This is a genomic window from Pseudomonas floridensis, assembly GCF_002087235.1.
Taxonomy (GTDB): Bacteria; Pseudomonadota; Gammaproteobacteria; order Pseudomonadales; family Pseudomonadaceae; genus Aquipseudomonas; species Aquipseudomonas floridensis.
Window position 1 is genome coordinate 1 of the sequence record NZ_MUIO01000025.1, and the last position, 57,671, is coordinate 57,671.

Annotated in this window: 52 protein-coding genes (1 of these 52 running past the window's edge); 20 read left to right on the top strand and 32 right to left on the bottom strand. The window is 59.5% G+C overall.

Annotated features, from left to right (window positions below; all coding sequences use genetic code 11):
• Positions 1 to 198: 198 nt before the first annotated feature.
• The 11 genes from BZK31_RS09320 to BZK31_RS09375 all read right to left on the bottom strand — a co-directional run bounded on the left by BZK31_RS09320 (position 199) and on the right by BZK31_RS09375 (position 12,671).
• A complete protein-coding gene (locus BZK31_RS09320) occupies positions 199 to 1,218 on the bottom strand; it encodes a branched-chain amino acid aminotransferase (protein WP_083182414.1) in 1,020 nt (339 codons plus the stop codon).
• Between the two features lie 156 nt (positions 1,219 to 1,374).
• A complete protein-coding gene (locus BZK31_RS09325) occupies positions 1,375 to 2,004 on the bottom strand; it encodes a CatB-related O-acetyltransferase (protein ID WP_167377895.1) in 630 nt (209 codons plus the stop codon).
• 39 nt (positions 2,005 to 2,043) lie between these two features.
• Positions 2,044 to 2,925 carry a glycosyltransferase family 2 protein gene (locus tag BZK31_RS09330; RefSeq protein WP_083182415.1) on the bottom strand — a complete coding sequence of 294 codons (882 nt, stop codon included), beginning with the start codon at positions 2,923 to 2,925 and terminating at the stop codon, positions 2,044 to 2,046.
• A 157-nt stretch (positions 2,926 to 3,082) separates the two neighbouring features.
• Positions 3,083 to 5,176: a hybrid sensor histidine kinase/response regulator gene (locus tag BZK31_RS09335; RefSeq protein WP_244182655.1), complete on the bottom strand. Its 2,094-nt coding sequence runs from the start codon at positions 5,174 to 5,176 to the stop codon at positions 3,083 to 3,085.
• Entirely contained in the window at positions 5,166 to 6,665 is a 1,500-nt protein-coding gene (locus BZK31_RS09340; protein WP_083182417.1) for an ATPase domain-containing protein, read from the bottom strand. The genes BZK31_RS09335 and BZK31_RS09340 overlap by 11 nt, the downstream gene beginning before the upstream one ends.
• A 217-nt stretch (positions 6,666 to 6,882) precedes the next feature.
• Positions 6,883 to 7,770: a heme o synthase gene (cyoE, locus tag BZK31_RS09345; protein ID WP_083182418.1), complete on the bottom strand. Its 888-nt coding sequence runs from the start codon at positions 7,768 to 7,770 to the stop codon at positions 6,883 to 6,885.
• 10 nt (positions 7,771 to 7,780) lie between these two features.
• The gene (gene cyoD / locus BZK31_RS09350; protein ID WP_083182419.1) at positions 7,781 to 8,113 is read right to left on the bottom strand and encodes a cytochrome o ubiquinol oxidase subunit IV; all 333 of its coding nucleotides are present in this window, start codon (positions 8,111 to 8,113) and stop codon (positions 7,781 to 7,783) included.
• On the bottom strand, positions 8,113 to 8,739 hold the full coding sequence (locus BZK31_RS09355; RefSeq protein ID WP_083182420.1) for a cytochrome o ubiquinol oxidase subunit III: 627 nt from the start codon (positions 8,737 to 8,739) through the stop codon (positions 8,113 to 8,115). The genes cyoD and BZK31_RS09355 overlap by 1 nt, the downstream gene beginning before the upstream one ends.
• Before the next feature lie 2 nt (positions 8,740 to 8,741).
• Entirely contained in the window at positions 8,742 to 10,754 is a 2,013-nt protein-coding gene (cyoB, locus tag BZK31_RS09360) for a cytochrome o ubiquinol oxidase subunit I (RefSeq protein WP_083182421.1), read from the bottom strand.
• 3 nt (positions 10,755 to 10,757) lie between these two features.
• On the bottom strand, positions 10,758 to 11,699 hold the full coding sequence (gene cyoA / locus BZK31_RS09365) for a ubiquinol oxidase subunit II (RefSeq protein ID WP_083182422.1): 942 nt from the start codon (positions 11,697 to 11,699) through the stop codon (positions 10,758 to 10,760).
• A gap of 462 nt (positions 11,700 to 12,161) precedes the next feature.
• The gene (locus tag BZK31_RS09375) at positions 12,162 to 12,671 is read right to left on the bottom strand and encodes a disulfide bond formation protein B (RefSeq protein ID WP_083182423.1); all 510 of its coding nucleotides are present in this window, start codon (positions 12,669 to 12,671) and stop codon (positions 12,162 to 12,164) included.
• Between the two features lie 433 nt (positions 12,672 to 13,104).
• On the opposite strand from BZK31_RS09375, the gene BZK31_RS09380 reads away from it, so the two are divergent.
• From BZK31_RS09380 to BZK31_RS09395, 4 genes are all read left to right on the top strand, one after another.
• Positions 13,105 to 14,001, top strand: a complete 897-nt coding sequence (locus BZK31_RS09380; RefSeq protein WP_083182424.1) for a chemotaxis protein — start codon at positions 13,105 to 13,107, stop codon at positions 13,999 to 14,001.
• 62 nt (positions 14,002 to 14,063) lie between these two features.
• The gene (locus BZK31_RS09385) at positions 14,064 to 14,525 is read left to right on the top strand and encodes a GNAT family N-acetyltransferase (protein WP_083182425.1); all 462 of its coding nucleotides are present in this window, start codon (positions 14,064 to 14,066) and stop codon (positions 14,523 to 14,525) included.
• 42 nt (positions 14,526 to 14,567) lie between these two features.
• Positions 14,568 to 14,894 carry a hypothetical protein gene (locus tag BZK31_RS09390; protein ID WP_083182426.1) on the top strand — a complete coding sequence of 109 codons (327 nt, stop codon included), beginning with the start codon at positions 14,568 to 14,570 and terminating at the stop codon, positions 14,892 to 14,894.
• 97 nt (positions 14,895 to 14,991) lie between these two features.
• Positions 14,992 to 15,744 carry a YkgJ family cysteine cluster protein gene (locus tag BZK31_RS09395; protein ID WP_083182427.1) on the top strand — a complete coding sequence of 251 codons (753 nt, stop codon included), beginning with the start codon at positions 14,992 to 14,994 and terminating at the stop codon, positions 15,742 to 15,744.
• Positions 15,745 to 15,756: 12 nt separating this feature from the next.
• Here the strand turns inward: BZK31_RS09395 and BZK31_RS09400 are convergent, their stop codons facing one another.
• From BZK31_RS09400 to BZK31_RS09430, 7 genes are all read right to left on the bottom strand, one after another.
• Positions 15,757 to 15,987 carry a hypothetical protein gene (locus BZK31_RS09400; protein ID WP_083182468.1) on the bottom strand — a complete coding sequence of 77 codons (231 nt, stop codon included), beginning with the start codon at positions 15,985 to 15,987 and terminating at the stop codon, positions 15,757 to 15,759.
• A 94-nt stretch (positions 15,988 to 16,081) separates the two neighbouring features.
• Positions 16,082 to 17,083, bottom strand: coding sequence for a fimbrial protein (locus BZK31_RS09405; protein WP_083182428.1), 1,002 nt, complete (start codon positions 17,081 to 17,083; stop codon positions 16,082 to 16,084).
• A 1-nt stretch (position 17,084) separates the two neighbouring features.
• Positions 17,085 to 17,825 (bottom strand): fimbrial biogenesis chaperone, encoded by a 741-nt coding sequence (locus BZK31_RS09410; RefSeq protein WP_083182469.1) that lies wholly within the window; start codon positions 17,823 to 17,825, stop codon positions 17,085 to 17,087.
• A gap of 41 nt (positions 17,826 to 17,866) precedes the next feature.
• Complete coding sequence (locus BZK31_RS09415) at positions 17,867 to 20,434, bottom strand: fimbria/pilus outer membrane usher protein (RefSeq protein WP_083182429.1); 2,568 nt, start codon at positions 20,432 to 20,434, stop codon at positions 17,867 to 17,869.
• A 144-nt stretch (positions 20,435 to 20,578) separates the two neighbouring features.
• On the bottom strand, positions 20,579 to 21,334 hold the full coding sequence (locus BZK31_RS09420; protein ID WP_083182430.1) for a fimbrial biogenesis chaperone: 756 nt from the start codon (positions 21,332 to 21,334) through the stop codon (positions 20,579 to 20,581).
• A 61-nt stretch (positions 21,335 to 21,395) separates the two neighbouring features.
• Positions 21,396 to 21,980 carry a fimbrial protein gene (locus BZK31_RS09425; protein ID WP_083182431.1) on the bottom strand — a complete coding sequence of 195 codons (585 nt, stop codon included), beginning with the start codon at positions 21,978 to 21,980 and terminating at the stop codon, positions 21,396 to 21,398.
• A 336-nt stretch (positions 21,981 to 22,316) separates the two neighbouring features.
• Positions 22,317 to 22,703: a hypothetical protein gene (locus BZK31_RS09430; protein ID WP_157900718.1), complete on the bottom strand. Its 387-nt coding sequence runs from the start codon at positions 22,701 to 22,703 to the stop codon at positions 22,317 to 22,319.
• A gap of 278 nt (positions 22,704 to 22,981) precedes the next feature.
• Between BZK31_RS09430 and BZK31_RS09435 the strand changes: the two genes are divergently transcribed.
• The 5 genes from BZK31_RS09435 to BZK31_RS09455 all read left to right on the top strand — a co-directional run bounded on the left by BZK31_RS09435 (position 22,982) and on the right by BZK31_RS09455 (position 31,017).
• Entirely contained in the window at positions 22,982 to 24,148 is a 1,167-nt protein-coding gene (locus tag BZK31_RS09435; RefSeq protein ID WP_083182433.1) for an efflux RND transporter periplasmic adaptor subunit, read from the top strand.
• A complete protein-coding gene (locus tag BZK31_RS09440) occupies positions 24,145 to 27,246 on the top strand; it encodes a multidrug efflux RND transporter permease subunit (RefSeq protein ID WP_083182434.1) in 3,102 nt (1,033 codons plus the stop codon). The genes BZK31_RS09435 and BZK31_RS09440 overlap by 4 nt, the downstream gene beginning before the upstream one ends.
• Before the next feature lie 10 nt (positions 27,247 to 27,256).
• Positions 27,257 to 27,934, top strand: coding sequence for a heavy metal response regulator transcription factor (locus BZK31_RS09445; protein WP_083182435.1), 678 nt, complete (start codon positions 27,257 to 27,259; stop codon positions 27,932 to 27,934).
• Positions 27,924 to 29,288 (top strand): heavy metal sensor histidine kinase, encoded by a 1,365-nt coding sequence (locus BZK31_RS09450; protein WP_083182436.1) that lies wholly within the window; start codon positions 27,924 to 27,926, stop codon positions 29,286 to 29,288. The genes BZK31_RS09445 and BZK31_RS09450 overlap by 11 nt, the downstream gene beginning before the upstream one ends.
• Before the next feature lie 202 nt (positions 29,289 to 29,490).
• Positions 29,491 to 31,017 (top strand): sensor domain-containing diguanylate cyclase, encoded by a 1,527-nt coding sequence (locus BZK31_RS09455; RefSeq protein WP_083182437.1) that lies wholly within the window; start codon positions 29,491 to 29,493, stop codon positions 31,015 to 31,017.
• 90 nt (positions 31,018 to 31,107) lie between these two features.
• Here the strand turns inward: BZK31_RS09455 and BZK31_RS09460 are convergent, their stop codons facing one another.
• Positions 31,108 to 31,581: a PA2169 family four-helix-bundle protein gene (locus tag BZK31_RS09460; protein ID WP_083182438.1), complete on the bottom strand. Its 474-nt coding sequence runs from the start codon at positions 31,579 to 31,581 to the stop codon at positions 31,108 to 31,110.
• A 219-nt stretch (positions 31,582 to 31,800) separates the two neighbouring features.
• On the opposite strand from BZK31_RS09460, the gene BZK31_RS09465 reads away from it, so the two are divergent.
• On the top strand, positions 31,801 to 32,043 hold the full coding sequence (locus tag BZK31_RS09465; protein ID WP_083182439.1) for a DUF3820 family protein: 243 nt from the start codon (positions 31,801 to 31,803) through the stop codon (positions 32,041 to 32,043).
• A 151-nt stretch (positions 32,044 to 32,194) separates the two neighbouring features.
• Here the strand turns inward: BZK31_RS09465 and BZK31_RS09470 are convergent, their stop codons facing one another.
• Genes BZK31_RS09470 through zwf form a run of 3 tightly spaced genes read right to left on the bottom strand, consistent with a single transcriptional unit; the run spans position 32,195 to position 35,056 of the window.
• Positions 32,195 to 32,869 (bottom strand): bifunctional 4-hydroxy-2-oxoglutarate aldolase/2-dehydro-3-deoxy-phosphogluconate aldolase, encoded by a 675-nt coding sequence (locus BZK31_RS09470; protein ID WP_029241971.1) that lies wholly within the window; start codon positions 32,867 to 32,869, stop codon positions 32,195 to 32,197.
• A 17-nt stretch (positions 32,870 to 32,886) separates the two neighbouring features.
• Complete coding sequence (pgl, locus tag BZK31_RS09475; protein ID WP_083182440.1) at positions 32,887 to 33,600, bottom strand: 6-phosphogluconolactonase; 714 nt, start codon at positions 33,598 to 33,600, stop codon at positions 32,887 to 32,889.
• Positions 33,587 to 35,056, bottom strand: coding sequence for a glucose-6-phosphate dehydrogenase (gene zwf, locus BZK31_RS09480; protein WP_083182441.1), 1,470 nt, complete (start codon positions 35,054 to 35,056; stop codon positions 33,587 to 33,589). Before zwf ends, pgl begins: the two co-directional genes overlap by 14 nt.
• Positions 35,057 to 35,274: 218 nt before the next feature.
• On the opposite strand from zwf, the gene BZK31_RS09485 reads away from it, so the two are divergent.
• Complete coding sequence (locus tag BZK31_RS09485) at positions 35,275 to 36,141, top strand: MurR/RpiR family transcriptional regulator (RefSeq protein ID WP_083182442.1); 867 nt, start codon at positions 35,275 to 35,277, stop codon at positions 36,139 to 36,141.
• Positions 36,142 to 36,249: 108 nt separating this feature from the next.
• On the opposite strand, the gene BZK31_RS09490 is transcribed toward BZK31_RS09485, so the two are convergent.
• The 10 genes from BZK31_RS09490 to edd all read right to left on the bottom strand — a co-directional run bounded on the left by BZK31_RS09490 (position 36,250) and on the right by edd (position 48,213).
• Positions 36,250 to 37,125 (bottom strand): D-hexose-6-phosphate mutarotase, encoded by an 876-nt coding sequence (locus BZK31_RS09490; protein WP_083182470.1) that lies wholly within the window; start codon positions 37,123 to 37,125, stop codon positions 36,250 to 36,252.
• Positions 37,126 to 37,251: 126 nt separating this feature from the next.
• A complete protein-coding gene (locus tag BZK31_RS09495; RefSeq protein WP_083182443.1) occupies positions 37,252 to 38,613 on the bottom strand; it encodes a carbohydrate porin in 1,362 nt (453 codons plus the stop codon).
• Positions 38,614 to 38,740: 127 nt separating this feature from the next.
• Positions 38,741 to 39,901: an ABC transporter ATP-binding protein gene (locus tag BZK31_RS09500; protein WP_083182444.1), complete on the bottom strand. Its 1,161-nt coding sequence runs from the start codon at positions 39,899 to 39,901 to the stop codon at positions 38,741 to 38,743.
• 2 nt (positions 39,902 to 39,903) lie between these two features.
• The gene (locus BZK31_RS09505) at positions 39,904 to 40,749 is read right to left on the bottom strand and encodes a carbohydrate ABC transporter permease (protein WP_083182445.1); all 846 of its coding nucleotides are present in this window, start codon (positions 40,747 to 40,749) and stop codon (positions 39,904 to 39,906) included.
• Positions 40,742 to 41,650 carry a carbohydrate ABC transporter permease gene (locus BZK31_RS09510; RefSeq protein ID WP_083182446.1) on the bottom strand — a complete coding sequence of 303 codons (909 nt, stop codon included), beginning with the start codon at positions 41,648 to 41,650 and terminating at the stop codon, positions 40,742 to 40,744. The genes BZK31_RS09505 and BZK31_RS09510 overlap by 8 nt, the downstream gene beginning before the upstream one ends.
• 104 nt (positions 41,651 to 41,754) lie before the next feature.
• Complete coding sequence (locus BZK31_RS09515; RefSeq protein ID WP_083182447.1) at positions 41,755 to 43,041, bottom strand: ABC transporter substrate-binding protein; 1,287 nt, start codon at positions 43,039 to 43,041, stop codon at positions 41,755 to 41,757.
• Positions 43,042 to 43,170: 129 nt separating this feature from the next.
• Positions 43,171 to 44,577, bottom strand: coding sequence for an ATP-binding protein (locus BZK31_RS09520; RefSeq protein ID WP_083182471.1), 1,407 nt, complete (start codon positions 44,575 to 44,577; stop codon positions 43,171 to 43,173).
• Between the two features lie 61 nt (positions 44,578 to 44,638).
• Positions 44,639 to 45,376, bottom strand: a complete 738-nt coding sequence (locus BZK31_RS09525; protein ID WP_083182448.1) for a response regulator — start codon at positions 45,374 to 45,376, stop codon at positions 44,639 to 44,641.
• Positions 45,377 to 45,424: 48 nt separating this feature from the next.
• A complete protein-coding gene (locus tag BZK31_RS09530) occupies positions 45,425 to 46,390 on the bottom strand; it encodes a glucokinase (RefSeq protein ID WP_083182449.1) in 966 nt (321 codons plus the stop codon).
• Positions 46,387 to 48,213 carry a phosphogluconate dehydratase gene (gene edd / locus BZK31_RS09535; protein ID WP_083182450.1) on the bottom strand — a complete coding sequence of 609 codons (1,827 nt, stop codon included), beginning with the start codon at positions 48,211 to 48,213 and terminating at the stop codon, positions 46,387 to 46,389. Before edd ends, BZK31_RS09530 begins: the two co-directional genes overlap by 4 nt.
• Before the next feature lie 219 nt (positions 48,214 to 48,432).
• On the opposite strand from edd, the gene gap reads away from it, so the two are divergent.
• The 9 genes from gap to BZK31_RS09580 all read left to right on the top strand — a co-directional run.
• On the top strand, positions 48,433 to 49,434 hold the full coding sequence (gene gap / locus BZK31_RS09540) for a type I glyceraldehyde-3-phosphate dehydrogenase (protein WP_083182451.1): 1,002 nt from the start codon (positions 48,433 to 48,435) through the stop codon (positions 49,432 to 49,434).
• A 318-nt stretch (positions 49,435 to 49,752) separates the two neighbouring features.
• Positions 49,753 to 50,271 carry an RNA polymerase sigma factor gene (locus BZK31_RS09545; protein ID WP_083182452.1) on the top strand — a complete coding sequence of 173 codons (519 nt, stop codon included), beginning with the start codon at positions 49,753 to 49,755 and terminating at the stop codon, positions 50,269 to 50,271.
• Positions 50,272 to 50,333: 62 nt separating this feature from the next.
• A complete protein-coding gene (locus tag BZK31_RS09550; RefSeq protein ID WP_208617192.1) occupies positions 50,334 to 51,299 on the top strand; it encodes a FecR family protein in 966 nt (321 codons plus the stop codon).
• A gap of 119 nt (positions 51,300 to 51,418) precedes the next feature.
• Positions 51,419 to 53,992, top strand: coding sequence for a TonB-dependent hemoglobin/transferrin/lactoferrin family receptor (locus tag BZK31_RS09555; RefSeq protein WP_083182454.1), 2,574 nt, complete (start codon positions 51,419 to 51,421; stop codon positions 53,990 to 53,992).
• Between the two features lie 105 nt (positions 53,993 to 54,097).
• Positions 54,098 to 54,712, top strand: a complete 615-nt coding sequence (locus BZK31_RS09560) for a biliverdin-producing heme oxygenase (protein ID WP_083182455.1) — start codon at positions 54,098 to 54,100, stop codon at positions 54,710 to 54,712.
• Positions 54,709 to 55,167, top strand: coding sequence for a YbaN family protein (locus tag BZK31_RS09565; RefSeq protein ID WP_083182456.1), 459 nt, complete (start codon positions 54,709 to 54,711; stop codon positions 55,165 to 55,167). Before BZK31_RS09560 ends, BZK31_RS09565 begins: the two co-directional genes overlap by 4 nt.
• A 57-nt stretch (positions 55,168 to 55,224) precedes the next feature.
• The gene (locus tag BZK31_RS09570; RefSeq protein ID WP_083182457.1) at positions 55,225 to 55,581 is read left to right on the top strand and encodes a DUF5064 family protein; all 357 of its coding nucleotides are present in this window, start codon (positions 55,225 to 55,227) and stop codon (positions 55,579 to 55,581) included.
• 130 nt (positions 55,582 to 55,711) lie between these two features.
• Positions 55,712 to 57,220 (top strand): sigma-54-dependent transcriptional regulator, encoded by a 1,509-nt coding sequence (locus BZK31_RS09575; protein WP_083182458.1) that lies wholly within the window; start codon positions 55,712 to 55,714, stop codon positions 57,218 to 57,220.
• 183 nt (positions 57,221 to 57,403) lie between these two features.
• Positions 57,404 to 57,671: the 5' portion of a PAS domain-containing sensor histidine kinase gene (locus tag BZK31_RS09580; RefSeq protein WP_415639523.1), read on the top strand. It continues 1,451 nt past the right edge of the window; only the first 268 of its 1,719 coding nucleotides appear in the window; its start codon is at positions 57,404 to 57,406; its stop codon lies beyond the right edge, outside the window.

Here is a 57,671-nt window from a genome sequence, read left to right on the forward strand (position 1 = left end):
GAGCGAGCTTGCTCGCGAAAACGGTGTACGCCGCGCCGCTACCTGATCGGATGCACTGGCCCCTTCGCGAGCAAGCTCACTCCCACCGGTCATCCATAGCCTTTTGATTTGGTTGCGTGAAAACCCGCATAAGCCTTAGGTGACGCACAGCTTCAAAAGCGGCATGCCCGTGCGGATCGATGGGCATGCACACAGGATTCAGACCTTGACGATCCAGCCTGCTGGCGGCTCGATGTCACCGGACTGCACACCGGTCAGCTCTTTGTACAGGCGCTGGGTGACCGGACCGACTCCGGATTCGCTGTAGAACACATGCAGCTTGTCCTTGTAGGAAATCCCGCCAATCGGCGTGATCACTGCGGCAGTGCCGCACGCGCCTGCTTCCTTGAACTCATGGATGCGGTCAATGAACACGTCCCCTTCCTCGACCGTCAGGCCCAGGCGAGACTTTGCCAGTTCGATCAGCGATAAGCGGGTAATGCCCGGCAGCACGGAGGGCGACTTCGGAGTCAGGAACACATCATCATGGGTGATCGCGAAGAAGTTGGCCGACCCCACTTCCTCGATTTTGGAATGAGTCTGCGGGTCCAGATAGATGCAATCGGCGAAGCTGTGCTTCTTGGCCTCTGAGCCCGGCATCAGGCTGGCAGCGTAGTTGCCACCGACCTTGGCGGCACCGGTGCCATTCGGCGCGGCGCGGTCGTAGCCCGAGATCACGAAGTTGTTCGGCTTCAGGCCGCCTTTGAAATAGGCACCAACCGGGATGCAGAAGATCGAGAAGATGAATTCCGGGGCCGTGCGCACGCCGATGTTGTCACCCACGCCGATCACGAACGGACGCAAGTAAAGCGCGCCACCGGAACCGTACGGCGGAATGAAACGCTCGTTGGCCTTGACGACCTGCTTGCAGGCTTCGATGAATACATCGGTCGGAACGTGAGGCATCAGCAGACGAGAACAGCTGCGCTGCATGCGCTGGGCGTTCTGATCGGGACGAAACAGGTTGATCGAGCCATCTTTGCAGCGATAGGCCTTCAGGCCTTCGAAACACTGCTGACCGTAATGAAGCGCCGTAGAACCCTCGCTGATATGCAGGGTGTTGTCTTCGGTCAGCGAGCCCGCATCCCATGCGCCATCGCGCCAGTGAGAGAGGTAGCGTTTGTCGGTCTTGATGTAGTCGAAACCCAGCGTGTCCCAGTTGATGCTTTCTTGACTCATAACGCCCTCTATCATTTTAGCGACTGCCTGGACGAGTCAGGCCAATGCCGTATTCTGCCAGATCATTCGAAACCTGAGGCTTGAAATAAATACAAACCGATCAGGCGTTTTTGCATCCGTGCAAGCGATAGAGCCTGCTCCAGCGACTGCATGCCGTCAATCTGCCCGAACCTGACGCTGGCGAACATAAGTCAGAAAAGCGCTCATGTCGGTGCTGCATAACGTGCGTGCGACGGATTTCACTTCTTCCATGGGCCAGTCCCACCACGCGGACTGAAGCAAGAGCTCGCGCACGTCTTCTTCAAAGCGCCAGCGGATGAACTTGCAGGGGTTGCCACCGACTACCGAAAATGGCGCCACGTCGCGTACGACCATTGCACCCGCTCCGACAATGGCGCCGTGGCCAATCGTCACCCCGGAAAGAATGACAGCGTCGGCGCAGATCCAGCAGTCGCTGCCGATGGTGACATCGCCTTTGCTCGGCGCGTAGTCCTTGATATCACTGACCTGATCGACCATTGCCGGAAACGGGTATGTGGTAATCCAGTCGGTTCGGTGCTCACCGCCCAAAAGAATCCTGACGCCTTCGGCGATGGAGGTGTAGGAGCCCACTCGCAGGATCGTGTCGTCACCGAACTCGATGACATCCGGGATGCCATACGTTCCCACGCCCACTTCGTAACGCGGATAGCGCAGCCTGATTTTCTCCGGCGCTCGCTCCAGCTTGTCCATTCGGCGCAACTGCTTGCGTATCTTTCTTTCTTTGAGTTTGTCGAAAAATTTCATGAGACCCTGAATCCAGTGGAGCGCTGAAAAGCTGTCGCTTTATCTGTAGCTCAGCAACAAACGCTTGCATCGACGCCAGGTCGTGCGGTTCATGTGCTTCAGTGGAATGGAAAACAGCAGCTTCCAGCCATGTCGCTTGTCGGACACCGATGCATACTTGAGCGCTTTGTTGATCACCTCGGTGCGGCCCCGCTGATAATCACGGTGCTGGTGATAAGGCTCGATGGTCTTAAGGTCTGCCTCGAGCAACACCTTGTATTTACGCGACAGGTTGTTGGGGTGGCGTCGATAACGCGTCACCACCACCGGAAGCACGTGGATCTCGTAACCCTTGGAGGCGATCTTCAGGGTCATCTGGAAATCCTGGACCCTGATCTCCGGGTCATAGCCGCCCGCGTCCCTGATTGCCTGCATCCGGTACAGCGCTACCGGCGCGCCGACGACCACCGCGTTACGCAACACGTCATCAAACTTGAGTTTTTCAATGTAATTGCGCGACTGGCATTTGATGTAGTGGCCGTCACAATCCATGTAACTGATCAGCGCGCCCACGCACCCTACCTTGGGATGCGTATCAAGGTACTCGGCACGCACACTCACGGATGACGGCAGCATGATGTCATCCAGGTCCGGCGTGGACACGTAGACACCCCTGGCGTATTTGAGTCCGTGGTTCAGCGCGGCGCTGACGCCCTGGTTGGGCTGACGATAGAGCTGGAACGGATACTGGCTCTGCAGTGCTTCGAGCATCGCAATGCTATTATCACTGGAGCCGTCATCGACAATGATGACTTCGAAGTTCTCGTAATCCTGAGCGAAGATGCTCTGAATCGCGGCTTCCAGAAATCGTTCGGCGTTGTAGCAAGGGGCAATGATCGAAACAAGGGGTTTCGACGTAACATCCTGATCGGTCGAGGACATCGCAGAAGTGACAACCATAATTATTGTTGGCTCGTGGCCCGGTAATCCGGGCATTGCAAAGCCGTATCATGCGACAAGTCACTCTGTATTTCCATGATGACTCATGTTCGTTCAGAAACAGATACAAACACCCTTCTGCCTTTGGCCACACAGAACGTCAATCCACAAATGTTTCGTCTTTGTGAAGCATGCCCGCGACATGACTGGCCAACACCTCCAGCGCAAAAGGCTTGGTCAGCAGCTGCATATACGGACCAAGGAAATCGGCCCTGGCCATTGCACCCTCTGCGTAGCCCGTCAGGAAAAGCACTGGCATGCGCGGCTCAAGTTGTTGAATGACTTCGGCCAGCTGGCGGCCGTTCATCCCCGGCAGGCCGACATCCGTAAGCAGCAGATCCACACGCTCCAGGCTGTTGAATATCTGCAGTGCCTCCTCGCCATCACGGGCAACATGAACGTGATAACCCAGCTCTTCGAGCACTTCCCGATTGATCAGCCGCACCGAGTCATCGTCTTCGACCAACAGGATGGACTGACCCTGACCTGGAACGGTATTGACCGGAGCGGCCGTTTGCTCCAATTCGACCCGGCTGTGCTCAGGCAGGCAGATCGAAACGGTGGTTCCGGTGCCGGGCTCGCTGTCGATCGACAGGCTGCCATGACTCTGGTTCGCAAAGCCATACACCATGGACAACCCCAGACCGGTGCCCTGCCCGATGGGTTTGGTGGTGAAAAAGGGTTCGGTGACCTTGTCCAGGATCGACTGGGCAATCCCGCAGCCGGTGTCCCTCACCTGCACGCATGCACGTCTGCCGGTGTGCCCATCGCCCAGGTCTTCATGGTCGGTATCGACACGTGTGGCGATGGTCAGCGTTCCGCCTTCCGGCATGGCGTCCCGCGCATTGATGACCAGGTTCAGAATCGCGTTTTCCAGCTGGTTAGTGTCAGCGAAGATCCACGGATCCTCAGGACTCAGGTCGAGCGTCAGTACGATCTGCTCGGTCACGGTGCGACGCAGCAGGTCAGCGAGCGAGGTGATCAGTTGATTGACGGACACCGCCTTGGCATCCAGCGACTGCCGCCGGGAGAACGCCAGGAGGCGGTGAGTCAGCGAGGCGGCGCGTTGCGCAGAGGTCATCGCCGCATCCATGAACCGTTCCACGCCGTCCATCTGCCCTTTGCCCATGCGGATCTTGATCAGGTCGAGCGCGCTGATGACGCCGGTGAGCATGTTGTTGAAGTCATGGGCGATTCCTCCGGTCAACTGGCCCACGGCCTCCATTTTCAGGGATTGACGCAAGTGCTCTTCGGCCCGCGCTCTTTCTTCGCTTTCGGCTTTCAGCTTCTCGACCGCTTCGTTGAGTTCCTGAGTACGCGCCTTGACCTGAATCTCGAGCTCTTCGTTGAAGCGGCGCAGATTGAGCTCTGACTTTTTTTCCTCATTGATGTCGACGATGACCGATGCCGCACCAATGATATGGCGGCGCTCGTCATACAGCGGTACTGCACTGACCCTCATCCACGATTGGTGAGTACCCTCGGCGCTGTGGTAGAAGTCCACACCTGTCGCCGGATCCCCGCGCAACGCCCGTGCGCCCGGGAACATGTGCGGTTCCAGTCTCTGGCCCTGCGAGTCGAGCCCGACCCATTGCGCCGATCCTCCTGTGTGCCTGGAGGGAATGACGTTCGACGGCACGTACTGCCTGTAGAGCGGGTTACTGATGATCGACTTGCCTTCCAGGTTCATGAAGCACACGCCGACCGGAATGTTTTCCAGCAGAATCTGCAGGCGCCCTCGCTCTTCCGCCAGTTGAGTGAGGCTCTCACGCATCTCAAACTGGCGCTCACGCGAACGCCAGGCCGCAGCAGTGGCGCTCAAGAGCGACGCTGAGCTGAGCGGGCGCTCCAGAACGATCACGTGGCCAGCCGACTTGGGCAGCCGACGTCTGGCCACCTCGGTGTCTCTTCCGGAACGGCCTTTGCTCGACGCCAGCAGAATGATCGGTATTTCCGACCAGCCCGGCTGCTGCTCCAGCGCCCGGCCGAAACTCGCCGCGTCACCGGAAAGACTTTCTTCGGTGAGAATCACCAGCCCGGTGTTTTCCCCAAGACCGTCCGACAGCTCGGACAGGTTCTGGAAGGTCTGTACCGGATACATGTCGCCAAACAGCTTGCGCAGGCTGATCGCGTCGCCCTTGAAGGGTGCCACGATCGACAGGGTCTTGCCTTCAGGGCTCATCTCAATCGTCACGCTTTCGCTCTTCCATCAGGGGAAGATCGGCACCGAAATATTCAGGCGTTCCGGTCAGGACACCCCGGAAATTGACCAGCGGCTCGCCGACCCGCACGCCCTTCGAGTCAATGCGCAACTCTCGAATCGCGTCCTCGTGCGCTCCGCCCCGGTGCTTCAACACCGAGATGGCTTTGCGCAAGCGGCCCTGAGCCTCGAAGAACCGGATCAGCACCACCGAGTCCGCCACATAGGAAATGTTCAGATTGGTGGACATCGAACCCACCAGACCATGCTGCGGGTTGATCAGGAACGTAACGACCCCAAGATGGCTCAGGTAGGACAGCAACTCGTGCATCTGCAGAATCAACTGTTGTTCCTGTGGCATCGCGGCCATGTAGCCGTTGAGACTGTCGACGACGATCATGCTGCTGCCACGTCCTTCGACTTCACTGCGAACGCGCCAGGCGAATTCACCTGGGGAAATTTCCGCAGGGTCTATCTGCTGGATGACCAACTGACCATTGTCCACGTAACGGCTCAGGTCCATGCCCATGCTGTCGCCACGAGAGATCAGAGTGCCCACGCGTTCGTCGAACTCGTAGATCGTGCAGTTCTCGCCACGGGCGCACGCTGCTGACAGATAGGCCAGCGCAATCGTGGTCTTGCCCGACCCGGCGGGACCGGTGACCAGCGTGCTGGTGCCCCGTAACGGCCCGCCAGCCAGCAGGTCGTCGAGCGCGGGAACGCCGCTGGCCACAGACTCTGCCCGGAACGCCACATGATGAGTGGCGGCAATCAGGCGCGGGTAGACTTCCAGGCCACCCCTGCGAATGGTCAGGTCGTGAAAACCGGCGATGAAATCGACGCCGCGCAGTTTCTGAACCTGCAGACGGCGACGGGCCGCGCCGAAATCCAGGGTCAGACGCTCCAGCGTGATAACGCCATGGCAGAGGCTGTGAAGATGATTGTCACGCTCGCCACTTGATGCTGTCAGGTCGTCGACCAGCAGCACGGTGATGTTTCTGCCAGCGAAGTACTGCTTGAGCGCCAGCACTTGCCGACGGTAGCGCAATGGATCCTGAGCCAGCAGACGCATCTCCGACAGGCTGTCGAACACCAGCCGTTGTGGCTGTAATTTCTCCACCCGCTGCTGGATGAGCTTGATGGTGTCGCCAAGTTCGGCTTCCCAGGGATGCAGGATCGACTGCTCGTACTCGTCGCCCAGGACTTCTTCGGTCGAAGAAAACTCGAACAGATCGATACCGTCCAGAGACCAGCCATGCGAATGCGCAACGCTTTCAAGCTCTTCGCTGGTTTCCGACAGGGTGATGTAGAGCACGGACTCGCCAGCGCTCACACCGTTGAGCAAAAACTGCAGGCCCAGCGTCGTCTTGCCGGCCCCCGGAGTCCCTTCAAGCAGATAGAGCCGGTTGCTGGGCAGTCCACCTTTCAGGACCGTGTCAAAACCGGCATTGCCAGTCGAGACGATGGGACGGGGTTGGACCATTTTTACCTCGGGAGGAGTGCAGCGCGATAAGAGCGTTGAATCATGTGCAGGCTAGTATGGGGCCGACTTGACCGCTCCGCTACCGAGCACGCGAACATGACGAAAATAAAATTGAACTTACAGGCGCCCACACACTGCATTTTTTGCTTTTTCAATTTGCCTGCATAAAAAAACCCCATTCAAACGAATGGGGTTTTTTGTCAGTACCGCTGACCGGTCAGAACGCGTACGTCACCAGCAGCTCTTTCGCTACCTGAAAGTCCACCGACATCATCACGCTCAACGCGGTGATGGTGAAGATGGAGAACACGAACAGCTTGCGGGCCCAGACGGTGTCATCAACAGCTTTGTAGCCTTTCCAGGCCATGTACAACCAGTACATGCCCATACCGGCCGCAACAGCCAGGTAGTTCAGGCCGGCATAGCCGCCAACGGTCAACATCAGGGTGGCCACGAGGAACGCCAGGATGTAGAGCAGAATGTGACGCTTGGTGACCAGAATGCCGCGCTTGACCGGCAGAACCGGAATCTTCGCCGCACGATAGTCATTGAAACGGAAGATCGCGATCGCATACGAGTGCGGCATCTGCCACAGGCTGAACATCACCAGTAGCGTCAACGCCGCGAAATCGAAGCTGTTGCTCACTGCGCAGTAACCAATGACCGGAGGCATTGCCCCGGACAGGCTACCGACCAGCGTGCCGTGAACGGATTTGCGCTTCAGGTACAGGCTGTAGAAGCCGACGTAAATCACAAAGCCGATCACCGCGAACAGTGCAGCCAGCGGATTGGCCTTGGTATACAGCAGGCCTACGCCTGCGATACCCAGTACGGTCGCGTAGAGCAAGGCCAGTTTCAACGAAACCAGACCCTGCACCAGAACCCGGTTACGGGTCCTTTCCATGCGCTGATCGATGTCCCGATCAATGCAATTGTTGAACACGCAACCGGACGCAACGACCAGGGAAGTACCGATGACCGCAGCCAGGAACACGCTGAAGTCGATATTTCCCTTGGAAGCCAGAAAAAAGCCACCTGCCACCGAAAGCACGTTACCGAAAATGATCCCCGGCTTGGTGATTTGGATAAAGTGCTTCAGTGACATCTGGTATTCCTCAATGCGCCATCATTTCGCGGTGGATGCTGAAGATGATCCACAACGACAGGCCAACCAGCAGAACGATAACCATCGTGGTAAAGGCGAAGGCCATCACGTTGTTGCGCTGAACGCTCGAGAAGTCCAGGTGCAGGAAGTAATGCAGGTGCACCAGGATCTGAATGATCGCGAACGCCAGGATGATCGCGATGGTCATGTCCTTCGGCAGCGAAGGCGACATGACCAGGGCGAACGGGATGGCCGTCAGGATGATCGACAGAACGAAGCCGATAATGTACGACTTCACGGAGCCGTGGCTATGGTCTTCAGCCGGGTGATGTGAATTCGACATTACAAAGCCCCCATCAGGTAGACAACGGTGAACACGCCGATCCAGACCACGTCCAGGAAGTGCCAGAACAGGCTCAGGCAGCTCAGGCGGGTCTTGTTGGTGTTGGTCAGGCCCTTTTTCTGGACCTGATACATCATGATCGCCATCCAGATCAGACCGCTGGTCACGTGCACACCGTGCAGGCCTACCAGCGCGAAGAACGCTGACAGGAAGCCGCTGCGGCTAGGACCGTAACCTTCGTGGATCAGGTGATGGAACTCATAGACTTCCATGCCGATGAACGCAGCACCACACAGGAAGGTCAGCGCCAGCCAGCCCAGTACCTGGCTTTTATTGCCCTTGTACAGAGCCAGCATGGCGAAGCCGTAAGTGATACTACTGACCAGCAGGAACGCGGTTTCCACGGCCACGAACGGCAGCAGGAAAATGTCCTGGCCCGACGGGCCGCCCGCGACACTGTTGACCATCACGGCGTAGACCGCGAAGAACGAGGCGAACAACACGCAGTCGGTCATCAGGTACAGCCAGAAGCCGTAGACCGTCATGCCACCGCTGTCGTGGTGATCGTCATGCCCGTGATCATGATGGTGATCGTGGGCTCCAGGATTGATTGCAATATTCGACATGTTTAAACCTGTTCCAGCGAGGACTTGACAGGAGTGTATGCACCGTTGGCCGCCAGGACCTTGTGGTGCTCACCTTCAATACGCGCTACTTCTTCGGCCGGCACCATGTAGCCCTGGTCGTCACGTGCAGCGTGAGCGACGAAGACCGCGATGGTTGCAACCAGGCTTGCGCCAACCAGCCACCAGATGTGCCAGATGAATGCGAAACCGAATACGGTCAGCAGCATGCCCATGTACAGGCCGGTCGGCGTGTTGTTAGGCATGTGGATCGCCGAGTAGTGAGCGGGCACCTTGTAGGCGGTACCTGCACGCTTGGCGTCGGTGAACGCATCGATGTCGTCTGCCTTCGGCAGTTCGGCAAAGTTGTAGAACGGTGGTGGCGACGAAGTCGACCATTCCAGGGTATGGCCATTCCATGGGTCGCCGGTCACGTCCGGGTTCTTGGCACGGTCACGGATACTCACGAACAGCTGGATCAGTTGCGAAGCGATACCGCATGCGATCAGCACGGCGCCGAACAGCGCGACGTCCAGGTAGATGTTCCACTCTGGCATGTCGGTAGCGTTCAAACGACGGGTCATGCCCAGGAAGCCCAGCGCGTACAGCGGCATGAACGCGACGAAGAAGCCGACGATCCAGAACCAGAACGCTGCCTTGCCCCACTTCTCGTTCAGCGTGAAGCCGAACGCCTTAGGGAACCAGAACGCGAAGCCGGCGATGTAACCGAACACCGCACCGCCAATGATGACGTTGTGGAAGTGAGCGATCACGAACAGGCTGTTGTGCAGCACGAAGTCAGCACCCGGGATCGCCAACAGAACGCCGGTCATACCGCCGATCGAGAAGGTGACCATGAAGCCCAGGGTCCAGAGTACCGGTGCGGTGAAGCGCAGGCGGCCCTGGTACATGGTGAACAGCCAGTTGAATAGCTTCACACCCGTCGGGATCGCGATGAGCATCGTCGCCAGCCCGAAGAAGGCGTTGACGTTGGCACCCGCCCCCATGGTGAAGAAGTGGTGCAGCCAGACCATGAAGCCCAGTACACAGATCGCACCGGAAGCGAAGATCATCGACTTGTGGCCGAACAGACGCTTGCCGGAGAACGTGGAGATGACTTCCGAGAACACGCCGAAGGCCGGCAGGATCAGAATGTATACCTCAGGGTGACCCCACGCCCAGAACAGGTTCACGTACATCATGGGGTTACCGCCCATTTCGTTCGTGAAGATGTGGAAGTCCAGGTAGCGGTCAAGGGTGAGGAACGCCAGGGTAGCGGTCAGGATCGGGAACGAAGCCACGATCAGGATGTTTGCCCAGGTGCAGGTCCAGGTGAAGATCGGCATATCCAGCAGTTTCATGCCAGGGGTACGCATTTTCAGCACGGTCACGAGGAAGTTGACCCCCGTCAGCGTCGTACCTAACCCGGATAACTGTAGCGCCCAGATGTAGTAGTCAACCCCCACGCCAGGACTGTATTGCAACCCCGACAACGGCGGATAAGCAACCCAGCCGGTCTTGGCGAACTCACCGACACCCAGGGAGATGTTGATCAGCAGCATGCCTGCGACCAGCAGCCAGAAGCTCAGGGAGTTCAGGAACGGAAAGGCAACGTCGCGAGCGCCGATCTGCAGAGGCAGAACGATGTTCATCAGACCGGTGAAGAACGGCATCGCCATGAAGATGATCATGATCACACCGTGAGCGGTGAAGATCTGGTCATAGTGTTCCGGCGGCAGGAAGCCTTCGGAACCATTCTGGGCCATCGCCAGTTGGGTACGCATCATGATCGCGTCGGCAAAGCCGCGCAGCAGCATGACCATGGCAACGATGATGTACATCACGCCGATTTTCTTGTGGTCGACGGACGTCAGCCATTCAGACCACAAGTAGGTCCACTTGCGGAAATAGGTGATCAACCCGACTACCGCGAGGCCGCCAAGCGCGATCATGGCAAGTGTCACCATGACTATCGGCTCGTGGAACGGCACCGCTTCCAGACTTAATTTGCCAAACATCGTTTACTCCTCTGCCCCAGCAGCTGAATTTTTGCTCTTTTCCGCACCGTCGATACTGGCGGTTTCTTTCTCACCAGCAACAACCTTCTTGCCCGGGTTCATGCCTTCATACTTGTCGATGACGATCTGGAACAGGTTCGGAGTGACTGTCGAGAACAGTTCCACGGGGTTGCGCTCGCTCGGCTTGAGCAGTTCAGCATACTCGGCCTGACCCAGCTTCTTCGGTGAATTCCTGACGTCTGCGACCCAGTTGTCGAAATCGGCCTGGCTCACGGAATTGGCCTTGAACTTCATGCCGGTAAACCCTGCGCCGCTGTAGTTGGCGGAGATACCGTTGAACTCGTGAACTTCGTTGGCGATCAGGTGCAGCTTGGTGTGCATGCCCGCCATTGCGTAGATCTGGCCGCCCAGACCCGGGATGAACAACGAGTTCATCACGCTGTCGGAGGTGACCTGGAAATTGATCGGCGTGTTGGCCGGGAACACGATCTTGTTGACCGTCGCGATGTTGTATTCCGGGTAGATGAATATCCATTTCCAGTCTACGGAAATGGCCTGGATCGTGACCGGCTTCACGTCGGAATCAAGCGGACGGTACGGGTCCAGTGCGTGAGTCGAGACGTAGGTGAAGTAACCCAGGAACACCAGCAGCAGCATGGGAACGCCCCAGACCGCGATTTCGATCTTGGTGGAGTGCGACCAGTCCGGCGTGTACTTGGCAGCCTTGTTCGACGAGCGATACTTCCAGGCGAAGATCAGGGTCATCAGGATGACCGGGATCACGACGATAAGCATCAGCAACGTGGCGATGATGATCAGGTTACGCTGCTCGATACCTACCTGCCCTTTTGGATCGAGCAGAGGTACGCCGTCGCATCCACTGAGCAAAAGCATACAGAAAAGGGCCAAGAAGCCAAAAAACCTGGGGTACCTTTTTTTACTCATTTCACGACCTCTAAAAGCAGCTTGCGCGGTGCAGTTGGGTTTCGACCGCCAACACTTCACCCTGCCAGTGCCGGCAATTTTTTTGAATTGAACAAGGGCCTGCCAGTACGCCAACGCGACGTATCGACAAATCCGGGTTAGCTATGGATTCTTATTTTGAGCTGCTGGGACTGCCCGATGTGCAGGGCAGACGCCTTCAGCGCGGCCATAATGCGCCCTCGGAGGCCAGCATTGCGCTGCCTGTTCAGAGTACACAGGTGACGCTCAAGGCCTCAAAATTGCTGATCGCCCAGTCAAGCCGGACGACAAGTGACGGGGATTGTAGATATGTAAATTTTTAATGACTATGCCTAATTTTGTAACAGTTAATCTCACAATCCGCAACAATAACGCCGAAACCAGCTTGGGACATCGTAAAAAAGCCTCGATTTCAAGAGGCTTTTTTCACCAAAGCCCTTGTAATCAGTAAGGTTTACGTCGATTGCGGATGACGCAGACCGGAACCAGCACCGCGGTCAGAACGAAGGCGACCAGCGCCCATTGCGCCAGAGACAGACCCAGGACCGGCGGATAAGGGGTGGTGCAGAAACCGCTGACCTGAAAGACAACCGGGAACAGGTCCGCCAGCGGCAGGCCGTCGACGATCGGTTGCAGGGTATCGATGCCGCAACTGACCGCCGGATGGGCCAGGATCCAGGCGTGACGCCCCGCTGCGGCAATGCCGCCCAGCGCACTGAGGGTAACCAGCACCTCGAACAGGGTCACGCTGCGACGGCCGGGCATGGCAGCGCCGATGAAGGCGAAGAGCGCTATGAACAGCAGTGCGTAGCGTTGCAGGATGCACAACGGGCACGGCGCCTCCTCGAGCACGATCTGCATGTACAGGGCGCCGCCGATCAGGGACAGACAAATAATCCCCAGCAGAACCAGAAAGCGCTTTTCACGTTGCAGGTACAACAGGTTGTCGCTCATTCACATACCTTACTGAACTGATGAGTGGGTGGCGGCCGCACGGGGACGATATTACCAGCCACCTGAGGGCGGGACGCGCAGTGTAGAATCGCCCGCCCCGGATCGCACGCGATAATCGTTCGCTGCACCTGACAACTCAAGCGGGCACCGACCATACGGCAGAATCTGCCCGCTGGATGGTTGCGTTGCAGGCAAGACGTGACCGGGTCGACCAAAGGAGGATTTCTCTTCCTTATATATAGAAGGCTGCGTCAGTTTGTCGCACCCCCTCTATATATAGAAGGGCGCGGTATTTTGTCGCACCGCGGGATTCGGCCCTTCGACCCGCTATCCTGTAAAAATCCTAAAGCCACAACCTTGCGGGTCGATAACCTGTCAGAGAAAGATGTTTGTCGCCTCCAGGCGACGAAACACCTATAGCCAGAAGGTCACTATGTCCAAGAACGTCCGAGCAGATTCACTTTCGCTGCTCCTCTTCACGTTGCGCAGCGGCAAGCTGATGGCGATCAATCTGCTCAAGGTCAGCGAAATCATTCCCTGCCCTGCGCTGACTCATCTGCCGGAATCGCACCCGCACGTCAAAGGCATCGCCACGCTACGCGGCTCGTCGCTGTCGGTCATCGATCTGAGCCGGGCCATCGGCGAACGGCCGCTGGCCGACCCGGATGGCGGCTGCCTGATCGTCACCGACGTCAGCCGCTCCAAACAGGGTCTGCACGTGCAGGCCGTCAGCAAGATCGTGCACTGCCTGACCACCGACATCCGCCCGCCACCCTATGGATCGAGCAGCAAGTCGTTCATTACCGGTGTCACTCAGGTCGACGGCGTGCTGGTGCAGGTATTGGATATCGAGAAGGTCATTCACGGTATCGCCCCGGCGCAGATCGTCGTCCAGTCGGCGGAACTGGCCAGAGAAGACGCCGAAGTGCTGGCCCAGGCCCGCATTCTGGTCGTCGATGACAGCCAGGTTGCCCTGCAGCAATCGATCATCACCCTGCGCAATCTGGGCATCAACTGCCACACTGCCCGCAGCGCGAAGGAAGCCATCGATGTGTTGCTGGAACTGCAAGGCACTGCCGCGCAGATCAACGTAGTGGTGTCCGACATTGAAATGTCGGAGATGGACGGCTACGCCCTGACCCGCACCTTGCGTGACACGCCTGACTTCCACGATCTGTACATCCTGCTGCACACCTCGCTGGACAGCGCGATGAACAGTGAAAAGGCCCAGGTTGCCGGTGCCAATGCTGTGCTGACCAAGTTCTCGTCTCCCGAGCTGACCAAATGTCTGATCGAGGCCGCCCGTACGGTCGTGGCACAGGGCATCTGATCCACCGGCCACCGAAAAGCTGTCCAGGACCTGACGACGCATCGCCCGACCATTGCTGGTTGATGCGTCGCGGTCTCGACGGGCCGGTAGCCAAAGCGCAATGGCCCGCCAGCATCATCGTTGCGCCCTTCTCCCTTCGGCAGGCCACGACCGTCCATGGCCTCCTGTCATCGGGTTATCAGGACGGATCGGGCAGCGTCGCACAGTATGCCGAGTGGCTTTCAGCTTTCGAGCACGACCCTGAATTCAATCCATCGCTGTGTTTTCTGGCCATGCACGAAGGCATCGCGGTGGGCGTTGTCGCCTGCTGGACCAGCGCCTTCATCAAAGACCTGGTGGTTCATGCCGATTACCGGCACCGAGGGATCGGCACGGCGTTGCTCAATCACCTGTTCGCGCACCTGCGGCAGCAAGGCGAAGGCTGCGTCGATCTCAAGGTCGTTGAAAACAACCTGGGCGCACGGCGTCTTTATGAAAAATCAGGCATGTCCTACGTCAGTCGCTTGCCAGTCGTACCAGTATGATCTGCCATAATTCGCTCCCCCAAGCGGTTCATGGAGACCGACATGAAATCCCCCCTCCTGTTGCTGGCAGTCCTGTTATTGCTCACCGGACAGGCCAATGCGTCAAGCCCGCAGGCCTGGAGTGATCTGGACAAGGCGATGCTGGCCAGTTGCCTAAAAGCCAGCCAGCTCAAGAACGCCTCTGCCGTGGGAAGCAGCGCCCAGTTCGACGACCGGGTCGGTTACAGCGCCCTGCTGTTGCGTGGACGTTACCCGCAAAAATACATGAACAACCGCACAGGCACCGAACTGTGTCTTTACCACCGCAAAAACCGACAGGCCACGGTAACCGAGTGGGACAGCGTCGAGGCAGGCACCCCCAGGCAATAAACCGCTGGCGCACAATTTGCTTCCTGTTCGCCATCAGCCGGTTGGCAACTGAATTGTTGTCACACCCGGCGTCAGTCACGGATGGGCCACGGACACCATGAACACCCAGTTTTCCTGCACCGGCTGCGGCGGTTGCTGCACCGACCACCACGTCCCGCTCACTCTCACCGAAGCCACGCAGTGGGCGGCAGACGGCGGTACGGTGATCGTCCTGACCGAGGCGTTTCTCAGTAACGGCTACGGCGTCCCCGAAGCGCAGCTGACCCACGCCACCCGCCGCTCTACCGAGGTGAACAGCGGTCAGACCACGGCTTACGTTGCCATCACCTTTGCCGCCTACAATGTGGGCCGCTGCCGGAATCTTGACGAAGAGAATCTGTGCCGCATCTATGAACGGCGGCCGCTGGTGTGCCGGATCTATCCGATGGAAATCAATCCGCATATCCCGTTGCGCCCGGAAACCAAGGGTTGCCCACCAGAAGCCTGGGAACAGGGCCCGGATCTGATCGTTGGTGGCAAACTCGTGGATACGCAACTGATGGCGCTGATCGAGCAATCCCGTCAGGCCGACCGCGACGAGATCAAGGCCAAACAAGCGATCTGCCAGAAACTGGGGATTCGCACCACAGCCCTCAAAGGCAATGGTTTCGTGGCGTATCTGCCCGACATGAGCGCCTTCGCATCTGCCATCGAGCAGGTCGCCGACAGTGCAGAAGAACTGACCGACACTGCAGAGTGGGAATTTCACGTTGCCGGGCAGACGGTCATCGACACGCTGCAGGCTGCCGGTGCCGATGTGACGGTCCGGGAGCCGGTGTCCTACCTCTTCATTCCGCTGCAGGCCGCTTGAAACAACAGCCGATCAGCGCTTGCCCATGGAGCGGCGCGTGCCGGACGGCGCTGCACCGGGGGTCTTGTGATGGCTCGACTTATTCGACTTCTGATACCAGGCCTGATCCTTGTCCTTCCTGGCCTGCGCGAACTCCGACGGCTTGAACGGAAAGCTGAACGGTGCAACCGCCGCTTTCTTTTCGGCAGTGTCTAACACATCGGTTGCAGGGTCTTGAACAGGGGGTTGTTCAGGCGTGGTCATGGTGGCACCAGAAAAGTCGAAATGGCCGGGCGAACGCCCGCGGTCGCGCAGCATACAGCAATCGTCGAGTACTCGCCCGAGCCTCCTGTCGCCATTATTTGTAGAACAGATCCACCATGACTTCGGCATCGAAGGGCCCGACCTGAGGTCGGGTGCTGTTCCAAAGCAATTGCGCATTGAAGTCTGCCTGGGAGGCGTGGGTTTCTCCCAACAGTTCGGCCAGATGAAACAGTTCGTTGTAAGCCAACGGATTGCCACTCACCGCACTGACAATCCTGATCCCCAGTGAAGGATTGGCGGTAGGGACCAGCACATCCCCCGTGCCTGAGACGGTGCCGCTCACCGGGCGAAAGCGGGCATTGATGCTGAACGGCGAATCACAGGCCCGACTGGTCACCAGCGAAAACGGCTGACTGGCGAACACCCTGCCAATGGCGACGTTCTGAATGGGAAGTTCGCCAAATTCGACGGTTTCCGGAGACACTTCCAGTTCGGCGTCGCAGGCGACGAAGCGCAAACCGCTCAAGTTGTCGATCGTGTAATCGAGGCTGCGGCCCGGTACCGGTTGCGGACCTGCGCCGTCCAGCTGAAAGAAACGATAATCGAGCAATGTGCTCGCCACACCCGACGGCGGAGTGGCGCCGAACTTCTGGATGAACACCGAAAACCCCAGATTGAAACTGATTTTGGGGCACTGATCGATATTCCCGTCACCTTCATGACAGGGCGGCAGATACTGCCCCGTACCGATTCGACCACTGCTGTGCACGTGATCGACACCCTGGAGCGTCACCCCGGCACGAATGCCCTGACCGATGGGCAGGTTATCGGGGTTGAGGTAAACGAATATTTCTTCCTGGACCGATTGCTGGCTGTCCTTGAAACAGTCGACCTGAATGGTCAGCGGCTCGGAACGCCAGACCACTTCACCGTCGGCAACCGATGCGGGAATCGCGACAGTGCTGCTCAATTGCCCGCGAATGGTCATCTCACCGGCGCCTTGCGTCTTGCAGACCAGCGCAAAGACCGACGTCGGCATCATCAGCATCAGCAGGGCAAAGGCCCGAGAGCCGTATCTTACAAGTAAGTGTTTCATATCAGCATTCATCCTGAAGAGAAGTGTCGTCCAGCAGATGGGCGCTTGATGACGCCTGTCCGTTCAGGCGTGCGCAGTAGCTGCGCTGACCGCCATAGTCGGTCAGCGCCTTGAAGTTCAAGCGATGGTTCGTGACGGACTGCCGGTTCCCGGTCAACGCAAACTCCAGTCGATCGCCAGGCGCCAGCAACGCGTCATGGCTGACCGGAATACCGTCCACAGCGAGGGTTTCAAGCGCAGCGTGGTAAGGCGTTGGATTACTGACCTGCAGCAGCCCATTTCCTTGCTCATCCAAAGCGATCACCCAGCGCAACCGGGCAGCGGTGTCGGCCGGATCTCCCGGCAGACCGACCGGTCGATAAAACACATTGAGGCGCTGACGCACGGCAATGTTGAGCTGGCGGCGGCCCTCACGTCGTTGGGGAATCTCGAGTACATACAGATGCAGCAATGACTCCCGGTCACCCACCATGCCCGCGCCCTGATACAGGATGCGCAACAGTGTTTTTTCACCTGCTGCCAGACGTGACAGTGGCGGTGTGACGGCAAACGGCAACGGCTCGCGTTGCGCCGAAGGCGTGTCATCGTCGTCACGCGGATCGCTCAGCCAGCTCTGAATCAGCACCTCGCTGGATCCGCGATTACGGATCTCGAGGCTGGCTTCCCGGTCTCGGCCATCAAAAACCAGACGTGTTCCCGTCAGGGAAAGCGCGGCCTGAACCGGGAAACCGGTCACGAGCATCAGCCCAAACAAAATGAAGCCTCGCCAGCCCGTCAACCTGATCACTGACAGGTCACCGTCAGCCGCTCGTACGCCCGCGCCGGATCCTTCGGCGGCAGTGTGAACGGTGCATGACACACTTGATCCGACCAGCGCACCCGCAAGGTGCCAGTGTCGTGCTCGCTCAACACCAGCGCCTGGCTGTTCGGATCGACGACCGCGAGCGCCCTGCCCTGCTCGTCCTCGACACTGGCGCCCAGTGCAATCGGGCTGCCATCGCCACGTACCAGCACGAACTGAACCCGCCGACCCGATGCCGCGGCGAAGCGCACCAACGGCATGGCTCCACGACGCGGCACGATCTGGGTCACCGCACTGTCCAGGTCGATATCGGCGCCCAACTGACGTGTATCCAGACTGATCCAGTTGGTGCGATACGGTTGCGCATAAGGCAATACGGCATAGCCATTGCCTGCGGTCGCGACGTTGTTGAACGACTTCAACCGCGCACCGCTGACATCCGGCACCTGCACCAGCGCAAAGGTTTCGCCCAGCGACTGTCCGAAATTGATGCCACCGGCATGCGCCACCAGCGAACCTGCGGCGGCCAGTGTCAACGCGTCATACTCGCGCCCCTGGCTGTAACCGGCTTCGAATCGGCCGAACGGCATGGTGGTATTGATTTTCCCGGCGCCGAAATTGCCCGAATTGCTGTCACGTCCCGTCTGTACCGAATAGAACGTATCGCGGTCGTTCAGCACCTGCCCATTGAGGCCTGTCTGCACGCTGTAATCGCCGGCACTGTCGCGCACACCGTTGAACGACAGGCGCGATGAGCCGGGGTTCGAGCCCAGTGGTACGGTCATGCTCAATGCGATGCGAGTGTCAGGCGTCGTCTCACCCGTTCGCCCGAACGTTTCGTTGCGCTCGATGGACAGGCTGTAATTCACTGAATGCCAGGCGGCGTTGTAAGACAGGTAAAGCTGACGGGTCTTGCCGGGCAGGTTCCAGTAACGTTGCTCAGAACCGGTCAGACTCAGCGAGGCGCTCTGTGCGGGAAGCCCCTGCGTAACATTGATCTCGATCCGGTCTCTGGGCTGCCCGCCCGGAAACACGCTCGATCGTTCATCGATCTGGCTCACATGTTGATCGAGTGTTCGGTAATCCTCGGTGGAATAGCGATACCCAGCGATTGCAAGGGTGGTATTAGTCACATCCAGCGTATTGGCGTAACGCACCCTGACACTCTGGCCTGCATGCGTCTGTTCAGCCTCCTCACTGATGGAATGGGTCACGTCCAGCGACACGGCACCCAGACCGGTGTTGACGCCCGCGCCCAGGTTGGCCGCCTGATAGTCTTCGGCCATCTGCAAGCCGCCAAATCCGGTGACCCGCTCGGAGAGTCCGTAAATCAGCGCCGCGCTGGTGAAGGTCGGAGTGGCCTGGCCTTCATTGTCGATACGCCCCGCCGCCACGCTGTAACGCAATGCACCGGCTGGCACCATGATCGGTAGCGAAGCATAGGCTTGCACGAAAGATCGCTGGCGCCCGTCCGCCTCGATGATCGTCACCAAAAGATCGCCATTGGAGCCGCTGGGGTAGATGTCGGATATTTCGAATGGCCCCGGTGAGACGTTGCCGCTGTACAGCAAAAAGCCGTTCTGTCGAACTTCGACGGTTGCGTTGGTTTCGGCCGTGCCGCGAATGACCGGGGTATAGGTGCGTTCGCTGTCGGGAAGCATCCCGTCGTCGGACGCCAGGGTCGCCCCGCGAAACCTGACACTGTCGAACACCTGCGAGTCGCTGAAGGTCTCTCCCAGCGTCAACTGGCTTTTGAGCACTGTGATGTCACGTTGAGCAAAGGTACGGTTGCTGCGAAAGCGCCATGATCGGTCCGAGCCGCCCACCAGTGAAGACTCGTTGCGCAGCCGCCACGCCCCAAGATTCAGCCCGTTGCGCAGCCCCAGATAATACTGGTCGGTCTCGATATCCCGATTGCGACGTCGGGAGCCGTTGAAGCTGTAATTGACGAACGCGGCTGTTTCGCCCTCATCCCACAATTGTGGCGAAACGTAGCCTCTGGCACTGCGCGCCATGACGGCCTGCGGCACGCTGATGGTCAGACGTAACGCATTGGGGTTGTAATCGACACGGGCGAATTCGACAGCGGCAGGCAGATCGAAACACGCCTGATCCGGACCGGGTGCCGTAGGCAGACGAGCGAGATCGAGCCCCAGTTCGTTCAACATGTGCAGCGTCAGGCACGGCTCGATCAGTCCCGAGCGGCGGTTTTTCGAGAACATCACATCACGGCGTCCACTCAACGCCCGATTGACGAAGATGTCGACACGGTAGGTGCCGGGCAGAATGCTGTTGGCGCGCAGAAACTCCTTGAGATCCGGCGGCTGGTCGCTGCCTTGAATGAACGCGGTGTTGAATTTCACCGAGGCCGACGCACCGTCGCTCCCCGAAGACGCAGCCAGTACCGTACCGGAAAAGGTCAGCACCAGGCTGAAACCGATTGGATAACACCAGGCCACGCGCACGGTACGACGTTTTGACCCGCGCCCTGCACAAGGGCGGACAGACCTTGCAATGACGCCTTTATTATCTTTTTTATGCCATTCCATTAGCGATCTTCACTCTACTTCGGTTATATCGCACACCGCGCATGCTTCGCGCGGGCACACGGCGACTGGACCTTCGTCATGACCGGGCCCTCATGGGGAAGCATTCGCTGGCTGCATTTCTTGGACGGTGCCGGTCAAGCAACGCTATCGCGTCGCAGCCCTGCTCGCGTAGCCGGCCGTTCCCTCTTGCAACCGGGCCTCATAAGCCACCTGGCCGCCAAAGTCGTTAATGCTGAGAAAGCTCAACGCCAAGGGCGCAGCGTCAGTGTTGCGCAACAAGGGAAGACTGAGTTTCTGATGCGGAGCGAGCATCTGGCGGTCCAGACTGACCCGCTCTGTACCGCGCTGACGGGCTGAAATCCTCAGCATCGAGACGTGATACGGTCCGGGGTTCTCGACGTGCAATACATCGCCACCGCCCCAGGTCCAGCGCAGTTTTTCGGGGGCCTGCAACACGTCACCCTCAAGGCCTTGCGGCCGAAAGAAGACTTTGATGCGTTGCCGGATCGCGATCTGCAACGTGTTTTCGGCAGCGGTCTGAGGGATTTCCTGCACGTTGAGCCACAGCACCGACTCACGATCGGCAGGCAGACCGGCTCCGGAATGAATGATGCGCAGCAATTGCTTGCTGCCGCCGGCCATCCGGGCCAGCGCGGGCGTTACGATGAACGGCAGACTGCCCGCGCTGCCGGAAGATTCAGTGGAGCTGGAATCTGCCGCCTCCAGCCATGACTGCAACAGGATTTCTCCGCTGCCGCTGTTCTGAACCCCCAGGCTGGCTTCCTTGTCGCCGCCCTGATAAATGACGCGTGTCGTGTTCAGGACGATGCCCGCATGAACGGACGACACGGCCAATCCCATCGCGACAAGCGCAATGCAACGTATGAAATCGAAAAGCATAATGAGTGCTCGCCTCTGGTCAGGCTTGAGACAGGGCGGGCAAACCCGCCCTGTCAGGCAGTTACTCGTAATCCATCACGAACGGCATGAAGCCATCGGCGTTACCTGGATTGGTCGGCGTACCGTTAAGCACGTAAACCGCACCGAAGTTGATTTCTGCGGTTGCACCATCGGCACCGTCCTTGACGAGCGTGGTGTCGATCGTTTCGCTACCGCTCAGGTCCATCAGTACACTGGAGGCGTTCAACAGGCCGATGCCCACACCGTCGGCAGCGCCGGTGGTGCGCAGCAGTTTCGCGTCGTTATTGTCCAGGCCGCTGCCGTTACGTGGGGTAAAGCGCATCTTCACCATGTTGTATTGAGCGGCACCGGCACTGCAGTTCACCAGCAACTGGATCGGCGTTGCTGTCTCATAGCGGGTTTCGGTAGAAAGACCGATGTCCGAAAACGAAACGTTGCCCAGATCCACATTAATCTCACCCGGGTTATTACCCGCACTCACACCCGTACCCGGCGCGACATCGCAAGAGATATTGGTGAGGGTTCCGTTAAAGATCAGTTTGCCGTTGTTTGCAGCATTCGCGGTACTTGCCATACCGAAACTCATTGCGCCCAAGACTGCCAGTGTCAGAGAAAGCTTATTCATGCTAACTACCTTCCTTGTGTTATTTCGTGTGTGCCCATACTCGGACGGGGAGCACTATAGGTGTCCGGCTTTTTAACGGATGTCAGTGTGATTACTTTGGAAGTACGGACACGACCACGCGTGACGCGGGATGCATCTGTAGGAATAACCGGAGATACCGTACAGGCCACGGTTTCAGAGCGTTCCAGGCAATATCCAAGTGCAGAGATCAACCAAATGATTGCATCGGGCACTCTGCAGAGTTGGAACGATTCAGGCGAGGATGATTATATTGTCGGACAATAACCCAACGCCGTGAAGAAGGCGACGGGTTATAGGCGTCGACGGGGAGATGAGTTATTGATACGTCAGTGTTACTACACCGGCACGCACCGTGACTGCTGACTGTTCGGCAGCCAGAACCGCCGATGACAGAGGCAGTTCCTGATACCGGGCAATAAACGGTGCACCGCCATTGGCACAGGTATTTCTTACTGTATTGATCTGAATCACGACACCCGGCGCTACGGTCAATGAGCGAACCGGTTGACCGACCGCATCCGTTGCGGAGGTCGAAACTTCGCAACTTGAATTGACCACACTTCCATGCAACCTCAGCACGCCGTCTCGCGCCATCGACGATGTCGAGGCGCACATCAGCGCAATGGAAGCGATCGCCGCCAGTCGGGAGGGCGTGGACAGAAGTTGCAGAACGTTATTGCCTACGGACATTTTACGGCTCATGCCACACCCCGCTGATAAACGCTTGATTACAGTTAAGTCGAGAAAAGAATTCGCTGCCAGAAGTAACTTCAGGAAAGTGTAGGAATTGTCCTAGGACTCACTCATTATCCGACACGTCATCCTCTCTACCGTTGTATCGCCTCGGTGCGGGATTTCTTGATCGGGCGTTTCCTGACAATCCTGACAGCTGAAAGTCATTCTGCTGACCGTGTTTGCGCGCTATAAGGAAGTCATGGAACCCGTTACTTTCACTTTGACTCTTCCGGCGCCTTCTCTGTATGCGTAAACAGACCCTGACTGTGACTGCCGTCGCCCTCCTCGCAGCCCTCGTGGCGATCGTCGGCTGGAGCCTGATGCGCCCCGCCAAGGCACCGAAAAGTGCGCCGGCCGCCGTGCCGGTGAAAGTGGTGACCGTGCAGGTCGAGGACGTACCACGTTTCGTGACCGGGATCGGCTCGGTGCTGTCGCTGCAGAGCGTGATCATCCGGCCGCAGGTGGACGGCATTCTGACCCGCGTGCTGGTCAAGGAAGGCCAGCAGGTGAAGGCAGGCGAACTGCTGGCGACGCTGGATGACCGCTCGATTCGAGCCTCACTGGAACAGGCCCGGGCGCAACTGGCACAGAACAAGGCTCAACTGGACGTAGCGCAACTGGACCTGAAGCGTTATCGCCAGCTCACCGAAGGTAACGGGATTTCCAGGCAGACCTACGACCAGCAGCAGGCGCTGGTCCGCCAGCTCAGTGCCACCGCTCAGGGCAACGAAGCGTCCATCAATGCCGCGCAGGTCCAGCTGTCCTACACCCAGATTCGGTCGCCGGTGAGCGGTCGGGTCGGGATTCGCAACGTCGATGAAGGCAACTTCATGCGGGTGACCGACGCCGCCGGGCTATTTTCCGTTACACAGATCGACCCCATCGCCGTGGAGTTCTCGCTGCCCCAGCAAATGCTCCCCACGCTGCAGGCACTGATTGCCGGTGACGCGGCGGCGGTGGTCAAGGCCTATCAGGGTGACAGCGCGGCCAATGGGCTGTTGCTGGGCGAAGGCACCCTGTCATTGATCGACAATCAGGTGTCCACCGCCACCGGAACGATCCGCGCCAAGGCGCAGTTCAAGAACCCAGGCGAGCGGCTGTGGCCGGGGCAACTGGTGACAGTGAAGATCCAGACCGGTATCGAACGCCATTCGCTGAAGGTCACGCCGCAGGTGGTGCAGCGTGGCATGGACCAGCATTTCGTGTACCGCGTCACGGCTGACAAGAAGGTTGAAGTGGTGCCGGTCAAAGTGCTTTATCAAGACAGCGAGCAGACCCTGATCAGCGGACCGCAAGCCGGTGACGTGCTGGTCAGCGATGGCCATTCTCGCCTCAAACCCGGCGCGTCCATCGAAGTGGTCAACGAACAGGCCGAGGCTAGCCGCACCGCGCAAGTGGAGCGCACGTTATGAAAGGCAGAGGCTCCGTGTCGGCCTGGTGCATCGACCACCCGGTCGCCACCTTGCTGCTGACTTTCGCGCTGGTGCTGCTCGGGGTTATCGCGTTTCCGCGTCTGCCCGTCGCGCCATTGCCGGAAGCGGAATTTCCAACCATCCAGGTTAGCGCCCAACTGCCCGGTGCCAGCCCGGAGACCATGGCCTCCTCGGTCGCCACGCCGCTCGAGGTGCAGTTCAGCGCGATACCCGGCATGACCCAGATGACCTCCAGCAGCGCGCTGGGCTCGACCAACCTGACACTGCAGTTCACCCTCAACAAGAGCATCGACACCGCCGCCCAGGAAGTACAGGCTGCGATCAACACCGCCGCCGGACGGCTGCCCGCCGACATGCCGAACCTGCCGACCTGGCGCAAGGTCAACCCGGCCGACAGCCCGGTGCTGATCCTCAGTGTCAGCTCCAGCCTGATGCCGGGCACCGAGCTGAGCGATGTGACCGAATCCATTCTGGCGCGCCAGCTCAGCCAGGTCGAAGGCGTCGGCCAGGTGTTCATCACCGGCCAGCAGCGCCCGGCCATACGCGTGCAGGCAGCGCCGGAAAAACTGGCTGCACTGGGTCTGACACTGGCCGACATCCGTCAGGCCGTGCAGCAGACCAGCCTGAACCTGGCCAAGGGCGCGCTGTACGGCAAGGACAGCATTTCGACGCTGTCCTCCAACGATCAGTTGTTCAAGCCTCAGGATTACGCGCAACTGATCGTTTCTTATAAGGACGGCGCGCCTGTGCACCTCAGCGATGTGGCGCGGGTGGTGAACGGTTCGGAAAACGCCTACGTCAAGGCGTGGTCCGGGGATCAGCAAGGCGTCAACATCGCCATCTTTCGCCAGCCCGGCGCCAACATCGTCGACACCGTGGACCGCATCCAGCGTGAACTGCCGCGCTTGCAGGAGATGCTCCCCGCCGCTGTCGATGTTTCGGTGCTTAATGACCGTACTCGCACCATTCGCGCGTCGCTGCATGAAGTGGAGCTGACCCTGCTGATTGCCGTGCTGCTGGTGGTGGCGGTCATGGCGCTGTTTCTGCGCCAGCTGTCGGCAACCTTGATCGTCAGTGCGGTGCTGGGCGTTTCGCTGATTGCCAGCTTCGCCGTGATGTATCTGCTCGGCTTCAGCCTGAACAACCTGACGCTGGTGGCGATCGTGGTCGCGGTCGGCTTTGTCGTGGACGATGCCATCGTGGTGGTGGAGAACATCCATCGACACCTCGAAGCCGGACAGGGCATGCGCGAGGCGGCGATCAAAGGTTCGGGGGAAATTGGCTTCACGGTCGTGTCGATCAGCTTCTCGCTGATCGCGGCCTTCATTCCGCTGTTGTTCATGGGTGGCGTGGTCGGACGACTATTCAAGGAATTTGCCTTGACCGCCACCGCGACGATTCTGATTTCGGTGGTGGTGTCGCTGACCCTGGCCCCAACCCTGGCGGCGCTGTTCATGCGCGCGCCTTCGCACGGTCAACACTCCACACCCGGCTTTGGTGAGCGGCTGCTCGCCACGTATGAGCGCGGCCTGCGCAAGGCACTGGCGCATCAGCGAATCATGCTCGGCGTGTTCGGCCTGACGCTCGGGCTCGCCGTGGTGGGCTATATGGCCATCCCAAAGGGTTTCTTCCCGGTGCAGGACACGGCCTTCGCGCTCGGCACCACCGAAGCGGCGGCCGACATTTCCTACCCCGATATGGTGGAAAAACACTTGGCGCTGGCGAAGATTGTCGGTGCCGATCCGGCCGTGCTGGCGTTCTCGCATTCGGTCGGGGTGTCGGGCAGCAACCAGACCATCGCCAACGGTCGGTTCTGGATTTCGCTCAAGCCCCGTTCCGAGCGCGATGTTTCGGTCAGCGAATTCATCGACCGCCTGCGGCCCAAACTGGCCAAGGTGCCGGGCATCGTTCTGTACCTGCGCGCCGGACAGGACATCAACCTCAGTTCCGGCCCCAGTCGCAGTCAGTATCAATACGTGCTCAAGAGCAACGACGGCGAGCTGCTCAATACCTGGACCCAGCGACTGACCGAAAAACTGCGCGAAAACCCGGCGTTCCGCGACCTGTCCAACGACCTGCAACTGGGCGGCAGCGTGACGCACATCGACATTGACCGCAGCGCCGCGGCGCGCTTCGGCTTGACCACGGCGGATGTGGATCAGGCGCTGTATGACGCGTTTGGTCAGCGGCAGATCAGCGAATACCAGACCGAGGTCAACCAGTACAAAGTGATTCTTGAGCTCGACGCGCAACAGCGCGGTAAGGCCGAGAGCTTGGCGTATTTCTACCTGCGCTCGCCGCTGACCAATGAAATGGTGCCGCTGTCGGCGTTGGCCAAAGTCAGCGCACCGCGCATGGGTCCGCTGTCGATCAGCCACGACGGGATGTTCCCGGCCGCCAACCTGTCGTTCAACCTTGCCTCAGGGGTTGCCCTCGGCGATGCGGTGCGCATGCTCGATGAAGCCAAGATCGAAATCGGCATGCCGGCCTCGATCATCGGCAGCTTCCAGGGCGCGGCGCAGGCGTTCCAGAGTTCACTGGCCAATCAGCCATGGCTGATCCTCGCTGCGTTGGTGGCGGTGTACATCATTCTTGGCGTGCTGTACGAGAGCTTCGTTCATCCGCTGACGATCATTTCCACCCTGCCCTCTGCCGGTATCGGCGCACTGTTGCTGCTGTGGATGATGGGCCAGGATTTCTCGATCATGGCGCTGATCGGGGTTGTGCTGTTGATCGGCATCGTCAAGAAGAACGGGATTTTGCTGGTCGACTTCGCCCTGCAAGCCCAGCGCGAACAGGGCCTGACGGCACAGGAAGCGATCTACGAGGCGTGCATGACCCGTTTCCGCCCCATCATCATGACCACCCTGGCCGCGCTGCTCGGCGCCTTGCCGCTGATGTTGGGCTTCGGCGTCGGTGCAGAGCTTCGTCAGCCTCTGGGCATCGCGGTGGTCGGCGGTCTGCTGGTGAGCCAGATGCTCACGCTGTTCACCACGCCAGTCATTTACCTGCAACTGGAGCGGCTGTTCCATCGGCGTCATCCCGCGCCAGCACCGGCCCTGGCCATTCACGAGTGAGAGTCGCTGCATGCGTGTGCTGATTATCGAAGACGAAGAAAAGACCGCGGACTATCTGCGTCGCGGCCTGACCGAACAGGGTTATGCCGTGGATGTGGCGCGTGACGGTATCGAAGGGCTGCACTTGGGCCTGGAAAACGATTACGCGGTGATCATCCTCGACGTGATGCTGCCGGGGCTGGACGGTTTTGGCGTGTTGCGCGCCCTGCGAGCCCGAAAGCAGACGCCGGTGATCATGCTCACCGCCCGTGAGCAGGTCGATGACCGCATTCGCGGGCTGCGTGAGGGTGCCGACGACTATCTGGGCAAACCGTTCTCGTTTCTCGAACTGGTGGCGCGCCTGCAAGCCCTGACCCGGCGCAGCGGCGGCCATGAACCGGTGCAGATCAGCATTGCGGACCTGTGGATCGACCTCATCAGCCGCAAGGCGACCCGCGCAGGCCTGCGTCTGGAACTGACCGCCAAGGAGTTCTCGCTGCTCAGCGTGCTGGCGCGTCGACAGGGAGAAATTCTTTCCAAGACCTCGATTGCCGAAATGGTCTGGGACATCAACTTCGACAGCGATACCAACGTGGTCGAAGTGGCGATCAAGCGCCTGCGTGCCAAGCTCGACGGACCGCACGAACACAAGCTGTTGCACACGATTCGCGGCATGGGCTATGTGCTGGAGAACCGCAGTGCGGATTGATTCGATTGCGCTGCGCCTGGGCGGTCTGTTCGCGCTGGTTGCACTGGGCGTGTTTCTGCTGATCGGCTGGGCGCTTTACCTACAGGTCGACAAGAGCCTGGACCTGCTGCCCCGCGCCGAAGTGGATGCGCGTTACAGCGTGCTGGAATCGGCGGTCAATCGCTACGGCACGCCGGAGCACTGGAGCAAGATCAAAGCCAAGCTGACCTTGCTTGGCGAGGAAGACAAACGCCTGCGCTTCTGGGTAGTCAGCGATGATCCGGTGTACGAGTTTGGCAAGCCCGACGCCGAAATCCGGCGTTTCGCCCAAGGCCCTCTGGGCATGCGCGACCTGAAACGGGCGGATCACCCATTCCCCTTCAAAGTTTTGGTCAGTGAGTTCGCCCCCAAAGAGCAGCGCCCTGCCCTGCGCTTCCTCACTGCCATCGATACCGAAACGTTCTGGCACACTCAGCACGCGTTGCTGGTCGCGCTGGTTGGTTTTGCCGCACTCGGCATTCTGCTCGCCTCGGCGCTCGGCTACTGGGTCGCCCGTATCGGCCTGCGGCCGCTGACCAGTCTGTCGCTTGAAGTGCAGAAACTTGCCCCGCCCAGGCTTTCCGGACGCCTGAGACTGTCGCCGTTGCCCCCGGAGCTCGAACAATTCGTGGCGTCATTCAACTCCACGCTGGAGCGCGTCGAGCAGGCCTATTCGCGGCTGGAGTCGTTCAATGCCGATGTGGCCCACGAATTGCGCTCGCCCCTGACCAACCTGATCGGCCAGACCCAGGTCGCCCTGACGCGGGGCCGCTCCGCCGAACATTACTTCGAGGTGCTGCAATCGAACCTCGAGGAACTCGAGCGCTTGCGCTCGATCATCAATGACATGCTGTTTCTGGCCAGTGCCGATCAAGGCACCAAAGTTCAGGAACTGACCCGGGCTTCACTGGCGGAGGAAGTCGCGACCACGCTGGACTATCTGGACTTCATCCTCGAAGACGCGCAGGTCCGGGTGCTGGTGGACGGCGATGCAAGCGTGCCAATCGAAAAGGCCCATCTGCGCCGCGCATTGATCAACCTGCTGCACAACGCCGTGCAACACACCCAGGCGGGCGAAAGCATTCACGTCAGCATCCAGTCGCAGGAGGACAAAGTGAGCATTGGCGTGGCCAATCCCGGCGCGCAAATCCCTGAAGAACATCTGCCCAGACTGTTCGAGCGGTTTTATCGGGTGGATGCATCGCGCAGCAACAGCGGCGCTAATCATGGTCTGGGGCTGGCCATCGTCAAAGCCATCGCGCTGATGCACGGCGGCTCGGTGTTTGTGAACAGCGAACAGGGCATCAATACGTTTGGCATCAGTCTTCCGCGGTGATCTGTCTATCCCTGCGGCGGTCTGACAATTGACGCTTATTATTTGACGTCTCCCTATTCATTCAAAACAGTATTTATTCGTCGCGCTCTCTTATTAGCGTTACAAGAGCCGTGATATATATGCTGCCCACAAGAACACTTCCCATAAAGTTAATTATCCCAATTAATTATCAAGAATCATTCGTTTGCAGGTAGTACAGCCAATGACGTTGTCTGCATCCATCCAGACTGCACCCTTCAGGTGGTCCCGACCTGAGCTGATGCTCATTGTCGGCAGCTCGCTGTCGGTGCTTTCGATTCTCACCATCGTCGCGTCCCTGCTGGTGCGCGAGCGCAGCGATACCGCGCTTTCCGCGGCGCGTACCGCTTCCAACATGGTGCAACTGATCGACGCTGACGTCATGCGCAATGCCGAACTCTATGACTCTTCTCTGCAAGGGATGATCAGGGCCTGGCAACGTTATGATCTGAAAAGCCTGTCGCCGGAACTGCGTCAGCTGGTGCTGTTCGACCGCTCGACCGCAGCGCCGTACAAAGGCGATCTGGTATTGCTCGATAATAAGGGCGAGATATTGGCAGACTCCTTATCGGTCATACCCCGCGACGATAACTTCTCCGACCGTTCGTACTTCAAGGAACATGCCGTCGACCCCTCCATGGAATTGCATGTCAGCGCGCCCTACAAGACGCGCTGGGGTTACAAGGACTGGTGCATTGGTTTCAGCCGGCGGATGTCAGGCCCCAATGGCGAGTTTCTCGGTATCGCGAGTGCGGCCATGCGTCTGGTGTATTTCAAGCAGTTGTTCATGAGCCAGAAACTGGCCAACGACAGCAGCATCAATCTGGTCAGCACTAAAGGCATTCTCATTGTTCGCCACCCCGACAAGGACGGCCAGGAACTGATTGGCAAGGACTACAGCCAGACCGCCAACTTTCAGCGCATGCTCAAGGAAGGTGAAGGCAGTTTTTCCGCCTGGTCCACGCAGTTGAAAGCTCAGCGGTTCTACACGTTCTCACGGGTTGGCAGCCTGCCGCTGATTGTCGTGATCGGGCAGTCCGAGGAAGAGGTTTACGCGGTATGGCGGCGCAATGCCTGGCTGGTGGGATGGGCGACCAGCGTGCTGTGCCTCGGCATTTTGTGGCTGACCGGGCTGCTGTGCCGCGAGCTGCGCAGGCGTCACAGCGCCGAGGACAAACTTGCCTGTCTGGCCGCAACCGATGGGCTCACCGGCCTGGACAACCGGCGTCAACTCGATACGGCGATGGAAACAGAGTGGGCGCGGGCGCAGCGCTCGGGCAAGCCTTTGTCGCTGCTGATGATCGATGTCGACCACTTCAAGGCGTTCAACGAACGGCATGGCCATCAAGGCGGCGATCAAGCCCTGCGCAAGGTGGCGCAGACGATCGCGGGCAATATTCGGCGTCCCGGCGATCTGGCGGCGCGTTACGGTGGTGAAGAGTTCGTCGTAGTGCTGCCGGAAACCGACGGTAAAGGCGCGATGAATCTGGCTGAAAACCTGCGCAAGGCAATTGAAGCCATGCCGCCCTTTGCCGGTGATGAGCACCCGATCACCGTCAGCATCGGCGTTGCCTCACAGATCGTCCAACCGGGTGACAAGCTTGCCGCGTTCTTTGGTGTGGCCGACAAAGCGCTTTATCAGGCCAAGAACAATGGTCGAAACCGGGTAGAACAGCGGATCGCGACGATGAGCGCTGTCGCTCAAAACTGATCATTGTCTGAATGGCAGGCATAAAAAAACGCCAGACTGGCTGGCGTTCTTTACGACCGCAACTCTTTCGAACCGCGATGTGACAACCTGTTACGCAGTCGCAGCGCGGGCAGCGTCACGCAGTGCTTTGACTTCGTCGTGGTTCTTCAGCACGCCCTGGTACTGCTTCTCGATCACAGCGATCACTGCTGGGGAAACACCCTTCTCGCGGGATTTTTCCAGCGCTTTGCTGTAGGACTTTTTGGCAACGTCTTCGCCGCGTTCAACTTCTTCCAGAACGGCCTTGTCGTCGCTGCTGGTGAATGCGGTCTTCAGCTTGACCCACGCCTGGTGCAGATCAGCCGATACGCTGGACGAATCTTCCGGCTTGCCACCCAATTGCTGAACGTGCTGCTGAAGTTCGCGTACCGATGCAGCTACTTCAGTGGAACGACGGGCCAGGAACGATTTAACCTGCGGGCTTTTTGCGTTTTCAGCAGCGGTCTTGAAACCTTCTTCGCCGTCGATGCTGGTTTCGATCAGGTCATTCAGGATAGAGATCGTTTCTTTGTTGATATCAGTCATTTGATAATTTCCTAATGGCAGGTTGATACGAAAGTTCTTTCTGACTGGAAGATTGCAGTCGTCATGCCAATTCCGAATAAAAAAATAAACCTTTAAATTCATGCAGTTACGAAATTTTCACAATTGACTTATCGTGACTTCTGCATGAACTGTCCTTTGGCCTGCATGCAGAATGCACGTATCGTGTCGACCTGAACGCAATGACAGAAGGTTGTCTCGATGAATCCTGAAAAACTCAAGCTGCTGGTTACCCAGGAAATGCCCTTCGGTAAATACAAGGGGCGTCTGATTGCCGACCTGCCAGGGCATTACCTGAACTGGTTTGCGCGTGAGGGGTTTCCGAAGGGCGAACTGGGCGGCCTGCTGGCCCTGATGCAAGAGATCGATCACAACGGCCTGAGCGAGATACTCGACCCGCTGCGTACCCGCCCGCGTCAGTCTTACAAAGACCGCGGCGCTTGAGGGGGAGGCAAAAAAAAACGGTGTGCCGGACCAGGGCACACCGCAAAGCCATACAACCAACAACAACTTCTTTAAAGCGGGTCGTGCCCATCGCTCAGCGTGAGCGCGCCGTACGTATCCGTCAGATTAAAAACCGGTTGCCGCACGCCTCTCAGTCGAACAAGGCAAGCGCCTGCGCGGTGGCTTCCTGGATACGACCCCAGTCACCGTTCTTGACCCAGGCGTTGTCGATCATCCAGGTCCCGCCGACGCACATGACGTTAGGCAGCGCCATGTAATTCTTGAGGTTCTGTTCATTAACGCCGCCGGTCGGGCAGAAGCGCACTTCGTTGAATGGACCACCCAACGCCTTGATAGCCGCCACGCCACCACTGATTTCAGCGGGGAACAGCTTGAAGCGGCGATACCCCATGGCGTAACCGATCATGATTTCAGACGCGCTGCTGACACCCGGCAACAGCGGCAGCGGGCTGTCGACCGCGGCTTGCAACAGGTCCTGTGTGCTGCCGGGGGTGACGATGAACTGCGAGCCCGCCGCTTCGGCATCGGCCAGCATCTTGCGGTCCAGAATGGTACCCGCACCGACACACAGCTCCGGTCGCTGCTCGCGCAGAATGCGGATCGCGCTCAGGCCGAACGCCGAACGCAGAGTGATTTCCAGAGCGGTCATGCCGCCTGCGGCCAAGGCGTCGGCCAGAGGCAAAACGTCCTGATCGCGGGCGATGGTGATCACCGGCAGAATCTTCGCTTTCGCGCAGAGTTCGTCGATCTGGACAATCTTGTTCGCCATGCTGTTGAGCGGCTGATTATTTTCGTTCTGTGTCATGGCGACGTTTCCTTTGCTTATGGGCACCAGTAAATCTCAAGGGACGGTTCAAGAAACGCACGCACTGGCATCTGGGCGAGGTCATCGCCTGCCAGCGCTGTGCGCAGGGTGTCGAGTTTGGCCTGGCCGGAAACCGACAGGATCTGTGTCTTTGCCGAGGCCAGCAGACGTCGGGTCAGGGTCAGGCGCTGATGCGGCACGCTCGGTGCGAGCATCGGCAGACAGCGGCGCTCGCCTTCCAGGCTCAGAGCCTCGGTCAGATTCGGACTATTGGGGAACAGCGATGCGGTGTGACCGTCATCGCCCATCCCCAGAATCAGTACGTCAATGGGTGGCAGCTCGGCCAGCGCCTGATCAGCCGCCTGCGCAGCCTCCTCGACGCTGCCCGCCACGCTGTACAGACCGAGAAACCTTGCCTTGGCCGCAGGCCCCTGCAGCAAATGCCGCTGCAACAACCCGGCATTGCTGTCGGCGTGCTCGGTCGGCACAAAGCGCTCATCGGCGAGACTGACGACCACCTTGCTCCAGTCCAGCGGCTGTTGCGCCAGGCTCTGGAAAAACGCCACCGGACTGCGGCCGCCGGAAACGACCAGCGTCGCCAGGCCGGCCTCTCCGATGGCCGACTTCAGGCGTTCGGCCACATTCACAGCCAGCGCGTCGGCCAGTTGCTGCGGGTTATCGAATTCACGCGCTACCAGCCCTGCTGGCAGCTCAAGATCACATATCGCCATACCAGGATCTCCCATCACGAGTAATCAGGGCAATGGAGCTCATCGGCCCCCAGGATCCGGCTGCATAAGGCTTGGGCGCATCGCCTGCCTTCTTCCAGCCAGCGATCAACTGATCGCACCATTGCCACGCGTACTCGATTTCATCTTTGCGGACAAACAGGTTCTGATTGCCACGCATGACTTCCAGCAACAACCGCTCGTAGGCGTCGGGGACCCGAGCGCTGCGGTAGGTGTCGGAAAAATTCAATTGCAACGGGCCGCTACGCAGCTGCATGCCCTTGTCCAGGCCTTGATCCTTGGTCATCACCTGCAATGAAATGCCTTCATCGGGCTGCAGGCGGATGATCAGCCGGTTGCTGATCTGCAAACGCTGTTCAGGCGCGAAGATGTAGTGCGGCGGCTCTTTGAAGTGAATCACGATCTGCGACAGCTTCTGCGGCATACGCTTGCCGGTACGCAGGTAGAACGGCGTGCCGGACCAGCGCCAGTTGCGGATATCGGCCCGCAGAGCGACGAAGGTTTCAGTGTCGCTCTGGGTGTTGGAATTTTCTTCTTCCAGATAGCCCGGCACGGCTTTGCCTTCGCTGTAGCCGCCGGTGTACTGACCACGCACCACCTGGGTCGCCAGACGCTCAGGGGTGAACGGTGCCAGCGCCTTGAGCACCTTGACCTTCTCATCGCGGATGCTGTCAGCGGACAGGTCGCTGGGCGGGTCCATCGCGATCAGGCAGAGCAACTGCAGCAGATGGTTCTGAATCATGTCGCGCAGTTGACCGGCCTGATCGAAGTAACCCCAACGGCCTTCGATCCCGACCTTTTCAGCCACGGTGATTTCCACGTGGGAAATGTGATTCTGGTTCCACTGGGTTTCGAACAGGCTGTTGGCGAAACGCAGTGCAATGAGGTTCTGAACCGTGTCTTTGCCCAGGTAGTGGTCAATGCGGTAGACGCGATTTTCCGGAAAGAACTGCGCGACGGCATCGTTGACGCGACGCGAGGACGCAAGGTCGTGGCCAATGGGCTTTTCCAGTACCGCACGAGTACGGTCTGCCAGATTGACCGACGCCAGGTTCTCGCAGATCGCACCGTACACCGAGGCGGGCGTGGCGAAGTAGGCGATCAGGGTTTCGGCACTGCCGACGCGCTCGGCCAGCGCCACGTAATCCTCGGCCTTGAGGAAGTCGACATGCAGGTAGCTCAGGCGTGCCTGGAAACGTGCAACGTTTTCGGTTTCCAGTTCCGCCTCGGGAATGAAGCGGTGCATGGACTTTTCGATGTAGGCCAGGTGCGACTGTTCATCACCCGGCTCGCGGGCCAGCGCAAGAATTTTTGTGTCTTCGTGCAGCAGTCCAGCACGATCAAGCTGATAAAGAGCCGGGAACAGCTTGCGTACCGCCAGGTCCCCCAGGGCACCAAACAGGGCAAATGTGCACGGTTCAACCGTAATCAAGGGCATAATGTTGGTTCTTTTATCAAGTTAAGCTACAAATACCTTTTTTAAAGGCGTTACTCAAGGCCATATGTAGTAATAACCACAACATTCTGCCTAAAAGCATATTCCAGTGGTGATCAACACAGGCCCTCAGTACGATAGGCCACCTTTGCTACAGGCTAAAGGGCTAATAAAAGCTCGAGCAAAAACCGTTGGTGAATAAGCCCCGACAAGGATTTTGAATGGACCGCACACGAAACCTCCTGGAGCAGATCCAGGGCCGACTCGATGAGCTGAACAAGGCCGAGCGCAAGGTGGCCGAGGTGATTCTGCTCAACCCGCAGATGGCCACGCGTCTGAGCATCGCGGCGCTGGCGCAGGCGGCCAAGGTCAGCGAACCGACCGTCAACCGTTTCTGCCGCTCGTTCAGTGTCAGTGGTTATCCGGAGCTCAAGTTGCAACTGGCACAGAGTCTGGCCAGTGGCGCGGCTTACGTCAGCCGTGCGGTCGAAGCCGACGACAACCCCGAGGCTTACACCCAGAAGATTTTCGGCAGCGCCATTGCGTCACTGGACAGCGCCTGCCAGCAACTGGACCCGACACTGATCAGCAAGTCGGTGGACATGCTGATCCAGGCGCGCCAGATCCACTTCTTCGGCCTCGGTGCTTCAGCGCCCGTGGCGCTCGATGCGCAGCACAAGTTCTTCCGCTTCAACCTGGCAGTCACTGCGCATGCCGATGTGCTGATGCAGCGCATGATCGCCTCGGTGGCCCACACCGGCGAGCTGTTCGTGATCATTTCCTACACCGGCCGCACCCGCGAACTGGTGGAGGTGGCGCGCATCGCCCGGGCCAATGGCGCTTCGGTGCTGGGACTTACCGCCGCCGGTTCACCACTGGCTCAGGCCAGCACGGTCAGCCTGAACATTCCCCTGCCAGAAGACACTGACATCTATATGCCGATGACCTCGCGGATCATCCAGTTGACCGTGCTCGACGTGCTGGCGACAGGCATGACCTTACGCCGTGGAGTGGATTTCCAGCCGCACCTGCGCAAAATCAAGGAAAGCCTCAACGACAGTCGTTATCCGGTCGAGGATCAGGGCTAAGCGCGGACCAGGCACCGGTCGCGGGCGGCGTTGCGTTTGCCCGCGGATGCAGCAGCGCCTATAAAAACACGTTCGCTCAGCAAGCTGAGCGTTGCCCAAAGCCAACGCTCAATACGCCAGCTGCGCCTGTAATTTCAGGTGCGCTTGCTGCCCCGGCGCGAGGCTGAAGCGGTCGCCGCTGCCTGACGCCGCTTCCACACGCACGAAGCCTGCCGTTTCACTGCCGCACACACCCAACAGCGGCCTGCTGCCGGGGTGCCACACCACCGTATTGGCGCTGTCACCGGTGTCGATGTTGAATTGCCGCGCCCAGGCCGGATCCTGAAGCTGTAACGCACCCTCATGCTCGAAGACCCGCTGACAGCCGCCTGCCACCCGAAGCTCGCCGTGTTGCTGGCAGGCCTGACGACTCAGCTCGTCGTAGCCCTGCGCACCGTCCAGACCTTGCAGCGCCACATCGGCCACATCGCTGATGCGCCAGTACGCGTGCAGGGCATGACTGAAGTGACAGGGCTCGCTGTCTTCGTGGCAACTGCTCAGGCTCAATTGCATGCCCTGCCCCAGCTCGGCGTGCAGGTCGGCCTGCCAGTCCCAGAGTTGCAGGCGCCAATGCAGGCTGACGCCCGCTGCGCTCTCCTGGCTGTCGATCAGTTTCCAGTCCAGCAGGCGGCCCCAGCCGTGCGCCGGCCAGCCGCTTTCGCCGGGATGCCGACCGTACCAGGGCCAACAGACCGGCACGCCGCCACGAATCGCCCCGACCTGCGGCCATTGTGCCGCGCACCAGAGCCAGGGTTTCTGACCACGAGGCTGGAAATGCAGAAGTTGCGCACCCTGGCGACTGAACACCGCCTGACACTGCGGATGATCGATCACCAGTACATCACGCAGTTGATGGCGTTCCCACTCGAACGTCGGTCGGGGGCGCAGGGTTTTGAAGAAGCGTTGCAGAGGGTGTTCGGACAGTTGCGCGTCGTTGAGGGCCATCGCCAATCGCGTCCCGAAAAAAAAGTACGTCAGAGCAGATAAAAAACGGGCAGCCAGGCTGCCCGCAAAGCACACACGACCCTTGATCGCTTTATGCGTCAATCATGATTCACGACGGTTCCTGAATCAGAACTTCGACTGAATCTTCAGACCTGCCACGATGGCATCGTCAACCTTGTCGACACCGCCCGGGTGCTTGACGTATTGCAGGTTGGGACGCACGGTCAGCCAGTTTGTGACGTGGAAGCCATAGTAGATTTCCGAGTTGTACTCGGTCTGCTGCACCGGCAGGAAGCCCGGGTTGTCGTAATCGTTGATGTTGTTGATCTGGTTCTGCAGACGGCGACGATCCTGTACATCATCGTTCACGTGGATACGGGCGAAACCGATACCGATGTCATCTTTCGGACGTGAATCGAACGGACCTTTGTAGGTGAAGCCGATCTGCTGGTAGTTGTCGACGAAGTTGGTTTCCTTGTCGTGCACAGTGGCGTTGGCGAAGATGCTCAGACCACGCGACGCATCGCCGTTGTGTGCAGTCAGCTGCTGCTGAGCGACGACCCACCAGCCTTTCTTGCTGTCATGCGATTTGAACGCTGCGCCAGTAACGGCTTGCGGCTGACCGTTGACATCTTCGTAGACGTCATCGGCGTTCGGCGTGCTCTTGTAGAAGCCGACACGGTATTCACCCGGTAACGAGTTGACGGTAGGTGTCCAGACCAGTTCAACCGGCAGGATCATGCCTTTGGTGCCGCTGCCGCTGAGTTTGAAGCCGTTGCCGGTTTCCAGGTTGGACGGGTTCTGCTCGTAGACACCGACCTGTGCATACACTTCAGGCGTGATGTTGTACTTCACGCGCAAGGCCCACTGGCTGATTGGCCAGTTGTACCAGGTGTTCACGTAGTTACCGACCTGCGAGCCGCAGAACGACAGGTTCTGGAAATCGCACGGGAAGCTGTTGAAGTCTTCGCCCGGTCCGAAACGACCCACCTTGACGTCCAGCGCGCCGTCGAAATACTTCTGCTTGACCCACATCTGCGTCAGGCGCCAGGTCTGACCACGACCCCAGACTTCCTGCGAGGAACTGAGCGTACCGGCACGAGGATCGCCGATACGGTCGTTGGAGATGTTGCGCCCGCTACGCTCAGTGATCGCCAGTTTGAACTCGGCGTCGTTCCAGCCCAGGACCTTTTCCAGATCGACTTTCATGCCCAGCGCGAACTGGTCGCTGTAACGGCCGGTCTTGTCGTCGTTGTAGCCACCTTTGATATTGCTGGCCATCTCGGAGACGTATTCGAGCGAGAAGTCGTAACCCTTGTCGAGCAGTTCGGTACGCTTTCCGCCCCAGTCACCTGTCATCCAGGGTGAGTCGTAGGAAAACGCATCGGCCGCGTGAGCACTGCCTGCCAGGCTCATTGCACCAATAACGGACAGCTTGCCTACCAACTGCAGCCGGGAATGCGATTTAGCCTTTTTGATCTTCTTCATCCCATCAATCCTCGTTTTATTGTTATTAGCTTTGGTGTACGTCTTACATTCACTGCTTCGTGTTCGCTGGCGGGTCGCGCCTACAGGCAATCGGCGACCTGCCAGCTGTGCTCGGTGGAACAACCTATCACTTGCGGTTCAACTGGGAAACATTGTTCACGCGCTCTGTCGACGGCTGATTGCCCAGCACACCCAGACGCTCGCCGCTCTTGGCATCGAACAGCAGCACTTTGGACGGATCGAATTGCAGGGTCAGGCTCTCACCGACCTGCGGCGCAACGTCTGGCGCCAGGCGGCAGCAGACTTTGCTCTGGTTCAGGGTGACGAACACCAGCGTGTCCGGACCGGTCGGCTCGGTCACCTGGACCTCGGCGCGAATGGTGGGCAGTGCTGTCGGCTCGCCATTGGCCAGAGTGATCTGCTCCGGGCGGATACCGAGAATGATTTCGCGGTCTTCAAGACCGGCATCGCTGACCCCGACCGGCAGTTCGCAACGCGCCTGACCGCTGTCGAGCAGCGCCACCAGACGGCCGTCCTGACGTTGCAGACGCAGTGGAATGAAGTTCATGGGTGGCGAACCAATGAAGCTGGCGACGAACAGGTTGGCCGGATCGTTGTAGATCTGCTTCGGCGTGCCGAACTGCTGCACGATGCCATCCTTCATGACCGCCACTTTGTCGCCCAGCGTCATGGCCTCGATCTGGTCATGGGTCACGTAGACCGTGGTGGTTTTCAGACGCTGGTGCATCAGCTTCATTTCAGTGCGCATCTCGACCCGCAGCTTGGCGTCGAGGTTGGACAGCGGCTCGTCGAACAGGTAGATCTTCGGCCGACGCGCCAGTGCGCGGCCCATCGCCACACGCTGTTGCTGACCGCCAGACAACTGGCCCGGTTTGCGATTGAGCAGGTGCTCGATCTGCAGCAGCTTGGCGACCCGCGCCACTTCCTCTTCGATGGCCGCCGGGGCCATCTTGCGGATTTTCAGGCCGAAGGCGATGTTTTCCTTCACGCTCATGGTCGGGTACAACGCGTAGGACTGAAACACCATCGCGATGTCACGATCCTTGGGGCTGGTGCCGCTGACATCTTCGCCGTCGATCAGAATCGCTCCGCCACTGATGCTTTCCAGCCCGGCGATGCAGTTCATCAGAGTGGATTTGCCGCAACCGGACGGGCCGACCAGGATCAGGAATTCGCCATCCTTGATCGCCAGTTCGATGTTTTTCAGCGTGTCCGGCAGGTTGGAACCGTATGTCTTGTTGACGTTGCGTAGCTCGAGAGTCGCCATGATTACCCCTTGACCGCGCCGGCTGTGAGCCCACGCAGGAAATACTTGCCAGCCAGTACGTAGACCAGCAGTGTCGGCAGCCCGGCGATCATCGCCGCCGCCATGTCAACGTTGTATTCCTTGGCCCCGGTGCTGGTGTTGACCAGGTTGTTCAGCGCCACGGTGATGGGCTGCGATTCGCCACTGGAAAACACCACGCCGAACAGGAAGTCGTTCCAGATCTGGGTGAATTGCCAGATCAGGCACACCATTACGATCGGTGTCGACATCGGCAGGATGATGCGACCGAAGATGGTGAAGAACCCCGCGCCGTCCAGCCGCGCAGCCCTGACCAGCGCATCCGGCACACTGACGTAGTAATTACGGAAGAACAGCGTAGTGAACGCCAGTCCGTAGACCACATGCACGAACACCAGTCCGGTGGTGGTGCTGGCCAGGCCCATCTTGCCCAGCGTGAAGGACGCAGGCAGCAGAACAGTCTGGAACGGCAGGAAGCAGCCGAACAGCAACAGGCCGAAGAACAGCTGCGAGCCTCTGAACTTCCACATCGACAGCACGTAACCATTGAGGGCGCCGATCGCAGTCGAAATGATCACCGCCGGAACCGTGATGCGCAGCGAGTTCCAGAAATAGCCGTCAACGATGTCCCAGGCTTTCACCCAGCCGATCACCGTGACCACACTCGGCCAGCTCAACAGGTTGCCGGTGCCGATGTCCTCGGGAGTTTTGAAGCTGGTAAACAACATCACCACCAATGGCACCAGATAAATCACGCAGGCCAGCAGCAGCACGGCGTGAATCAGCACGCGGCTGAAGCTGATGCCGGGTTTGCCTACAAGACTAGTCATTGCGCTTGGTCCTCAGCTCGGAATACAGGTACGGCACCAGAATCGCCAGGATCGCGCCGAGCATCAGAATCGCACTCGCCGAGCCCATGCCCATCTGGCCGCGGCTGAAGGTGAAGGAATACATGAACATGGCGGGCAGGTCCGAGGAGTATCCGGGACCACCGGCCGTCATCGCCGCCACCAGGTCGAAGCTCTTGATCGCAATGTGCGCAAGGATCATCACCGCACTGAAGAACACCGGACGCAGGCTTGGCAGTACCACGCGCCAGTAGATCATCGGCAGGCTCGCGCCATCCATTTGCGCGGCACGGATGATCGATTGATCGACCCCGCGAAGTCCCGCCAGAAACAGCGCCATCACGAAACCCGACGATTGCCAGACGGCAGCGATCACCAGGCAATACACCACGCGATCGGGATCAATCAGCCAGTCCAGGCGAAAGCCTTCCCAGCCCCAGTCGCGCAGCATCTTGTCCAGGCCCAGGCCCGGATTGAGCAGCCACTTCCAGGCGGTACCGGTGACGATCATCGAGAGCGCCATCGGGTACAGATAAATAGTGCGGATCGCGCCTTCGCGGCGAATGCGCTGGTCCAGCAGGATGGCCAGCAGCACGCCGATCACCAGGCTGATGCCGATGAACATGCCGCCAAACACTGCAAGGTTCTTGCTGGCGACCCACCAGCGGTCGTTGTCCATCAGGCGCGCATATTGCGCCAGACCGACCCATTTGTAGGAAGGCAGGAACGTCGAGTTGGTGAACGACAGCACGAACGTCCACAGGATGTAGCCATAGAAACCAACCAGCACGATGAACATGCTTGGCGCCAGTACCAGTTTCGGTAGCCAGCGTTGCAATGTATCCAGTGGCGAGGCTTTGCTGAACACAGCGACAGAGCTCATCGGGAGTATCCCATTCGGTGTATCGAATTCAGGCCACAGGCAGGGGTGGAATCGGATTGCGATTCCACCCGCGCGGACTGCGGCGGTACGTCAGGTAATACGGATTACTGGGCTGACTTGACGGCGGTAGCCAGTTGCTTGGCGGTCGCGGCCGGATCGGCAGACGGGTTGTTGATGTAATTGGTGATTACATCAAAGAACGCGCCCTGTACTGCCAGCGAGGTGGCCATGTTGTGCGCCATGCTTGGTTGTAGACCGCCGGTTTTCGAATCCGCCAGGAAGTCCTTGGCTGCGGTTTGCGCGCAGGAATCGAAGCCGTATTTGGCCATATCGTTCAGCATGTCTTCACGAACCGGGATCGAGCCCTTGTTGATGCTGAAGACTTTCTGAAAGTCCTCACCCATCGCAACCTTGGCCAGGTCTTGTTGCGCAGCGGTGGTGCCCTTGTCTTTCTGCTTGAACACGGCCAGCGAGTCGATGTTGTAGGTAAAGGCCTTGTCGGTGCCCGGGAAGGCTACACACTGGTAGTCCTTGCCGGCGACTTTTTTGGCAGCGGTCCATTCGCTCTTGGCCCAGTCACCCATGATCTGCATGCCGGCCTTGCCGTTGATGACCTTGGCTGCTTCCAGATTCCAGTCCTGACCCTTGCCGTCGGCGTCCATGTAGGTCGCGACTTTCTTGAGTTCGGTGAGCGACTTGACCATGCCTTCGCCGGTCAGCGCGTCCTTGTCCAGGTCGACCAGGGCTTTCTGGTAGCCGTCTGCCCCCATAACCGACATAACGACCGCTTCGAACACAGTGCTGTCCTGCCAGGGCTGACCGCCGTGGGCCAGCGGGATGAAGCCGGCTTTCTTGAGCTTGTCGCCTGCGGCGTAGAATTCTTCGAGGGTGGCAGGTGCTTTCTCGATGCCGGCTTTCTTGAAGACTTCAGGGTTGATCCACAGCCAGTTGACGCGGTGGATGTTCACCGGCACGGCCACGTAATCACCGTCGTACTTCACGGTATCGGAGACTTTCTTGTCCAGCAGCGAATCCCACTTCTCTGCCTTGGCGACGTCTTTCAGCGCGTCGGTGTCCAGCAGACCCGTGGAGGCCCATTCCTGAATGTCCGGACCTTTAATCTGGGCAACGCCTGGCGGGTTACCGGCAACAGCGCGGCTCTTGAGCACGGTCATGGCCGTAGAACCACCACCACCGGCCACGGCGCCGTCTTTCCAGGTGAAGCCGTCTTTTTCAACTTGCGCTTTCAGGACATCGACCGCAGCTTTTTCGCCACCCGAAGTCCACCAGTGCACGACTTCGACAGTGCCTTTGGCATCAGCAGCGGTAGCGCTCAGCGGGAACAGGGAGGCGAGGGAGATGACAACGGCGAGGCGTGACATTGAATTCATCGAATTGACCTTTCTTGTTGTTATGCATGAGCAAGTCTGGTGCTTGCGCTTCATGTGAGTCTAACCAAGCCACTCACGGCAACGGTAACGAAGGGATGCGCGAATGTCACAGGATGGTTACATTCACTGTCATTCCAGCGTTCGGGGCAGGTAAAGCGTGACCCGCAAGCCGCCCTCACGCAGGTTTTGCAGGCTCACTTCGCCGCCATGACTGTGGGCGATATTGCGCGCAATCCCCAGACCCAGGCCGTAACCCTGCTGATGGCTGCCCGCCAGCCGGAAGTGGGGTTCGAACACATGCTCCAGGCGCTGCTCGGGCACGCCCGGCCCTTCGTCATCCACATGCAGCACAAACGCCAGCTCATTGTCCTCGACCCTGAGGTGCGCACGGTCGCCATATTTCAGGGCGTTATCGATCAGATTGCCGATGCAGCGCCGTAAGGCCAGCGGCTTGCCGGGATAGCAGGACAGCGCTGCGCCCGTCTGGGTCACCCGCCCTTCCCCGTCCGGACGCAGATAGGGTTCGACGAGGCAATCGAGCAGTACGTTGAGGTCCACCTGCTCGATGTTTTCGTGAATGTCGGTGTCCTTGACGCATTGCAGCGCGCCTTTGACCAGCAGCTCCAGTTCGTCCAGGTCGCGACCGAACTTGTATTGCAACTGCTCGTCTTCCAGCAGCTCGACGCGCAATCGCAAGCGAGTGATCGGGGTACGCAGGTCATGGGAGATGGCGCTGAACAGCTGACCACGTTCGGTCAGGTAGCGGCTGATCCGGGTGCGCATGGCATTGAACGCACGACTGACTTCCACCACCTCGCTGCCGCCGCCCTCCACTACCGGCTCGACATCGGCGCCCAGCGACATGTCACGCGCCGCGCGCGCCAGACGCTTGAGTGGCCGACTCTGCCAATGCACCAGCAGGCCGATGAACAGCAGCAGAAACGCGCTGGTCAGGCCGATGAACCAGACCTGCTGAACAGGCAGATCCTGCTCCTCCAGCGTGGTGTAAGGCTCGGGCAGCAACGAGGCGATGTAGAACCATTCGCCGGGCGCCATTTCGATCTGAGTGACCAGCACCGGCGGGTTCACCGGTTCCAGCGTCAACGCATAATGCGCCCAGGAGCGCGGCAGTTCGTCGAGCTTGAGGCCGCTGTTGAAGATGCGCAGGTCGTCAGGCCTGACGAACCAGACCGCGATGTCCGGATCGTTGCCCAGATGCTGACGCAGCACCTGACCGACCACATCCAGCACTGCCTGCTTGCGCGGCGTGGGCTGCAGAATCTGCATGTCCAGCGGATGGTCGTTGAGCGACACCACGAAACGCGTACCCCCCATGCTGCGCAACTGATCCAGCACCAGCGGGCGATAAGCCAGTGGCAGAGAACGGAAATAACTGACGCTGGCGGCCATCGAGTACGCCAGGCTGCGGGCACTGGTTACCAGCCCTTCCATTTGCGTGGCGCGCAATTGCGACAGCCAGATCACGCTGGACAGCGTCTGGGCCAGCAACACCGCCAGCAACGTCAGCAACAGCATGCGCCCCAGCAGCGAGCGCGGCAGAGGCAGGCCGCGTTTTTTCAAACCTGTCGCAGGCGCGTTAATAGCCGTTGCCTGCCTGTGTATTGACGTGCGCGGCCAACAAATAACCGCTGCCGCGCACGGTGCGGATCAGACGTGGCGATTTGCCCGTGTCGCGCAGACGCTGGCGCAGCCGGCTAACCGCCATGTCGACGATGCGCTCCAGCGGCATCAGTTCACGGCCACGGGTGGCGTTGCCGATGGTGTCGCGGTCAAGAATCTGCTGCGGATTGTCGAGGAACAGCTTGAGCAGCGCAAAGTCGGCTCCGGACAGAATCACTTCCTCGCCATCACTGTGAAACAGTCGGTGACTGACCATGTCCAGCCGCCACTCATCAAACAAAATGACATCGCCGCCAGGGCGTTCCTGACCGAACTGGGCACGGCGCAGCAAGGCCTTGATCCGCGCCTGCAACTCGCGAGGGCTGAAGGGTTTACCCAGATAATCGTCGGCGCCCAGTTCGAGCCCGATGACGCGATCGGCTTCGTCGGAACTGGCGGTGAGCATGATGATCGGCACGTGCGGCTGACGCGGATGCTGACGCACCCAGCGGCACAGACTGAAGCCGTCTTCGTCGGGGAGCATGACGTCGAGAATCAGCAGATCGCTCGGCGCCTCATTGAACGCCTGACGAAACCCCGCACCGTCACCCACCGTAAGCACCTGAAAACCGGCGCGGCTCAGGTAAGTGTCCAGCAATTCCCGAATCTCCTGATCGTCGTCTACCAGCAGGATCGATTTACTGACTGAACTCAAAGGGCGGCGTCCTTGTTGGCTGTTGATTTTTATCGTTATGGGTGCCGCTCAAATCTCTGAACCGAACGCCTGTTGCAGCGCCACGCCAGCTCCCATCAGTCCGGGATACTCGGCAGTGACCAGCCAGACCGGCAGCCCGTTGAAATAATCGCTCATCACGCCTTTTTCGGCGAACGCGCGTCTGAAACCGCTGTTGATGAAAAAATCGGTGAAACGCGGCACCACACCGCCCGTGATGTAGACGCCGCCCAGGCCGCCCACCGTCAGCACCTGATTACCGACCACGCGCCCCAGAAACACACAGAACTGATCGAGCACCGCTGCCGCGACCGGGTCGCCAGCCAGCGCTGCGGTAGTGATGGCCGCCGGAGACTTGAGCTCGGGCTCGATGTCGTCCAGCGCACAACTGACCTGATACAACAGCAGCAAGCCTGCGCCGCTGAGCACCACTTCCGCGCTGACGTGTTCGTGTTCGGCCATCAGGCGGGTCCACAAAAGCGCCTCACGTGCGGTGCCGATGGGCAGATCGACATGCCCGCCCTCGCCTGGCAACGCCAGCCAGCGGGTGTCACTCTCCTTGATCAGCGTGCCGACACCCAGTCCGGTGCCGGGCCCCACGACGGCACGCGGACGGTCCGGTTTGCCGATGCCGTGGCAGACCGTCAGGTACTCATCGTCCTTGAGGCGGGTCATGCCCAGCGCCATGGCCGTGAAGTCGTTGATCAGCAGCAGGTGGTCGACATTCAGGTCGGCGCAGAATGCTTTCCTGCTCAGTTGCCAGTGACTGTTGGTGAACTGGAACAGATCACCATCCACTGGACCTGCCACGGCCAGACAGACGTAACCGATGTCACCGCGCTGCAGTTCGAGGTCCTGCAGATAGACCTCGATGGCTTTTTCCGGACCTACGTAGTCGATGGTCGGGAATACCCGGACAGAATGCAGCGTGTCGTCTTCCCAGATGGCAAAACGTGCATTGGTACCGCCTATATCACCGACCAGGGCCAACTTCACTTAAGCGTCTCCAGACTAGAGGTAAAGGCGCAAGCGCCCTGCTCTGCGGAGCTGAAGGCCATGCGCATGAATCCAAACAGCTCCCGACCGCAGCCGACGCTGTTGTCGATCTCGCAGATGGCGGGTTCTCTGGCGGCCAATTCTGACGCTTCGACCAGAACTTGCAACGTCCCTTTCACACCATCGACGCGAATCACGTCGCCGTCACGCACCAGCGCCAACGGACCACCCACGAAGGCTTCCGGGCAGACGTGAATGGCGGCCGGAATCTTGCCCGAAGCACCGGACATCCGTCCATCGGTTACCAGTGCAACCTTGAAACCCCGGTCCTGCAGCACGCCGAGGAACGGCGTCATCTTGTGCAGTTCGGGCATACCGTTGCAGCGCGGCCCCTGAAAACGCATGACCGCAACGAAATCACGCTCCAGCTCGCCGGCCTTGAACGCGTCGGCCAGTTCCTGTTGATCCTGGAACACTTTGGCCGGGGCCTCGACAATCTGATGCTCCAGAGCGACGGCCGACACTTTCATCACGCCTCGCCCCAGGTTGCCTTCCATGACACGCAGGCCGCCTTCTGCGGAAAATGGACGGGACACCGGGCGCAGGATGTTTTCGTCCAGGCTTTCGAGCGGGCCTTCGCGCCATACCAGCTTGCCGTCTTCCAGGAAAGGCTCCTTGGTGTAACGGCTCAGCCCGTAACCGGCCACCGTGTTGACGTTTTCATGCAGCAGACCGGCAGCCAGCAATTCGCGGATCAGGAACGACATGCCACCCGCCGCCTGGAAATGGTTAATGTCGGCCTTGCCGTTCGGGTAGACGTGGCTGAGGGTCGGCACGACTTCGGACAGGTCGGCCATGTCCTGCCAGGTCAGCTTGATCCCTGCGGCCATCGCGATGGCGGGCATGTGCAGCGTGTGGTTGGTCGAGCCGCCGGTGGCGTGCAGGGCCACGATGGAATTGACCAGCGAGCGCTCGTCGACGATCTCGCCGATCGGCATGAAGCTGCCACTTTGTTTGGTCAGACGCGTGACCTGATGCGCGGCTTCAGTGGTCAGCGCATCACGCAAAGGCGTGTAGGGATTGACGAACGAAGCGCCCGGCAAGTGCATGCCCATCACTTCCATCACCAGTTGATTGGTATTGGCGGTGCCGTAGAACGTGCAGGTGCCGGGGCTGTGGTAGGACTTCATCTCCGAGTCCAGCAACTCTTCGCGGGTCGCTTTGCCTTCTGCGTAACGCTGGCGAACGTCGGCCTTCTGCTTGTTGGAAATGCCGGAGACCATGGGTCCGCCGGGAACGAAGATGGTCGGCAGATGGCCGAAGCGCAACGCGCCCATCATCAGGCCCGGCACGATCTTGTCGCAGATGCCCAGCATCAGCGCGCCATCGAACATGTTGTGCGACAGCGCCACGGCGGTGGACATCGCGATCACTTCGCGGCTGGCAATCGCCAGTTCCATGCCCGGCTCGCCCTGGGTCACGCCATCGCACATCGCCGGTACGCCACCGGCAAACTGACCGACCGAACCAATGTCACGTAAAGCCTGTTTGATCTGTGCAGGAAAGTGTTCGTAGGGCTGATGCGCCGAGAGCATTTCGTTGTAGGAGGAGACGATGGCGATGTTGGCAGCGTTCATCATCCGCAGGCTTTGCTTGTCTTCGGGACCGCAGGCGGCGACGCCGTGGGCGAAGTTGGCACATTGGAGTTTGCCGCGCATGGGGCCATCGCTCGCTGCGCCGCGAATCAGTTGGAGATAGCGCTGACGGGTGTCGCGACTGCGAGCGATGAGGCGCTCGGTTACCTCAAGAATGCGGGGATGCATGTGCTGAACTCCAGGCTAACGTCTATGGTCACCCGTAAAGACGGTTCCGCTGATCGGGGCCGAGCGCAATCACGCAAAGGCCTGATTTCGATCAATGGTGCATGCCTTTCAGGCTTGTAGTTGTAGATAAAACAAAATATTGCCACTAAAAAGGCTTGTTTTCTATTTCTATGAGAATAATCTTGTAATTCCAACAACAAATTTATGAAGGACGGCTGTATGACTCTTCGTATCGCAATCAACGGTTTTGGCCGCATCGGCCGCAACGTCCTACGCGCACTGTATACCCAAGGTTACCGACAGGACCTGCAGGTCGTCGCCATCAACGATCTGGGCGACAGTGAAATGAACGCGCACCTGTTGCGTTTCGACACTGTACACGGCCCGTTCGGCGGCACCGTCGAGTGCGATAAAGAAAGCCTGACCGTCAACGGTGACCATATCGCGGTCAGCGCGATTCGCAACCCTGCCGAGCTGCCGTGGAAGTCCCACAACATCGATGTGGTCTTCGAATGCACCGGTTTGTTCACCAGTCGTGACAAGGCTTCCGCCCACCTGACAGCCGGTGCACGCAAGGTCATCATCTCCGCCCCGGCCAGCGGCGCAGATGCGACCATCGTCTATGGCGTTAACCACGATACCCTGCGTCAATCGCACCAGATCATCTCCAGCGCTTCCTGCACCACCAACTGCCTGGCGCCGGTTGCCCAGGTGTTGCACCGTGAACTGGGCATTGAAAGCGGTCTGATGACCACTATTCACGCTTACACCAACGACCAGAACCTGATCGACGTCTACCACACCGATCCATACCGTGCGCGCTCGGCCACCCAGTCGATGATCCCGAGCAAGACGGGCGCTGCCGAAGCGGTCGGCCTTGTGTTGCCGGAACTGGCAGGCAAATTGACCGGCATGGCTGTGCGGGTTCCGGTAATCAACGTATCGCTGGTCGACCTGACCGTGACACTGAAGCGCGAAACCACCGCCGAAGAAGTCAATGCGCTGATGAAAGAAGCCAGCCAGCACTCCAAGGTACTGGGCTACAACACCCTGCCGCTGGTTTCCCACGACTTCAACCACAACCCGCTGTCGTCAATCTTCGACGCCAATCACACCAAAGTGAGCGGCAAACTGCTCAAGGTGCTGTCCTGGTATGACAACGAGTGGGCGTTCTCCAACCGCATGCTGGACAACTGCCTGGCGCTGCATAACGCCGAGTAATACGTCCAGCCTGACCATGCCGATGCCCTGCATCGGCATGAAGCGCTCTATCCGGACCGAATGCTGAACGGCAGTGAGCGTGCTAACGAAGCGCACCATCACCCTCGAAAAGATACGGCGTTGGATAAACAGCCTTCGCGAGCAGGCTCGCTGCCACTCGGTCGCCTGTCTGTTCGATAACACCGTAGCGCACAGCAGGCTCGCTCCAGTGCTTCGGTCCTTGCAACGTTCACACTCAAAATAAACCAGTCTCACCCTTGACCGACCGCGCAGATGATAAGCATTATCATTTGACTCATTGATCGGTCGAGTTCCGCTGTGTCGCAGTCCCACTTCAACGATGTCTTTATCGCCCAGCGCGATGTGCTGCTACGCACCTTGCAGCGCATGGTCGGCAACCGCAGCACCGCCGAGGATCTGTTGCAGGAAACCTGGCTGCGCGTCAATCGGGCGCTGAGCGAGCACCCTATCGATCACCTCGAGCCGTTCGTGTTTCAGACCGCGCGCAATCTGGCGCTGGATTATCTGCGCGCCCGGCGCATTCGCGGTCGCACATTGATCGAGGATGTGCCGCTCACCCAACTGGAAAGCGTCGTCGCCCAGCTCGGTACACCAGAAGATGCCGCTCATGCCAGACGATTGATCGACAGCCTGAGCGCCAGTCTGAGCACATTGAGCCCCCGGCAGCAGGCAATCTTTACCCTGAGCCGCCTCAATGGCTGCAGTTATCTGCAAATTGCCGAGCAGTTGAATGTGTCGGCCAGTACCGTACAAAAAGAATTGAAACTGATCATGGCGATTTGCGTTGGCGTTGTCTCAAGGCTTGACCCGCCCTGAGCACTGCCGCAGGCTGCAAGCCCGTCGCCTCCGATACAGATTCAGGATTGTCGAGGAACACCGTGGCTTCAGAAACAGAACGCTCGCACGTGCCTGCGCAGGATGTGTCGAGTACCCGCGCAATGGATCAGGCCCTGGGCTGGCTGATCGAGCTGGAAGGCGCGGACGAACAGCAACACCGACTTTTTCAGGAATGGCTGAGCGCTGATCCCGAACACTCGCGGGCGTTCGCCAAGGCCGAGGCCATCTGGAACGGCGCGGCCGTGCAGCAGACCGCCGCGCGACTCGCCCAACCTCGCAAGCCATCGCAATGGCAGCGTTTCCGTGCGCACTGGAAACCGCTGGCCACCGCGGCCGCTCTGCTGCTGGGATTGTTGAACTTCAGCAATCTGCCGTTACGGCTGAAGGCCGATCATCTGACGGTGACGGGCGAAAGACAGCATCTGCAACTGGCCGACGGCTCACGGGTACTGCTCAACACCGACTCGGCCCTTTCCAGCCAGATGGGCGATACACAACGCTCGGCGCGTCTGTATCAGGGTGAGGCCTATTTCAACGTACCTGCGCGGCCAGGGCTGCCCATGGAAATCGAGGCCGGCCCGGTGCGCATGCGCGCCGACAGCACGGATTTTTCCGTGCGTTATCTGGACGGCGTCGCTCAGGTGCAGGTCCAGCGTGGCGCGGTGGATGTGCGCGCCGTTCGCGGTGATACAAGCGTCAGTCTGGCTGCCGGAGAAAGCGTGCGCGTGGGTCCTGGCGGTTTCGGCGCTCGGGAAAAAATCGACCCGACCCGCGACCTGGCCTGGGTGCAAGGCCGCCTGATCTTCGATAATTGCCCGCTCAGCGACGTGCTGGCCGAGCTGCGCCGCTATTACCCAGGCTGGATCATCGACGCCAATCCGCAACATAGCCGCGTGGCGGTCACCGGCAACTATCGTCTGGACAACCCGCTGGACGTGGTGCGCTCGCTGGCTCATATCACCTCGGCGAGTGTGCATGAACTCCCCGCGCTGGTGATCATCAACTGACCGAAAGTTTTTTTACTCGATAGCCGCTGGTCGTTCGTCTAGTCATTGCCAATACAAATATTTCTCATATGAGAAGTATACGCAACACTAGAACGAGCATTCACCAGGGAGCGTCATCGATGTCGTCCACCTTTACACCCGCCGCTCACACTCGAGCGCGGCTTACCCTCTCCCTCCTCACACTCGCGGTTCTGACCGCCGGTTTGCCGATCGCACCGGCCAACGCCGCCAGCGAGGACGCCCAGCCAACCCGCGCCGCAGGCACCTACGCCTTCTCGATCGAACGACAGGCGCTGGTGTCAGCGCTGAACGAGTTCAGCCGCGTGACCGGCTGGCAGGTAGGCGTGTCCTCCGATCTGACCCGGGACGAGACCTCATCCGGTGTCCGCGGCAACCTGACGGCGGCCGGGGCGCTGGATGCATTGCTGGCGGACAGTCAGTTGAGCTATCGCCAGCTCGGCAGCAACAACGTGGTTCTGGAAAAACGCATCACAGGCGTGATGGCGATCGAACAGATCACTGTGAGCGCCACGCGTCAGGCCCAGGAAGTGACCCGCGTTCCAAGCACGGTCAGCGTGCAATCGCGCCAGGAGCTGGACCGGCGCAACGTCAACACCCTTCGCGATCTGGTGCGCAACGAGCCCGGCGTTTCGGTGGGTGGCGCGGGTCAGCGTGCGGGGACCACCGGCTACAACATTCGCGGCATCGACGGTGACCGCATTCTGACCCAGGTCGATGGCGTCGAGGTGCCCGACAGTTTCTTCACCGGCCCTTATGCGCAGACCCATCGCAACTACGTCGACCCCGAAATCATCAAGCGCGTGGAAATCCTGCGCGGCCCGGCGTCGGCCTTGTATGGCAGCAGCGCCATTGGCGGTGTGGGGAGCTACTACACGCTGGACCCAGAGGACATCATCAAGCCAGGCAAGGATGTCGGTGCCCGCCTGAAAACCGGTTACAGCTCGGCCGATGACAGCTGGCTGAAATCCGCGACGCTGGCCGGGCGTCAGGGCGATTTCGACGCGCTGTTGCATGTGAGCCAGCGTGACGGCCATGAAACCCAATCCTACGGCAATACCGGCGGCACCGGCCTGAACCGCACCGAAGCCAATCCGCAGGATGTGCGCACCAGCAATGTGCTGGCCAAACTGGGCTGGAACTATGGTGACGGATCGCGCCTGGGCCTGATCTATGAAAAGTACAAGGATGACCGTGACGCCAATCTGCAGAGTGCAGTCGGCGGCCCGTTCAACTCCGGCGTCGGGCTGGGCATGTATCAGTCCCGCACGAGCAACGACACCATCACCCGCGAGCGCTTCGGCATCGAAAACAGTTTCGCCCTCGACAGCCTGCTGGTCGACAACGTCAAACTGAGCCTGAACTACCAGACCGCCAAGACCGACCAGAATACGCAGGAACGCTATTTCCCGTTCTCCCGGGACGTGAACCGCTCCCGTGAAACGGTGTATGAGGAAAAGCAGTGGATCCTCGATGCACAGCTCGACAAGGTATTTTCCATCGCCGACACCGATCACGTCCTGACCTACGGCACCACCTTGAAACAGCAGAAAGTGACCGGCCTGCGCAGCGGCAGCGCAACCTGCGCACGCGTGTTCGGCTCCTGTCGTGTGGTCGGCGCGGACAGCCCGAGTGACCGACTGGTGGCGACCAGCGACTTCCCGGACCCGACCATCGACAGCTACGCGCTGTTCGCCCAGGATCAGATCACCTGGCATGACTGGACCTTCCTGCCAGGCCTGCGCTACGACTACACCCGGCTGGATCCGAAGATCACTCAGCAGTTTCTCAACTCGGTCAGCCTGACCGATGCCAGTCAGGCCAGCGACGAGAACAAGACCTGGCACCGCGTCTCGCCCAAACTCGGCGTGACGTACGCGCTGACCGACGCTTACACCTGGTACGGCCAGTACGCCGAGGGCTTCCGCACCCCGTCGGCCAAGGCGCTGTACGGCCGTTTCGAAAACCCCAATGCCGGCTATGTGGTCGAGCCCAACCCGGATCTGGAGCCGGAAAAGAGCAAGAGTTATGAGACCGGCCTGCGCGGACGCTTCGAGTCCGGCTCGTTCGATATCGCGGTGTTCTACAACAAGTACCGCGATTTCATCAATGAAGATGCCATCACACCCGGCTACAGCGAGCTCACGTTCCAGTCCAGCAACATCCGGCACGCCACCATCAAGGGCGCGGAGTTCAAGGGTCGCCTGAACCTGGACAGCTTCGGCGCGCCGCAAGGCCTGTACAGCCAGGCATCCGTCGCCTACGCCCACTCCCGCAACAATGACACCGGCGAACCGCTCAACAGCGTGAATCCGCTGACCGGCGTACTGGGACTCGGATACGAACAGGACCAGATCGGCAGCCTGTTGAGCTGGACCTTGGTCAAGCGCAAAAGCGGTGTGGACGAAAGCAATTTCCATTCCCCGGACGGCACCTCCAGCCAGTTCAAGACGCCAGGTTTCGGCATCGTCGATCTGACCGGGTACTACAAGGTGACCCATGACGTGACGGTCAACGCCGGCCTCTACAACCTGACCGACCGCAAATACTGGCTGTGGGACGACGTGCGCGGCTACGACGGTGTGGGCGAAGCCGGTGTGACCGCGCCCGCCAACCTGGACCGCCTGACCCAGCCGGGACGCAATTTCAGCGTCAACGTGGTGTGGGACATCTAAGACCGCAACACACGCCGTCGAGGCTGACGGCGCGTTTTTTTTACGCTCACGGGCTTGACCGTTCGTCTATTCAACAAGCCCCTTTGATCAGCAAGGAAGATTTCAATGACGCCCGAATCCACTCGCCCGATCCTGCGTTCGCAACGCCTCAACCAGATCACTCACGCGCCGCACGAACAGCTCGACAAGGCAGTCAAGACGCACGCACCGTTCGAATCACTGCACAGCTACGCGCGGTTTCTGGTCGCTCAGTACCTGTTCCAGAGCGAATTGCAGCCCCTGTACAACGATCCGGCGCTCAAGGCGATCGTGGCCGACCTGCCTGCGCGTTGCCGGGCCGAAGAGGCTGGGGCCGATCTCGCCGACCTCGGCATTGAAACCCCCTCGCCGGTCGACGGTGCGGTGCAGCAGCCCGGCTTCGCGCAGGCACTGGGCTGGCTGTTCGTCTCCGAGGGCTCCAAGCTGGGGGCCGCGTTCCTGATCAAACGCGCCGCAGCGCTGAGCCTCAGCGACAGCTTCGGTGCCCGACACCTGGGCGAACCCGCTGGCGGTAGAGCGGCAGGCTGGAAAACCTTCATCAAGACGCTGGATGAACTGCCCCTCAGCGCAGAGCAGGAAGCGCAACTGGATGAGGGTGCGATAGCCGCTTTCGAGCGTTTCAACGTGCTGTTGCAGCATGCCTACGCCGATGCACCGACTGTCGAAGTGGCGCACGCATGAAAAAGCGCCCGGTGCTGTTAAGCTGGCCGGGCTTTTCGAACCTGCCTGTAGAGACCATGACGTACAAACCACCCGGCTCCAGACTTTCACGCCTTTTGTTTGGCATTCTCGCGTATACCAGCCTGGGTATCGGTATTGCCGCGATCTTCATTCCGGGGCTGCCCACCACCGAGTTCATTCTGCTGGCGGCCTGGGCAGCCACGCGCAGTTCGCCGCGCCTGAATGCCTGGCTGGAAAACCATCGCGTGTTCGGACCGATTCTGCACAACTGGCGCAACGGCCGTCTGGTCACGCGGCGCGCCAAGATCAGCGCGACGGTGAGCATGCTGTTCTGCGCGGTGATGATGTTGAGCCTGCTGACGCATGTCTGGTGGCTGTATCTGGCAATTGCCGGCATGGCTCTGGGCAACCTGTGGATCTGGTCCCGTCCCGAGCCGGTCAGGACGGATCGCTGAACCGCTTCGGTGTGAGCGGTGTCCTAGAGTGACACTCATCTCAACGGAGCGCCCTTCATGTTCGAGCCAGGCCATTTACACATGACCCACGCGGCTTTTCAGCAAGCGGACGTCGCCTACGACATTCATTTGCGCTACGAACTGAACGAAGACCCCAAGGAAGGCACCTGCATGCATTTCACGATGCAGGGCGAGATCAACGGCAAGACGTTCTCCGAAGAGTTCCAGCTGACCCGCGACCTGGCATTCAACTTCGCCCACGACGCCGGGCGCATCGCCATTCGCCACGGCCTGCCCAACAGTGATGCCTTGCCAATTGCCCAGCATCCGGATTACGACCGGATGTTCGAAGACATTCGCGACAAGCTGCATGCGAAATCAGGCGAACCGGTAAAGCCCGAACATCTGGAATAAGCCTACGTCCGGACGCGGAGTTGCTCGAGCGACTCCGCGCCACATTCCCCCGACGTCACGCTGAATTTCACCAAACCCGCGCCACAAGGCATACTTGCCACCCTCCTGTTTGCGGACCCGCACTCCCCCCATGCGCATCCATGTCAGCTTCATCGATCGTGTCGGTATCACCCAGGAAGTGCTGGCGATTCTGGGTGGGCGCAATCTGAATCTGGATGCCGTGGAAATGGTGCCGCCCAACGTGTACATCGACGCACCGACGCTCAGCCATCAAATGCTCGAAGAGCTCAAGGACGCGCTGTTTCGGGTCAGAGGCGTGGAAGCGATCACGGTGGTGGACATCCTGCCCGGCCAGCGACGTCATCTGCAGCTCGATGCGCTGTTGGCGGCCATGACCGATCCGGTATTGGCGCTGGACAGCGCCGGGCACGTGCTGCTGGCCAATCCGGCCTTGATTGCCCTGATCGGCCGCGAACCGGCGGGCGAAGCCATCGGCGATCTGTTTGCCGACCCCAGTCTGCAAACCGTCCTTCTGGAAAACGGCTTTCGCCTGCCGTTGCGCGAAATCACCCTTAATGGCGAGGCCCTGCTGCTCGATGCCACCCCGATCACCGAGGCCGGCGCGCTGATCACGTTGTACCTGCCCAGCCGCATCGGTGAACGTCTGTCCGCGCTGCACCACGATCATGCCGAAGGCTTCGATGCATTGTTGGGCGAGTCGGCCGCCATCCGCACCCTCAAGGCGCGGGCGCAACGGGTTGCCGCGCTGGATGCGCCACTGTTGATCCAGGGTGAAACCGGCACCGGCAAGGAACTGGTCGCTCGGGCCTGTCACGCCAGCAGCGCCCGTCACGGAGAACCTTTTCTGGCCCTCAACTGTGCCGCTTTGCCAGAGAACCTTGCCGAGAGCGAGCTGTTCGGTTACGCGCCCGGCGCGTTCACCGGTGCACAGCGAGGTGGCAAGCCGGGATTGATGGAGCTGGCCAACCAAGGCACCGTGTTTCTCGATGAAATTGGCGAGATGTCGCCTTATCTGCAAGCCAAATTGCTGCGTTTCCTCAACGACGGCAGCTTTCGGCGCGTGGGCGGCGACCGCGAGGTCAAAGTCAATGTGCGCATCCTCAGCGCCACTCACCGCGACCTGGAAAAGATGGTCAGCGAAGGCACGTTCCGCGAAGACCTGTTCTACCGCCTCAACGTCCTCAACCTGGAAGTGCCGCCGTTGCGCGAGCGCGGTCAGGACATTCTGTTGCTGGCCCGCTATTTCATGGAGCAGGCCTGCGCGCAGATTCAGCGCCCGGTCTGCCGTCTGGCACCCGGCACCTACCCCGCCCTGTTGGGCAACCGCTGGCCGGGCAACGTTCGGCAATTGCAGAACGTGATCTTCCGCGCTGCCGCGATCAGCGAAAGCGCGCTGGTGGACATCGGTGATCTGGACATTGCCGGCACCGCTGTAGCGCGCCAGAACGATACCGAGGTCGACAGCCTTGAGCACGCCGTGGAATCCTTTGAACGGGATCTGCTGGAAAAGCTCTACGCCGACTACCCGTCGACACGCCAACTGGCCGCGCGCCTGCACACGTCGCACACCGCCATTGCCCACCGACTGCGCAAGTACGGAATTCCCGGTAAACCCTGAGCGGATTGAAACATTTTCTAACGACTTGCTCATCCGCCGGGAAGCTTTAGTAGCTATTTAATGGCTAACGGTCGATAGTCACTCTGTTACTGTCAACACTTGCCTTGCCGGGTCAGTCACTCGACGTATGTACGTATGCGGTGCAGCTTCTATTACAGGAAGATGTGCGAAGTAACGGGAGCAATGATGCAGAGCCCGCCCATAGAGTCCGAGTCTCGCGACGAAAGAATTGTCGAATCCCGGCGGCAGAAGAATCTGCTCAAGACCGGTGCCCTGCAGGATGCGATCTTCAGCAGCGCCTACTTCTCCAGCATCGCGACCGATGAGCGCGGTGTCATTCAGATTTTCAATGTGGGTGCCGAGCGCATGCTTGGCTATCAGTCCGAAGACGTAGTCGACAAGATCACCCCCGCCGACATCTCCGACCCTGCCGAATTGATCACCCGCGCCG

Coding starts and splice junctions, on each gene's coding strand:
- BZK31_RS09320 (WP_083182414.1), bottom strand. CDS start 1,218: ATGAGTCAAGAAAGCATCAACTGGGACACGCTGGGTTTCGACTACATC.
- BZK31_RS09325 (WP_167377895.1), bottom strand. CDS start 2,004: ATGAAATTTTTCGACAAACTCAAAGAAAGAAAGATACGCAAGCAGTTG.
- BZK31_RS09330 (WP_083182415.1), bottom strand. CDS start 2,925: ATGTCCTCGACCGATCAGGATGTTACGTCGAAACCCCTTGTTTCGATC.
- BZK31_RS09340 (WP_083182417.1), bottom strand. CDS start 6,665: ATGGTCCAACCCCGTCCCATCGTCTCGACTGGCAATGCCGGTTTTGAC.
- cyoE (WP_083182418.1), bottom strand. CDS start 7,770: ATGTCACTGAAGCACTTTATCCAAATCACCAAGCCGGGGATCATTTTC.
- cyoD (WP_083182419.1), bottom strand. CDS start 8,113: ATGTCGAATTCACATCACCCGGCTGAAGACCATAGCCACGGCTCCGTG.
- BZK31_RS09355 (WP_083182420.1), bottom strand. CDS start 8,739: ATGTCGAATATTGCAATCAATCCTGGAGCCCACGATCACCATCATGAT.
- cyoB (WP_083182421.1), bottom strand. CDS start 10,754: ATGTTTGGCAAATTAAGTCTGGAAGCGGTGCCGTTCCACGAGCCGATA.
- cyoA (WP_083182422.1), bottom strand. CDS start 11,699: ATGAGTAAAAAAAGGTACCCCAGGTTTTTTGGCTTCTTGGCCCTTTTC.
- BZK31_RS09375 (WP_083182423.1), bottom strand. CDS start 12,671: ATGAGCGACAACCTGTTGTACCTGCAACGTGAAAAGCGCTTTCTGGTT.
- BZK31_RS09380 (WP_083182424.1), top strand. CDS start 13,105: ATGTCCAAGAACGTCCGAGCAGATTCACTTTCGCTGCTCCTCTTCACG.
- BZK31_RS09385 (WP_083182425.1), top strand. CDS start 14,064: ATGCGTCGCGGTCTCGACGGGCCGGTAGCCAAAGCGCAATGGCCCGCC.
- BZK31_RS09390 (WP_083182426.1), top strand. CDS start 14,568: ATGAAATCCCCCCTCCTGTTGCTGGCAGTCCTGTTATTGCTCACCGGA.
- BZK31_RS09395 (WP_083182427.1), top strand. CDS start 14,992: ATGAACACCCAGTTTTCCTGCACCGGCTGCGGCGGTTGCTGCACCGAC.
- BZK31_RS09400 (WP_083182468.1), bottom strand. CDS start 15,987: ATGACCACGCCTGAACAACCCCCTGTTCAAGACCCTGCAACCGATGTG.
- BZK31_RS09405 (WP_083182428.1), bottom strand. CDS start 17,083: ATGAAACACTTACTTGTAAGATACGGCTCTCGGGCCTTTGCCCTGCTG.
- BZK31_RS09410 (WP_083182469.1), bottom strand. CDS start 17,825: ATGCTCGTGACCGGTTTCCCGGTTCAGGCCGCGCTTTCCCTGACGGGA.
- BZK31_RS09415 (WP_083182429.1), bottom strand. CDS start 20,434: ATGGAATGGCATAAAAAAGATAATAAAGGCGTCATTGCAAGGTCTGTC.
- BZK31_RS09420 (WP_083182430.1), bottom strand. CDS start 21,334: ATGCTTTTCGATTTCATACGTTGCATTGCGCTTGTCGCGATGGGATTG.
- BZK31_RS09425 (WP_083182431.1), bottom strand. CDS start 21,980: ATGAATAAGCTTTCTCTGACACTGGCAGTCTTGGGCGCAATGAGTTTC.
- BZK31_RS09430 (WP_157900718.1), bottom strand. CDS start 22,703: ATGAGCCGTAAAATGTCCGTAGGCAATAACGTTCTGCAACTTCTGTCC.
- BZK31_RS09435 (WP_083182433.1), top strand. CDS start 22,982: ATGCGTAAACAGACCCTGACTGTGACTGCCGTCGCCCTCCTCGCAGCC.
- BZK31_RS09440 (WP_083182434.1), top strand. CDS start 24,145: ATGAAAGGCAGAGGCTCCGTGTCGGCCTGGTGCATCGACCACCCGGTC.
- BZK31_RS09445 (WP_083182435.1), top strand. CDS start 27,257: ATGCGTGTGCTGATTATCGAAGACGAAGAAAAGACCGCGGACTATCTG.
- BZK31_RS09455 (WP_083182437.1), top strand. CDS start 29,491: ATGACGTTGTCTGCATCCATCCAGACTGCACCCTTCAGGTGGTCCCGA.
- BZK31_RS09460 (WP_083182438.1), bottom strand. CDS start 31,581: ATGACTGATATCAACAAAGAAACGATCTCTATCCTGAATGACCTGATC.
- BZK31_RS09465 (WP_083182439.1), top strand. CDS start 31,801: ATGAATCCTGAAAAACTCAAGCTGCTGGTTACCCAGGAAATGCCCTTC.
- BZK31_RS09470 (WP_029241971.1), bottom strand. CDS start 32,869: ATGACACAGAACGAAAATAATCAGCCGCTCAACAGCATGGCGAACAAG.
- pgl (WP_083182440.1), bottom strand. CDS start 33,600: ATGGCGATATGTGATCTTGAGCTGCCAGCAGGGCTGGTAGCGCGTGAA.
- zwf (WP_083182441.1), bottom strand. CDS start 35,056: ATGCCCTTGATTACGGTTGAACCGTGCACATTTGCCCTGTTTGGTGCC.
- BZK31_RS09485 (WP_083182442.1), top strand. CDS start 35,275: ATGGACCGCACACGAAACCTCCTGGAGCAGATCCAGGGCCGACTCGAT.
- BZK31_RS09490 (WP_083182470.1), bottom strand. CDS start 37,125: ATGGCCCTCAACGACGCGCAACTGTCCGAACACCCTCTGCAACGCTTC.
- BZK31_RS09495 (WP_083182443.1), bottom strand. CDS start 38,613: ATGAAGAAGATCAAAAAGGCTAAATCGCATTCCCGGCTGCAGTTGGTA.
- BZK31_RS09500 (WP_083182444.1), bottom strand. CDS start 39,901: ATGGCGACTCTCGAGCTACGCAACGTCAACAAGACATACGGTTCCAAC.
- BZK31_RS09505 (WP_083182445.1), bottom strand. CDS start 40,749: ATGACTAGTCTTGTAGGCAAACCCGGCATCAGCTTCAGCCGCGTGCTG.
- BZK31_RS09510 (WP_083182446.1), bottom strand. CDS start 41,650: ATGAGCTCTGTCGCTGTGTTCAGCAAAGCCTCGCCACTGGATACATTG.
- BZK31_RS09515 (WP_083182447.1), bottom strand. CDS start 43,041: ATGAATTCAATGTCACGCCTCGCCGTTGTCATCTCCCTCGCCTCCCTG.
- BZK31_RS09520 (WP_083182471.1), bottom strand. CDS start 44,577: ATGCTGTTGCTGACGTTGCTGGCGGTGTTGCTGGCCCAGACGCTGTCC.
- edd (WP_083182450.1), bottom strand. CDS start 48,213: ATGCATCCCCGCATTCTTGAGGTAACCGAGCGCCTCATCGCTCGCAGT.
- gap (WP_083182451.1), top strand. CDS start 48,433: ATGACTCTTCGTATCGCAATCAACGGTTTTGGCCGCATCGGCCGCAAC.
- BZK31_RS09555 (WP_083182454.1), top strand. CDS start 51,419: ATGTCGTCCACCTTTACACCCGCCGCTCACACTCGAGCGCGGCTTACC.
- BZK31_RS09560 (WP_083182455.1), top strand. CDS start 54,098: ATGACGCCCGAATCCACTCGCCCGATCCTGCGTTCGCAACGCCTCAAC.
- BZK31_RS09565 (WP_083182456.1), top strand. CDS start 54,709: ATGAAAAAGCGCCCGGTGCTGTTAAGCTGGCCGGGCTTTTCGAACCTG.
- BZK31_RS09570 (WP_083182457.1), top strand. CDS start 55,225: ATGTTCGAGCCAGGCCATTTACACATGACCCACGCGGCTTTTCAGCAA.
- BZK31_RS09575 (WP_083182458.1), top strand. CDS start 55,712: ATGCGCATCCATGTCAGCTTCATCGATCGTGTCGGTATCACCCAGGAA.